This window comes from Nocardia otitidiscaviarum NBRC 14405, from assembly GCF_000308635.1.
Taxonomy (GTDB): Bacteria; Actinomycetota; Actinomycetes; order Mycobacteriales; family Mycobacteriaceae; genus Nocardia; species Nocardia otitidiscaviarum.
On the sequence record NZ_BAGD01000035.1, the window covers coordinates 1 to 57,671 of the forward strand.

The 57,671-nt window shown below is 67.8% G+C and carries 50 protein-coding genes and 1 pseudogene (1 of these 51 running past the window's edge); 39 read left to right on the top strand and 12 right to left on the bottom strand.

The window, feature by feature from the left end; all coding sequences use genetic code 11:
• From ON31_RS05300 to ON31_RS05340, 9 genes and pseudogenes are all read left to right on the top strand, one after another.
• Positions 1-221, top strand: a pseudogene (locus ON31_RS05300) (hypothetical protein); the annotation flags it as partial.
• Between the two features lie 4 nt (positions 222-225).
• Positions 226-1,008, top strand: coding sequence for an ESX secretion-associated protein EspG (locus ON31_RS05305; RefSeq protein WP_051036884.1), 783 nt, complete (start codon positions 226-228; stop codon positions 1,006-1,008).
• Between the two features lie 249 nt (positions 1,009-1,257).
• On the top strand, positions 1,258-3,033 hold the full coding sequence (locus ON31_RS05310; RefSeq protein ID WP_039809872.1) for a hypothetical protein: 1,776 nt from the start codon (positions 1,258-1,260) through the stop codon (positions 3,031-3,033).
• 4 nt (positions 3,034-3,037) lie between these two features.
• Positions 3,038-3,835 carry an ESX secretion-associated protein EspG gene (locus ON31_RS05315; protein ID WP_051036885.1) on the top strand — a complete coding sequence of 266 codons (798 nt, stop codon included), beginning with the start codon at positions 3,038-3,040 and terminating at the stop codon, positions 3,833-3,835.
• Between the two features lie 16 nt (positions 3,836-3,851).
• On the top strand, positions 3,852-4,196 hold the full coding sequence (locus ON31_RS05320) for a hypothetical protein (protein ID WP_039809873.1): 345 nt from the start codon (positions 3,852-3,854) through the stop codon (positions 4,194-4,196).
• A 43-nt stretch (positions 4,197-4,239) separates the two neighbouring features.
• On the top strand, positions 4,240-4,545 hold the full coding sequence (locus ON31_RS05325; protein ID WP_029923674.1) for a YbaB/EbfC family nucleoid-associated protein: 306 nt from the start codon (positions 4,240-4,242) through the stop codon (positions 4,543-4,545).
• A gap of 117 nt (positions 4,546-4,662) precedes the next feature.
• Entirely contained in the window at positions 4,663-4,980 is a 318-nt protein-coding gene (locus tag ON31_RS05330) for a type VII secretion target (RefSeq protein ID WP_039809876.1), read from the top strand.
• A complete protein-coding gene (locus ON31_RS05335) occupies positions 4,977-6,230 on the top strand; it encodes a hypothetical protein (RefSeq protein WP_039809877.1) in 1,254 nt (417 codons plus the stop codon). Before ON31_RS05330 ends, ON31_RS05335 begins: the two co-directional genes overlap by 4 nt.
• 30 nt (positions 6,231-6,260) lie before the next feature.
• Entirely contained in the window at positions 6,261-6,590 is a 330-nt protein-coding gene (locus ON31_RS05340; RefSeq protein ID WP_029923677.1) for a PE family protein, read from the top strand.
• A 91-nt stretch (positions 6,591-6,681) separates the two neighbouring features.
• Here the strand turns inward: ON31_RS05340 and ON31_RS05345 are convergent, their stop codons facing one another.
• Genes ON31_RS05345 through ON31_RS05355 form a run of 3 tightly spaced genes read right to left on the bottom strand, consistent with a single transcriptional unit; the run spans position 6,682 to position 14,194 of the window.
• Positions 6,682-7,059 (bottom strand): hypothetical protein, encoded by a 378-nt coding sequence (locus ON31_RS05345; RefSeq protein ID WP_147287042.1) that lies wholly within the window; start codon positions 7,057-7,059, stop codon positions 6,682-6,684.
• Positions 7,056-8,183, bottom strand: coding sequence for an SMI1/KNR4 family protein (locus tag ON31_RS05350; protein ID WP_039809880.1), 1,128 nt, complete (start codon positions 8,181-8,183; stop codon positions 7,056-7,058). Before ON31_RS05350 ends, ON31_RS05345 begins: the two co-directional genes overlap by 4 nt.
• Positions 8,180-14,194 carry a WXG100-like domain-containing protein gene (locus ON31_RS05355; RefSeq protein WP_039809882.1) on the bottom strand — a complete coding sequence of 2,005 codons (6,015 nt, stop codon included), beginning with the start codon at positions 14,192-14,194 and terminating at the stop codon, positions 8,180-8,182. The genes ON31_RS05350 and ON31_RS05355 overlap by 4 nt, the downstream gene beginning before the upstream one ends.
• A 111-nt stretch (positions 14,195-14,305) precedes the next feature.
• Between ON31_RS05355 and ON31_RS05360 the strand changes: the two genes are divergently transcribed.
• Complete coding sequence (locus tag ON31_RS05360) at positions 14,306-14,977, top strand: DnaJ-like cysteine-rich domain-containing protein (RefSeq protein ID WP_051036887.1); 672 nt, start codon at positions 14,306-14,308, stop codon at positions 14,975-14,977.
• A 38-nt stretch (positions 14,978-15,015) separates the two neighbouring features.
• Positions 15,016-15,570, top strand: a complete 555-nt coding sequence (locus tag ON31_RS05365; RefSeq protein WP_039809884.1) for a hypothetical protein — start codon at positions 15,016-15,018, stop codon at positions 15,568-15,570.
• A 137-nt stretch (positions 15,571-15,707) separates the two neighbouring features.
• On the opposite strand, the gene ON31_RS05370 is transcribed toward ON31_RS05365, so the two are convergent.
• Both ON31_RS05370 and ON31_RS05375 read right to left on the bottom strand, forming a co-directional pair.
• The gene (locus ON31_RS05370; RefSeq protein WP_085996344.1) at positions 15,708-16,211 is read right to left on the bottom strand and encodes a YbaB/EbfC family nucleoid-associated protein; all 504 of its coding nucleotides are present in this window, start codon (positions 16,209-16,211) and stop codon (positions 15,708-15,710) included.
• Between the two features lie 14 nt (positions 16,212-16,225).
• Complete coding sequence (locus ON31_RS05375; protein WP_039809886.1) at positions 16,226-16,537, bottom strand: hypothetical protein; 312 nt, start codon at positions 16,535-16,537, stop codon at positions 16,226-16,228.
• A gap of 320 nt (positions 16,538-16,857) precedes the next feature.
• Between ON31_RS05375 and ON31_RS05380 the strand changes: the two genes are divergently transcribed.
• Genes ON31_RS05380 through ON31_RS05390 form a run of 3 tightly spaced genes read left to right on the top strand, consistent with a single transcriptional unit; the run spans position 16,858 to position 21,792 of the window.
• Entirely contained in the window at positions 16,858-18,027 is a 1,170-nt protein-coding gene (locus ON31_RS05380) for a DUF7373 family lipoprotein (RefSeq protein WP_147287043.1), read from the top strand.
• Between the two features lie 31 nt (positions 18,028-18,058).
• The gene (locus tag ON31_RS05385) at positions 18,059-19,921 is read left to right on the top strand and encodes a serine/threonine-protein kinase (protein ID WP_039809890.1); all 1,863 of its coding nucleotides are present in this window, start codon (positions 18,059-18,061) and stop codon (positions 19,919-19,921) included.
• A complete protein-coding gene (locus ON31_RS05390) occupies positions 19,918-21,792 on the top strand; it encodes a serine/threonine-protein kinase (protein WP_051036888.1) in 1,875 nt (624 codons plus the stop codon). Before ON31_RS05385 ends, ON31_RS05390 begins: the two co-directional genes overlap by 4 nt.
• Positions 21,793-21,800: 8 nt before the next feature.
• Here ON31_RS05390 and ON31_RS35420 read toward each other — a convergent pair whose 3' ends face one another.
• On the bottom strand, positions 21,801-22,007 hold the full coding sequence (locus ON31_RS35420) for a DUF397 domain-containing protein (protein ID WP_081592239.1): 207 nt from the start codon (positions 22,005-22,007) through the stop codon (positions 21,801-21,803).
• Positions 22,004-22,891, bottom strand: coding sequence for a helix-turn-helix domain-containing protein (locus tag ON31_RS05395; protein WP_039809892.1), 888 nt, complete (start codon positions 22,889-22,891; stop codon positions 22,004-22,006). The genes ON31_RS35420 and ON31_RS05395 overlap by 4 nt, the downstream gene beginning before the upstream one ends.
• Positions 22,892-23,065: 174 nt before the next feature.
• Between ON31_RS05395 and ON31_RS36505 the strand changes: the two genes are divergently transcribed.
• The 17 genes from ON31_RS36505 (at position 23,066) to ON31_RS05480 (ending at position 39,052) form a co-directional block, all read left to right on the top strand.
• Positions 23,066-23,242: a hypothetical protein gene (locus ON31_RS36505; RefSeq protein ID WP_157533596.1), complete on the top strand. Its 177-nt coding sequence runs from the start codon at positions 23,066-23,068 to the stop codon at positions 23,240-23,242.
• Entirely contained in the window at positions 23,239-23,778 is a 540-nt protein-coding gene (locus tag ON31_RS05400) for a hypothetical protein (RefSeq protein ID WP_039809894.1), read from the top strand. The genes ON31_RS36505 and ON31_RS05400 overlap by 4 nt, the downstream gene beginning before the upstream one ends.
• A 98-nt stretch (positions 23,779-23,876) precedes the next feature.
• Positions 23,877-25,556, top strand: coding sequence for a hypothetical protein (locus tag ON31_RS05405; protein WP_039809896.1), 1,680 nt, complete (start codon positions 23,877-23,879; stop codon positions 25,554-25,556).
• On the top strand, positions 25,553-26,329 hold the full coding sequence (locus ON31_RS05410; protein WP_039809899.1) for an ESX secretion-associated protein EspG: 777 nt from the start codon (positions 25,553-25,555) through the stop codon (positions 26,327-26,329). Before ON31_RS05405 ends, ON31_RS05410 begins: the two co-directional genes overlap by 4 nt.
• A gap of 511 nt (positions 26,330-26,840) precedes the next feature.
• The gene (locus ON31_RS05420; RefSeq protein WP_039809902.1) at positions 26,841-27,140 is read left to right on the top strand and encodes a YbaB/EbfC family nucleoid-associated protein; all 300 of its coding nucleotides are present in this window, start codon (positions 26,841-26,843) and stop codon (positions 27,138-27,140) included.
• A 101-nt stretch (positions 27,141-27,241) separates the two neighbouring features.
• The gene (locus ON31_RS05425) at positions 27,242-27,556 is read left to right on the top strand and encodes a hypothetical protein (protein WP_029923695.1); all 315 of its coding nucleotides are present in this window, start codon (positions 27,242-27,244) and stop codon (positions 27,554-27,556) included.
• On the top strand, positions 27,553-28,887 hold the full coding sequence (locus tag ON31_RS05430; protein ID WP_039809904.1) for a hypothetical protein: 1,335 nt from the start codon (positions 27,553-27,555) through the stop codon (positions 28,885-28,887). Before ON31_RS05425 ends, ON31_RS05430 begins: the two co-directional genes overlap by 4 nt.
• A gap of 28 nt (positions 28,888-28,915) precedes the next feature.
• Complete coding sequence (locus ON31_RS05435) at positions 28,916-29,230, top strand: PE family protein (protein WP_029923697.1); 315 nt, start codon at positions 28,916-28,918, stop codon at positions 29,228-29,230.
• A 15-nt stretch (positions 29,231-29,245) separates the two neighbouring features.
• Complete coding sequence (locus ON31_RS34480; RefSeq protein ID WP_051036891.1) at positions 29,246-30,283, top strand: PPE domain-containing protein; 1,038 nt, start codon at positions 29,246-29,248, stop codon at positions 30,281-30,283.
• Positions 30,284-30,303: 20 nt separating this feature from the next.
• Positions 30,304-31,068, top strand: coding sequence for an ESX secretion-associated protein EspG (locus ON31_RS05445; protein WP_255221989.1), 765 nt, complete (start codon positions 30,304-30,306; stop codon positions 31,066-31,068).
• 98 nt (positions 31,069-31,166) lie between these two features.
• The gene (locus tag ON31_RS05450; protein ID WP_157533598.1) at positions 31,167-31,478 is read left to right on the top strand and encodes a WXG100 family type VII secretion target; all 312 of its coding nucleotides are present in this window, start codon (positions 31,167-31,169) and stop codon (positions 31,476-31,478) included.
• Between the two features lie 45 nt (positions 31,479-31,523).
• On the top strand, positions 31,524-31,844 hold the full coding sequence (locus tag ON31_RS05455) for a hypothetical protein (protein WP_039809912.1): 321 nt from the start codon (positions 31,524-31,526) through the stop codon (positions 31,842-31,844).
• A 127-nt stretch (positions 31,845-31,971) separates the two neighbouring features.
• On the top strand, positions 31,972-33,483 hold the full coding sequence (gene eccB, locus ON31_RS05460; RefSeq protein ID WP_039809914.1) for a type VII secretion protein EccB: 1,512 nt from the start codon (positions 31,972-31,974) through the stop codon (positions 33,481-33,483).
• Positions 33,484-33,547: 64 nt separating this feature from the next.
• Entirely contained in the window at positions 33,548-34,747 is a 1,200-nt protein-coding gene (locus ON31_RS05465; RefSeq protein ID WP_440589904.1) for a DUF7373 family lipoprotein, read from the top strand.
• Between the two features lie 49 nt (positions 34,748-34,796).
• Positions 34,797-36,689: a serine/threonine-protein kinase gene (locus ON31_RS05470; protein WP_051036892.1), complete on the top strand. Its 1,893-nt coding sequence runs from the start codon at positions 34,797-34,799 to the stop codon at positions 36,687-36,689.
• Positions 36,686-38,593, top strand: a complete 1,908-nt coding sequence (locus ON31_RS05475) for a serine/threonine-protein kinase (protein WP_051036893.1) — start codon at positions 36,686-36,688, stop codon at positions 38,591-38,593. The genes ON31_RS05470 and ON31_RS05475 overlap by 4 nt, the downstream gene beginning before the upstream one ends.
• Positions 38,594-38,641: 48 nt before the next feature.
• On the top strand, positions 38,642-39,052 hold the full coding sequence (locus ON31_RS05480; RefSeq protein ID WP_039809919.1) for a DUF3592 domain-containing protein: 411 nt from the start codon (positions 38,642-38,644) through the stop codon (positions 39,050-39,052).
• A gap of 21 nt (positions 39,053-39,073) precedes the next feature.
• Here ON31_RS05480 and eccE read toward each other — a convergent pair whose 3' ends face one another.
• A complete protein-coding gene (gene eccE, locus ON31_RS05485; RefSeq protein WP_039809922.1) occupies positions 39,074-40,774 on the bottom strand; it encodes a type VII secretion protein EccE in 1,701 nt (566 codons plus the stop codon).
• A 379-nt stretch (positions 40,775-41,153) separates the two neighbouring features.
• Complete coding sequence (eccA, locus tag ON31_RS05490) at positions 41,154-42,989, bottom strand: type VII secretion AAA-ATPase EccA (protein ID WP_039809925.1); 1,836 nt, start codon at positions 42,987-42,989, stop codon at positions 41,154-41,156.
• 153 nt (positions 42,990-43,142) lie between these two features.
• Here eccA and eccD point away from each other — a divergent pair, with 153 nt between their 5' ends.
• Genes eccD through ON31_RS05505 form a run of 3 tightly spaced genes read left to right on the top strand, consistent with a single transcriptional unit; the run spans position 43,143 to position 50,073 of the window.
• On the top strand, positions 43,143-44,615 hold the full coding sequence (eccD, locus tag ON31_RS05495; RefSeq protein WP_039809928.1) for a type VII secretion integral membrane protein EccD: 1,473 nt from the start codon (positions 43,143-43,145) through the stop codon (positions 44,613-44,615).
• The gene (gene mycP / locus ON31_RS05500) at positions 44,612-46,030 is read left to right on the top strand and encodes a type VII secretion-associated serine protease mycosin (RefSeq protein WP_039809931.1); all 1,419 of its coding nucleotides are present in this window, start codon (positions 44,612-44,614) and stop codon (positions 46,028-46,030) included. Before eccD ends, mycP begins: the two co-directional genes overlap by 4 nt.
• A gap of 17 nt (positions 46,031-46,047) precedes the next feature.
• Positions 46,048-50,073: a type VII secretion protein EccC gene (locus tag ON31_RS05505; RefSeq protein ID WP_039809934.1), complete on the top strand. Its 4,026-nt coding sequence runs from the start codon at positions 46,048-46,050 to the stop codon at positions 50,071-50,073.
• 20 nt (positions 50,074-50,093) lie between these two features.
• Here the strand turns inward: ON31_RS05505 and ON31_RS05510 are convergent, their stop codons facing one another.
• Positions 50,094-50,705, bottom strand: coding sequence for a GNAT family N-acetyltransferase (locus tag ON31_RS05510; RefSeq protein WP_081592240.1), 612 nt, complete (start codon positions 50,703-50,705; stop codon positions 50,094-50,096).
• Positions 50,702-51,541: a GntR family transcriptional regulator gene (locus ON31_RS05515; RefSeq protein ID WP_051036894.1), complete on the bottom strand. Its 840-nt coding sequence runs from the start codon at positions 51,539-51,541 to the stop codon at positions 50,702-50,704. Before ON31_RS05515 ends, ON31_RS05510 begins: the two co-directional genes overlap by 4 nt.
• A gap of 174 nt (positions 51,542-51,715) precedes the next feature.
• On the opposite strand from ON31_RS05515, the gene ON31_RS05520 reads away from it, so the two are divergent.
• Positions 51,716-52,219, top strand: coding sequence for a DUF4254 domain-containing protein (locus tag ON31_RS05520; RefSeq protein WP_029923711.1), 504 nt, complete (start codon positions 51,716-51,718; stop codon positions 52,217-52,219).
• A 48-nt stretch (positions 52,220-52,267) separates the two neighbouring features.
• On the opposite strand, the gene ON31_RS05525 is transcribed toward ON31_RS05520, so the two are convergent.
• Positions 52,268-53,662 (bottom strand): MinD/ParA family ATP-binding protein, encoded by a 1,395-nt coding sequence (locus ON31_RS05525; protein ID WP_255221990.1) that lies wholly within the window; start codon positions 53,660-53,662, stop codon positions 52,268-52,270.
• A gap of 2,199 nt (positions 53,663-55,861) precedes the next feature.
• Here ON31_RS05525 and ON31_RS05530 point away from each other — a divergent pair.
• The 4 genes from ON31_RS05530 to rpsM form a co-directional block, all read left to right on the top strand.
• Positions 55,862-56,500, top strand: coding sequence for a hypothetical protein (locus ON31_RS05530; protein ID WP_115061516.1), 639 nt, complete (start codon positions 55,862-55,864; stop codon positions 56,498-56,500).
• A 393-nt stretch (positions 56,501-56,893) separates the two neighbouring features.
• Entirely contained in the window at positions 56,894-57,115 is a 222-nt protein-coding gene (infA, locus tag ON31_RS05535; protein WP_003886926.1) for a translation initiation factor IF-1, read from the top strand.
• A 96-nt stretch (positions 57,116-57,211) separates the two neighbouring features.
• Positions 57,212-57,325, top strand: coding sequence for a 50S ribosomal protein L36 (gene rpmJ, locus ON31_RS05540; RefSeq protein ID WP_025347279.1), 114 nt, complete (start codon positions 57,212-57,214; stop codon positions 57,323-57,325).
• Positions 57,326-57,547: 222 nt separating this feature from the next.
• On the top strand, positions 57,548-57,671 hold the start of the coding sequence (gene rpsM, locus ON31_RS05545) for a 30S ribosomal protein S13 (RefSeq protein ID WP_029923716.1). The gene runs 248 nt beyond the window's last position; only the first 124 of its 372 coding nucleotides appear in the window; its start codon is at positions 57,548-57,550; its stop codon lies beyond the right edge, outside the window.

Genomic DNA, 57,671 nt, shown 5'->3' on the forward strand with positions numbered 1-57,671 from the left:
CCCTGGCCGCCGAGGCGGCGGGCAGCTTCCGCGCCGGCGCGGCACCGGGGGCGGGCTCGCCCATGATGGGCCCCATGGGTCCGGCGGGCGCGGGTGGTGCGGGAGCGCAGAACCAGGGCGGCAAGGAGCGCAAGCGGCCGGAATGGCTCGAATCGGAGGAGTACCTGGAGGAGGCCATCGGCGCGCCGCCGATCGTGGCGAAACCCGTGGTGGAGGACTGAACCGGTGCACCGGACCTGGAATCTCGGCGGCATGGAGCTGCTGGTCCTGTGGGAGGACACGAACGCGGAGTATCTGCCCGCGCCCCTGATGTTCGCCACCGGCGCCGAATGGTGGGACGAACATCTGGCCGAGAAGGTGCGGACCCGGGAGGAGTTGCGCCACCGCGATCCAGCCCTCGATCGGGTGGTGGCCGCGCTGCGTACGCCCGACATCCGCATCGAGGTGCGCGGCCGAGACGGCGGTGGCATGTCGGGCCCGACCGGAGCCATCCGGTGTTTCGGCGCCCGCTGCGGCGACCTCGGCTACCTCGTCACCCAGCGACCCGGTGAAACCCCGGGGCAGGCGGCGGGATTCACCATCGTGGAGTTCTACGCGGAGGAACTTGCGCGGGAGGTGGTCGCCGCGCTCCCGGACATCGACGCGGGCCGCGGCCGCGACCTGGTGCTGGCGCAGCGGGAGAGCCGCGATCAGACCGACTACGGGTTCGGATTGTCTCCGGCCCATGAGACCTACCACGGTTCGGCGATCGACCGCGCCGCCGAATTTCTCGCCGCGCCCGCGGCCGGCATCGGCACCATCACCGTGGCACAGGGCTATTCCGCCTACGGCCCCCGCGGTATCGCGCGGTATCGACTCGGCTGGCGTGACCTCGTCGACGACGGCCGCTACCTGATCACCGACGAGAACCCGCCCATGGCGGTGGCCGCCGACCGGCGGCGCATGCTCACCGCCATCGAGACCCGAATCGCCGAGGTGGCTTTCGTCCTCGACGACGAGCGGGTCTGACCGGACGCTCCACGCTCCTCGTTCTCGAAGTCGACGGACTTCTCACCCGCCGGGGCACGCCTCGCCGCTGCACCGTGCGCGCCTGCGGCGCTCCGCGCTATGTTCGGTGGTTCGGTGCCTCGACGTCGTGATGCGTACACTTGCTGTTCACTTCATGGGTATCGCAGCGGCGCGGTTCCGGCAGGGGTAGGCGAGTCGGGCGCGCTCACGCTGCGCCACAGCGGCTTCGGGTGAGGGAGGAGCGATACGGTGGCCGAAGGCGACAATCCATGGACCGGTCTGGCGCAGCAGGCGCAGCAGGGGCAGCTGCGCATCACCGAGACCGCGGCACGGGAGGCGGCCAATTTCGCGGCCGACTCGGTGCATTCGCTGACCTCCGTCGGCACGTATGTGTCCTTCGTCAAGGAGCACAAGGGCTTCAGCGACAACAACCATTTGCAGAAGGCGCTCGCCCTCGCCTCCCGTTTCGATGCGCAGGGTCGCCGGCTCGAGGAGTCGCTCGGCAAGTTCATCGACTTGGTGACCGCCATGGGCGAAACGCTCATGATCGCGGGGAAGCTGTACGACGACGCCGAGACCGACTCCAAGGCGGCGTTCGACGGGCTCGGACCCGCCGCCGCGGAGCGGGACAGATCAATGCTGGGTCCCAATCCTCGCTACGGCCAGATCGAAGTGCCGATGCCGGACGGGCGGAAGACGGCAGCGGAGATCCTGTCCTCGAACTACAGCGACGTCAAGGCGGTCGGCACCGGTGCGGATGACCCGAACTTGCACTTCGACGACCGCTACTCCGACCCGATCGACCCCGAGGACCCGAACGGTCATACCGGCCAGTGGTTCCAGACCGCCCGGGAGGGCATGGATCCGCAGAAGGTGGCCAACAGCAGCGGTGACTGGCAGTGGATCGCCGACCGCATCGATGAGGATTTCGACAATCTCACCGGCAGGCTGGAACGAATCGAGCAGGACGAGCAGTGGTCCGGTCAGGGCGCGGCCGCGGCCATCGCCGCGGCCAAACGCTTCAAGGCACAGGCCAACGACCTCACCACGGATATGCGCTCGATCTCGCGGAATCTGCTGTACGCGGCCGAATGGCTGTGGGGGACACAGCAATCGCTGCCGCGGAATGTGGGGCAATACAGCCCCGAGATCCAGGAGTCGCTGGTGCAGTCCGCGATCCAGGGCTGGAAGCGGTACTACATCCCCGGCCTCACCGCATCCAGCCTCGCCATCCCGAAACTGGCCGATCCGACCGCACCGCCGCCTTCGCTGGATCCGGGCGGTAACAACAACGGCGGCAACAACAACGGGGGCGGCACCGGCGGCGCTACGGGTGGCGGCGGTACGGGTGGCGGTGGCCGCGGCCTGAGCGCCGACCTTCAGCGGCAACTGGCCGCCGCGCGGCAGGCGGGATTGCCCCCGGACGCGGAGAACGGATCGCCCCGTCCGAATACGCCCTCTCCGGACGCGAATCGGGATCCGCGAGGGTCCCAGTCCGACTCGCGGACCGGCGGACAGCAGGGTCAGCAAGTCGCGCAGCAGTTGCAGAGCGCCGTGGACCAGGGGGTGCAATCGGCGCAGCAGGCCGCGGAACAGGCTCAGCAGGCGTTGGCCCAGCAGGCGCAGAACGATGTGCGGAACCAGTCGGCGAACGCACCGTTGGCGGGAATGCCCGCCGCGCTCAACGACCTCGCCAAGAAGGTGGGTGCCGGTGGACCGAAAGGGGGCGGCGGCGCACCGGGCGGCGGCGGTCCGCAGACTCAGCTCAGCGCAAACAGTCCCGCCTCGAAGCTCTTTCCCCGCGCCGCCCTGTCCGTCGATGCCGTCGGTACCGTCCGGGCCGGTCTCGCCACCGGCGCGGGCATGCCCATGAGCGGGCCGATGGGACCCGCGGGCGCTCCGGGTGCGGGTGCTCAGAATCAGGGCAAGGAACACAAGCGCCCGGACTTCCTCGATTCCGACGAGCATCTCGCCGACGCCATCGGTGAACCGCCGATCGTGGCGAAGCCCGTCGTGGAGGGGTGAATCGGTGGAAACGGAATCGGCGTTGCGCACCTGGACGCTCACCGATCTGGAGTTGTTGGTGCTCTGGGAGGATCTCGGTGCGGAATTCCTGCCCTGGCCACTGGTATTCGCCAGCCGCACCGAATGGTGGAGCGAGCATCTGGAGAACCTGGCCCGCACCCGCGACACCCTGCGGGATCGAGATCGTGCCGTCGACGAGGTGCTCCGGGCCGTGCATGCCCCCGATCTCCGCATCGCGGTGTTCGGACAGAACGGGTGCGATCCGCACGATCCGCACGGCAGTATCCGCATCCTCGGCGCGCGGTGTGGTGATCTCGCCTATCTGGTGACGCAGCTCCCCGGTGAAACGGTCCGGCACAGCAGCGGATTCACGATCGCCGAGTACTACGCGAACGAACTGGCCGAACGCGTGGTCGCGGCGCTGCCGGATGTCGGCGCCGGGCGGGGCCGGGAGATCGTGCTGGCCGGACGGGAGGACTCCGCCGAGGTGGATTACGGTTTCGGTCTTTCGCCGGCACACGAAACCATGGACGGATCGGTCGTGGACCGTGCCGCCGATTTCCTCGCGGCGCCCGCGTCTACCGTGGGCACCATCGACGTGGTGCAGGGGCGCTCCCGGTTCGGCCCGCGTGGCCTCGCCAGATACCGGCTGGAATGGCGAGACCTGACCGACGACGGCCGATATGTGATCATCGACGAGTACCCGCGAGTAGCCGTCGCCGCCGACCGCGGTCGACTGACAGCCACCCTGCACAACCGGATGGCCGAGGTCATGCTGGTACTCGAAGACGAACACGTGTGAAAGGCTGGATCAGCCAATGGGATACGACCCCGAACCCTTCCCGACCGAGTTCACGGCGTCGTCCCGGACGGGTTCGGTGGTGGTCACCACCACCGAACAGGGCCTGCCGCTGGGCATCGAGGTCGACCGCGACCGATTGCGCGGCGATCTGGGGCCGTTGGCCCGCGAGATCGTACTGCTGTGCCGGCAGGCGGCCAGCCGCGCCGGCATGGAACGGCGCGAGCATTTGCGCGCCGCCGGGCTTGCCCCGGAACACCTGGCGCTGACCAGGCTGCCCACCGCCGAGGAGGTGGCGCGCCAGGAGTACGCCGACGAGCAGGACTACGAAGACGAACCGGATAGTTGGTTGCGCCCGGTCTGATCTCCGCGATACACCAGAGGTCAGGGAATGAGAGGGGATTCGCGTGATCGAGTCGATGGACGAGCTGCAGGCGCGGGTGAACGGCCAGCTGAACCGGCTGTTGGATTTGCAGGACGCCATGGTCGCGGTGCGGATGCGGGAAACCTCACCGGACGGCGCGATCACCGTCGAGGTCGACGGCAACGGCGGACTGGTCGACCTGGAACTCGGCACCCCGGTATCGCGGATGTCGCCCGAGGAGTTCGAGCGCGTCCTGGTGGATACCTGCGCCACGGCGGCGGGGCGGGTCTTCGCGGAACGGTCGCGACTGGTGGTGGACTTCAACGACGAAATGGCCACCGGGAAATAACCATTCGGCCGCCAACTGTTAACCGTGATCGCCGGAAGTTCGTGGAAGATTACCTCGAATTGGCGAATCTTATTCTCGTAGACTACATTTCGAACGTAACTTGTTGACGGGAGCATTATGAGCAATCTCATTGCAACACCCGACGCGATCCGCGGCTACGGGGATGCTTCTGCCGCCATGGCCGGTGCGGTGCTCGGCGCCGCCAGCACCGACCAAGCCGCCACCATTGCCGCGATCGTGCCCGTCTTCGGCTTGATCGGCCAGGATTTCCTGGCGGCTTTCGCCTACGCGCAGGCCAATCACTTCTCCTCCGCCGCCGAACTCGCGGCCGTGCACGCCGGTACCGCGGTGGCCGCGTACGAGGCCGCCGGGACCTACGAGGCGGTCGACGCCGGGTCCGGCACCGATTTCCTCAACCTCACCGCGCAGCTATGAACCCGGTCCCGACCTCCGCGCCGGGACCGCTGGACCCCACCGTGCTGGACGCGTTGCGCGGCACGGCCCTCGGACCGCTGTTGGACCGGCCGGTCAACTCGATCCTGAAAGATATGGGCCTGCCGCAGCTGCCCGACCTGCCACCGGCCCCGCCGCTGCCCGAACTGCCCCCGCTGCCGCTGATCGACCTGGCCGCGCTCACCCGACCGCTCACCGATCTGGCTTCCAGCTTCGGTACCGGCCAGCTCGGCGACACCGGCGGACAGGATCCGATACAGGCGCTGTCCGGGGTCGCCAGTGCCCTGCAGCAGGCGATGACGCTCGCTACCAGCATCATGCAGCTGGCGTCTTCGCTGTGGCAGGGTGCCGGCGCGGCCGGCGCCGCCGAGAAGGGGACAGCGGCTGCCTCGGACGCGGCCGAACTCCAGGTACAGGGTGCGCAGCAGAAGACCGTGCTGGCCGGTGCGGCGGGCACGGTCGCGACCGGCGCGGCCAGCATGGCGGCCATCATCACGAAGTACATCACCGCGCTGGCGGCGTCGGCGCCCTTCCTGGTGACACCTCCGGGCCAGATCTTCGTGCTGACACTGACCACCGAGACGGCCGCGGAGGCGACGGCCGTGGTCGCCAAGACCAGGGCCGAGCTGACCGGCCACAGCGCCTCCATGACCGCGGCGGGCGAGAAGGTGAAGGTCACCAACGCCCCGCAGGGCGTGGATCCGATGCAGCACGTATCGCAGCTGCTCGGATTGGTGCAACCGTTGATGGGCATGGCCACCACCGGTGCGCAGACGGTCAAGCAGTTGCACGACATCAGCCAGCCCACGACGCAGCCCGAGGACGAACAGCGGACCACCGATACGGAGTCCGCCGGTCTCGCCACCCCGGAGGCCATGGGCGGACCCGTCGGGGCCGTGGCCGGACTCGGCGCAGCCGGCGCGGGAACGCAGCTGAGCCAGTGGTCCGGGGCACGTGCCGCCGCCGGTACGACTCCCAGCGCGCCCGCCGCCGTGACCGAATCGACCACCCCGGCCACCCGCACGGTGGGAACGGGCGGTACGGGCATGGTGCCGATGGGCGCGGGCGCCGGACTCGCCGCACGTGCCGGTGACGCCGACTCCGGCGATCACGAGGTACGCACCCAGTTGGTCACATCCGAACACGGTGACGCCGTGGTGGGTGATATGGGCAACACCGCGACCCCGGTGGTCGGCGCGGTGGGGACGCAGACTCCGCACGTCGAACGCTGACCCTGTAGGATGCCGTCGAAGGGAGGGACAATGAGCGAATTCAACTTGGGCGCTGTACGTTTCGACAAGGACACGGCACTGTCCGCGGCGGCTGCGCTGGACACGCTGGCGGACAACCTGGAGGCCGCGGTGCGCGCGGAAGCGCCGGTGCTGCCGGTGGCGGCGGCCGGAGCCGACGAGGTCTCGGTGCAGGCGGCCAACACCCTGACCGCGGTCGGCGCATCCTTCACCACCCAGTCCGACCTCGGCATCGCGGAACTGCGCAAACTGGCCGCGGCATTGCGCGATCAGGTGAGTACCTTCACCCGGGTGGAGGCCGACTCCGTCGCCGACTTCTCCGCCATCTCGACACTGGGCTGAATCCGGCCGGTGTCGAATCCGGACGGTTCGCCGTCGACCGAGCGCGCCCCCATCGACCGGCGGGAGTGCGCCCGGTCGGGCGGGCCGCCGCTCACCCGCCGATGACGAGTTCCACCGCGCGGTCCTTGGCGGCCTCGGCCACCTCGCCGATCCGGAATCCGCGCTCCGCCATATGCGCCAGCAGGTCCGGCTCCGGTGGCAATCCGTATTTGCGCAGATAGTGCGGAACCGATCCGGCCCAGACCCATTCGCCGTCGGTACGGAAGTTCAACGGCACGTCGCGTTCTCGCGGCGCGAACTCGTCCACGTCGAAGCCGCGCGCGGCCAGCACCACGGGAGCCGCCTCCAGATAGGTGAGGACGGCGTCCAAGACGGCGGGGTCCACCGCCACCCGATCGGCGTGCGGGCGGCCGTCGCCGTCGCGCCCGTCGTACACCCGCGCCAGGCGGGGGCTGGATTGCCGACTCATCGGTCCGTTGCCTCCTCGATGAACCGCGCCCATTCGGGCAGCGGACGTCCCTGCTCCACCGCGCGGCGCACCGTGCGCCGTGCGCGCGGCACATCGGGTGCCATGGCATCGAGCCAGCCGGTGGTGCTACCCCACATCGCACGGACCCTGCGGGTCCGCTCACCCTCGCCGATCTCCCAGACCGGTGGGTCCTCGTGGGTGAGATCGGCCCCGTCGACGACGTGGTAGGTCTGGCCCGGATACGCGGCCAGGACCAGCATCCCGGCGGGATCGCGCAGTCCGTGGTCCATGCCGCCCACCACCTCGAGCACATGGTGTTTCACCGGCCCGTCGATACCGTGGACGCCGAAAGTCATCGGGTGCAACCAGAATCCGGGCTGCTCACCGAGCAGACGCAGGGTCGCGCGCACCGCGCTCGGCACCTGTCGCACACCCTGTTCGGCGGCGAAGCGGTCGATCGCCGTGTCGGATGCGCCGACGACCGAATCCCGGCGCAATCCCGCCGCGAAGACCCGCTCGACGGTATCGCCGATCCGTATGCCCGGATCCGTGACCGGGGGAGTGCTCGCGGTGCGCGGCAGGATGAACCGGGCCCAGGATGGACGCGGTCGACCATCGCGGTCGTACCGTTCCAGCTCCCGGCGCCGACTTTCGACGAGCGGCTCCATCTCGGTGAACCACGCGGAGGTCGAGTCCCAACGGCGGACCACCCGGTCGTCGCCGATTTCCCAGACCGGTGGGTCGTCCAACGCCAGGTCCGCCCCGTCGATCCCGTGGAAGAGATAGCCCTGATGCGCCGACAGCACCAACATGCCCGCCGGATCGCGCATCTCCGATTCGGTCCGGCCGTACACCCGGCTGACGACACCGCGCTTCACCGTATCGTCGATACCGCTCTCGACTCCGAAATCGGTTCCATCGAACCATAATCCAGGTCCGCCGCCGATCAGCCGGAACACCTCGCGCACCGCGACGGGAACGTGCGCGACCTGTTGCCGGTTGGCGTAACGCACGATCTCCTCGTCGGTGGCGCCCCGCACCGAATCCCGTCGCAAGCCCTGCGCGAGCACCTCCTCGAAGGCGGACCGGATCCGCTCGCGCGCTGCCTCCTGTGATCGAGTCATAACGGATACAACCTATCGAGCGCGAGGTTGACGGCCTCCAACCGGATATTGGGGAACATGCGCTGATACACCTCGAGCAGGTTGGTGCACGAGAAGCAGATCTGGAACCGCTCGGGCATATCGTGTGTCCGAGCGGATGGCAGGTCGATGACCAGTCGTAGGTCACCGGCGATATCCGCGGCGGTGAACGGGGTATGGGCCCGGCCCTCCCGGGCGGCCGCCGCGGCGGCGCGGGCATTGAGCTCGTCGATGGCCAACTCGATGCGCAGTCGGGTGCGCTGCTCTTCGGCCGCACGGCCCGGCCGCATATCGGGAACGGCCGACTTGTGCACCTCCTGCGCGTCCTGAACGACCTGGTCCACCAGCTCCCAGGGCAGATCGGTGTCGTTCACCAACTCGTGCACCGTGGCGTCCCGGATGGTCCGGGGCGTGTAGGGGGTGCCGTTGGCGGCGGCTTCCCGGGCCGCGTCGCGGTTGTCCTCGACGAGGAAGCGGTTGATCTCCAGCCACGTCTTCCGCACCTCGGCGTAATCGGCCTTCGCCGCGGTATCCACCGCCTGGATGGCCTCGTTCAGCACCCGCTCGACATCCTCGCGGGGCAGCCCGCTGTACTGCTCCAACTGGTGCCGCAGCAGTTCCTCGAACAGCTTCGGTTCGGAGTCGTTGGCGCGGTCGGTGCCCTCACCCGTGCGCGGCACGCCGGTTTCCGGATCGTAGGAGGTGGCGTGGAAGGTCTCGAAGACACGCTGCCCCTTGGGCGGCCGGTCCGGTGCTTTCGACGCGGGTGCCCAATCGTGGTGCGCGCCACTGAAGTTGAAGAAGTCGGTGGCGGTGCCGACCCTGGCGTCCCGGTAGCGGGCCGTGGTGAGGGCGCGATCCAGAGGGCGGCGCTTCCCGTCCACGGCGGGATTTCGATTGGTCTCGGCCTGGACTGATTCGAAGCCCGCTAGACGCCGTTCCCGGTTCTCGTCCCGCAACTCGCGGAAGTCCTCGAGCCGCTGCGGGGTGTCGGGGATATCGCGGGCGCGATCGCGTGCCCGGTCGGGGTCCAGGTCGAGAACGTCCTCCGGCCGAGTGCCGGGTGCGAAGCCGTCCTCGGTGGCGGCGGTCGTGGTGCCGTCCGGATGATGGGTCTGCCACAGCCCGTCCGGTGGGATGCGGGGCCGCCGGTTGCCGTCGGGACCGATCTCGGCGGTGGCGGTGTAGACGCGGCCCGCGGAGTCGGTCCAGGCCGGTGCCGTGGGCGCGAGCACATCCACACCCAGATGCTCGGCCAGTCGGGTGGCGAAGGTGTTCGAACCGGCGTCACAGCCGATGAGGCGAATGGGAGTGCTTCCGTCCCAACCGGTTCGGCGGAGCAGATCGCCGTACTGTGCGGGTGTGTAGAGGTCGTCGCCGATGCGCGCGTGCCCGTCCGGGGTGATGTGGACGTCGGCGGTGAAGCGATTCGGATCCGGCGGCACCCGGTGGGGCAGGTCGCCGAGGACCGGATCACCGCGATGGTGCGAGACACCGGCGGGAGTCGGCTCGGCGTAGCGCGTGGCGGCGGGCACCGCATCCGCGTAGGTGGATCGGATGTCCTGCGAATTCGCTTGGTCGGCAACCGATTCCGTCGCCTGCGCGCCATCGGGGTCGTAGACGATCACCATGCGGTGGTCGGGACGCGGCGGCACGAACTGCGCCATCTTCCCGGCGTCCAGCGTATTGCTGGCTCCGGCGTCGATGGTGTAGTCGTAGTCGTCGTTGCCCGGGGGCGGGAATTCGGTGCTCTCGGCCACCCGGAACGGGCCGCCGGTGTCGCCGTAGCGGCGCTGAATCGCCTCCCACAGTTTGTCGCCGTCGATGTGCCCGCGGTCGCCGAGCCGGCCGCCGTTCTCGATCGGCTTCTCCGGCTTCATATCCCATTGCAGCTCGATCCTGCCACCGGGCGCGAGTGTGTTCGCCAGTCCGGCGGCCAGCGCGTCGTAGGCGGCATCGGGCAGTTTGGCGCTGACATTGTTGATGTAGATCCGTGCCACGGCGCCGGTGGTACCGTCGCCGAGTACGTGGCCGCTGAACAACAGGTCACCGAACACCATGACGGTGCCCGGTTCGGTGAGCGGTCCCGGGTCGAGAATGCCGAGATTGCGGCGGCGCTGCCCGGCCACGGCGAAATCGGAGGCGAGTTCGGTCTTGATGACCAGACCGGCACCGGATCGGTCGCCGACCGGTGTCATCTCGACGGCGAAGGCGCTGCGGCCGACGCCGACGTCGATGGTGTGCGCACCGGCGACCGCCGCGGGCACGGACGGCCGGGGCTGATGCGGAAGCGGCTGGTTGTCGGGGCCGAACACGTTCTGCGCCAAGGGAAGCCGATGTTGCGGTCGTGGCCGTGACAGGATCTCGACCGCGGCGGCGCCGTCGGCCGGATCGTGCACGATCACGGCGAACTCGAGGTTCAGCCCGTTCTCGGTGGCGCCGCGATTGGCCCGGTCGACCTGCCGGAGGAGGTCGCCGAGCGTGGTCTGCTCACCGTCGACGGTGAGCGCGCCCGTGGCCGGATCGAGGACGCCGGTAATACGGCTCGGACCGATCCCGAAGGCGTCCGCGGCCTCGTGCATGCGGTGGAACGCCGCCGGACCGAGGGCATCGCGGAAGGCGTCGGGCATGGCGTTGTGGAATGTGTCGATGGCCTGGTGCACCGCCTGGGCTCGATCCGGCCCGCTGAAGGTCGGATTGTTGATCGCCTCGTTGATCGGATCGAGTGCGCTCAGCAGCTCCGGCGTCTTCACGGTCTTGCGCGCGGGTGCGGCGGCGGGATCGTTGAAGATGGGGTCGAAGACACGCCGCGCGAGTTCCTCGCGCATTCGCCCGTCGAGCGCGCGCTGCTCCACCCGCACGACATCGTCGACGAAGTCGCCGCCCAGCAGGTGTCGGAGGCGGTCGAGGTGTGCTGTCGGGTCGAGGTCGGTATTCGGCAGGTTCTGGTCGATGGTCGGTCGTGCGCCGAGCACGTCGCGCAATTCGAGGTCGATGCGCCGCGCGAGTTCGGGATGCCGGTCGGTCAGGTGCTGCCGCACGGTGTCGGCGTGCTCCGGATCGTGGAAGCCGAGCTGGTTCACCAGATCGTTCAGATCGGTTCGCAGCCCCGGGAGTTCGCGCGACCGCGCGGGATCGAAGGTCGCGCGGTCGATCTGCGCGGTGAGCACCCGCAGCTCCGCGAAGCGGCCGTCGAGGTGCGGCGTCTGCTGGGACGGGCGATCGGCGATCGGGTCGATGTCGATCACCGGATCCTGCGAGAGCCGGATCTCGGCCAGCTCGTGGGCGACCGCCCGGACGACGTCCTGATCGCGTGTCCGCGGCGAGACGTGCACCTCGTAGCCCGAACCATCGGGGCGGGAGGTGAATTCCGCGACCGCGCCGTCGGTGGTGGGGCCGACGGCGACCGTCACGGTCCGGCCGTCGGGCAGCACGAAGTGGCCCTGGTCCCGGTTCCACGCCATGCCCTCGGGCGTGATCAGGCCCAGATTGTTGCCGATCTCCCCGGACAGGCGCTCGGGCGTCAGGTCGGGCTGGCCCTCGGGGCGTGCGCTGCCGTCGAAGTCGCCGACCCGGCTCGCGGCGCCGTGCTCCGGTGAGCGGTTCGGGCCGCGGGTGCCCTGCGGCGTGGAGTCGGAACCGCTCGGTCCGGGGATCGGCGTCGCGATCGGCACCACCGCTGCGGTGTCGACGGGGGTATCCGGTGAGCTCTGCTCGCGATCGACGGTGGTATCGGCGGACGCGGGCGCGCCGGGTGGTTCGACCCCGGTTCGGCCTGCCTGCATCGGTCCGGTGGTGCCCGGGTACGGAGCGCGATCCGCGCCCGCACGGATCTCCACACCCGCCGACGGCCGATCGGCATCGGCTGTCGCCGGTGCGAATCGGCTTGGCGCACTGCTACCTCCGTCCAACGGAGGCGCGGTCGGGCCGTTGTCCGGGAGTGTGGCCGACGTCGCGTCGGGGGGTGCGGTCGACGTCGCATCCGAGGGTGTGGTCGGGCTCGCGCCGGAGGGTGTGGGCGACGTGGCATCCGAGGGTGTGGTCGGGCTCGCGCCGGAGGGTACGGTCGACGTCGCATCTGAGGGTGCGGTCGGGCTCGCGTCGGAAGGTGTGGGCGACGTCGTGCCCGGGGATGTCGTCGGACTGACGCTCGGGGTCGCGCCCGGGGGTGCGGTCGGACCCGCGTTCGCTGGGGTGACGCGGGTCGCACCGGTCGAGTCTGCCCCGCGCGCGCCGCTACCGGACGGGGAAGATGTGGATGCGGTGGTCGACGTCGGTGCCGACGCGGTGGTGCCGGAGGTGCCCGACGTGCTTCCGGCAAGACCGGTCGGTGCGCCACCGAGGGGTGCGGCCGGACCCGCGCCGACGGGTGCTGTCGATGCCGCCCCCGTGTCGGCCGTCGGGGACGTGGATCCCGCATTCGTCGCGGGCGCGTCGATGGCGGAGCGCTGGCCGGGCTGCGATTTCGAATTGTCCGAGGTATCCGAGCTCGAATGGGGGTCGTCGGACACGCCCGAGGGCTCGGTTCCGTCGCGAGTCGAGTCCTGTTCACTCGTCGCATGATCCGAGTCGGCCTCGGCGCGCTGCGAGTCCTCGCGCCGGTCCGATTCGTCGCGATTCGAGGACGAGTCGGTGTCCGATCTGCCCGGCTCGCCGTCGGACTTGTCCCCAGCCCGCGTGCCGCCGTCCGAGGATTCCGAATCGGCGCGGTCGGACCGGCCACCCGCATCCGCGTCGGCCTCCGAGCTCGGTCGCCCGGTCTGCCCACCGCCGGGGGATTCGCCCCCCGAACTCGAGGTCTGATCGTCGCCGGACCGGGATGCGGAATCGGCGCCGATAGGCGCGGTCTCACTCGACCCGGCCGGGCGCAGGGATGGACCGTCGCCCGATGTGGTGCTACCGGAGTTCGCGCCCACGTTCGGCGTATTGCCGCCGGTGGTGCCGGGATCGCCGTCGGTACCGGTCGGGCTGGTCGTCGTGTCGGTGCCGGGGACCGGCCCAGTGCTGCTGCCATCGCCGATGGTGGAGTCCAGGGGCGCGCCGGAGAAATCGGACTTTCCGCTGAACCCGTAGAGGGCGCTCGGCCCAGCCCCCGACAGCGCACCGCCGGTGAGCGAGCGCGGATCGAAATCCCAGTTGCCGGTGAGGGCACCGCCGCCCAGCCACGCGGCCCCGGCCCCGGCCGTACCGGCGGTGGCGCCGGTGAGAGCGCCGTTCAGCGCACCCTTCCAACCGCCCATATCGGTGGGGAACAGGTGACCCGCACCGAAACCGACGCCGCCGCCCACCCCACCGGCGAAGGCGGAGACGGCGGCATTGATGCCGACCTTGTTCCAGTCGTAGCCGTCGATACTGCCGGTCTGGTTCTGAATGGCCTGCACCAGCAGCTCTTCGCTGACCCCCTGCACGGTCTCGACCAGCGCCTCCTGGCCGATCTCGTAGACCAGTTTGGGGAGAATCCGCTGCAGTACCGGTCTGGTGATGTGCCGGCCCAGGGTGGTCGTGATGCGCAGGGCCAGCCGTTCCGCGAGCTTGCGGAACGTAATGCGAGCCATGGCGAAGATGGTGCCGTGCAGCAGCGGCGCGGCGGGTCCGGCGGCAGCGGCCCAGGCCAGTTCCGCCAGCAGCCAGCCGCCCGCGATATAGAAGCTGAGCTTGGCGGCCTGGAGTTCGTCGCCCATGCCGTCGGCGGCCGCGGCGAGCGAACGGTAGTGCTCGGCGAGTTGCCCGATGGACCCGTGCTCCTCGGACCCCTCACCCTCGCGCAGTGGTTTCAGCCACTCCAGGATCTTGTCGCCGCCGGTACCGTCGGGGTAGGCGTCACCGACACCGCGGACGAGATCGTCCAGATCGTTCAGGAGGGCGTCGACCTCATCCGCGACGGCCTGCAAATCGCGGCCCATCTGCCACATGAGGTCTTCATTGCCGTGCGGCCAGTCCGCTCCGACCAGCCATTCCAGCCACTCCAGCCATGACGGAAACTGAAGTGCCACACATATCCTCGGACGGTGTCGTGTTGATCTCGGCGAGATCGACTGTGCCACAACGGGTAGGTGAACTCAACATGAACACCGTAGTGATAGCCTCCCGACGGAGGAGATGGCATGGGCGAGATTCCGGGAGCACGACAGGAGCTCGACCGCCTGGGTCAGGCCCTGCGTGCGCAGCTCACCGAGCTCGTCGCCCGGCTGACCCCCGAGGCGGCCGATGATCTCTTCATGCCCGCCGAACCCAAGGTTGCCGACTGGCGCGAGCCGGAAGGGTACCGATACTCGGCGATCGTGCGTGGGACGCGCTCGGCGGATCCCGGGAGCGTGCTCGACCGCGCGAGTGACCTGCTGACCGCCGCGGCGTGGCGGGTTTCCGGACCGGAGGATTCCGACGGGCGCGGCGCCATGGTGCTCACGGGCAGCCGTGACGGCATGACGATCGAGATTCGCGTCTGGGCGGACGCTCCCGGCGTGCTGTACAGCGCGCACACTCCCGCCGTCGCGCTCTACACGCCGGAACCACCGGAAGCGCCCGAGCCGGTCCGCACACCGGATACGGTCACACCCGGCTATGTGCTGTGCTACGAATGCGACGGTCTGGGCTGGTGCCCGACCTGCGGTGGGCAGGGCTGGATCACCGGCGCCGACGGTGACCAGCAGCCGTGCCCGGAGTGCCTGCGTCAGCGGGTCTGCCCCATCTGCCGCGGCGCGGGACAGCTGTACATCACCGACCTGCGACCGGAGGAGCGCGCACTCTACGCGGAGCTGCGCGACGAGCCGCAGTAGGCTGCCCGGTGCCTGGTCGTCAGAGGAGGGGAGTGCCCGTGCCGGATGTCTTGCCGTTGGCGCGGACCAATGCCGAGGCACGGCTGTTCCTGGATCTGCAACCCTGCCCGGAATGCGGTGCGGGCAGCTGCGTCTTCCGCAGCGCGGTGGTGACCGTGGACGGCGTGCTGGCCAGCCGCTACACCGGCGACTGCGGACAGTGCGGTGCGCATCGGGTGTACGAATTCCGGCTGCCCGACGTGGTGCTGCCGCCGCCCGCCGATTCGGTGCGATTCGGTGCGGAGGATCCCTCGCAACTGCTGGACCCCGGTGTGTGGCTGTGGTACTCGGATATGTGTGCCCGCCGGGTCCCCGCCGACGGCGCGGAATTGGACGGTCGAGCGCGCCGCACCGCCCGGCACACCCTGGCGACAGCGCTGGCCGCGGTCGACGAGGTGCTGAAATTCCTGCCGCCGAATGAGAACCGGGTGCCCGCAGCGGCCTTCTTCTCCGCGGATGGCCGAGCGGTATACGACCGGGAGCCCGGACGCTTCACCCGAGAACGGCTGACGGCCATCCGCGATCAGTACGCCGCGACGCTGGCCCGCTGGTAGCACAGCCACCGACTACGCGGGCGCGCCACTCGGATACCGCTGATTGGTCGATCGATCACGGGGAACTGGTGGCGGCGTCGGCCGAGAGCGGTCCGCCACCAGTTCCCCGTCGCCGATTCATCCATTCCGCGTGATCGTCACCAGGACCGGTCGGTCGCACCGGGATTTCCTCGGGAACGCCACTCCTCGTATTCCTCGGCATCGGCGTACGTCGGGGCGTCGGCTTCCCGGTCGAGCCGTTCCCGAGCGTCCGGCGGTGCCATGGACGCGTCGGGGATGGCGGGCCGCTGATCTTCCAGGTCGGGCAGTTCCTCGAGCAGTTCCGACAGCTTCGGCATCCTGGCCCGCCGATCCGCCAGCGGCCGCATCAACTCCTCGGTCTTGCGCGCCGCCTCCGCTGCCGCCTTCTGCGCCGCGCTGGTGACCGCCTTGGCGATCTCGGCATACGACAACTCGCCGACATCATCGGCGAACCGGGTAGCGATCACCGCGCCATCGGCATTGACGGTCACGGTGACCCGTCCGCCACCGGCCGTCGCGGCGGCGGTGAGCCTGGCTCGCTCCTGCGCCGCCGCCCCGATGGCCCGCATCTGCTCGGAGAAACCCTCCAGCAGGGTCGCCGCATCACCTTCGCCGTACACGCCCCGCACTCCTACTAGAACCGGCCGGTATTGCGCTGTTCCATCAGCCGCAGATTCTGCGCGGCCTCGGTGAGCCCCTGCACCAGATTCCCGAACGAGCTGGACAGATTATCCGTTCCGGTAGCCATATTCCGACTCCCCGCCACGAACCCCTCATCCCCGTCCGCGAACTTGCTCCCGAACTCGTCATCCCCCCACGCGGCCTGCCCCGCCGACACCGCCGCCCGCGCCCGCCCGGCAATCCCGGACAACCGATCCCGAATATCCCCCGCGATTTCCGCGACCCCGTCGACCCGGTCCGGATCGACCTCAACCCGCTCAGCCATGGGATCCCCTCCGAGGTTCCGGCAGCCGTCCGCTGCGCGCGACAACACAGTGAGATCGACTGTGCCACAGCCGCTTGGTGACCACAATATGAACGGCGGGTGACGCACCGAACGTCCAAGCGGCACTTCTCGGACGGGCAACGCGGCGATCCGACGAATTCGGTGCGAAGCGGGGAACTCTCGGTCCGGGGGACGTTCTGCTGGAGTGGGGCGAAGCGCGGACTGCTGTTAGATTGACGCGGACCGGTCGGCATTCCGGCGGGGATCGAAGGTAGGAAGTCCGGTCGCTGGCACAGCGGCGGACCTAGGGGGAGATGCGGTTGCGGTACCACCGGCTTGCCGCCGTGGCGCTCGCCGCCACGGCCATTGTTTCGGCCGGGTGTTCGGACGGAAGCAAGGATCCGGCCCGGGATTTCGGTCCTTATCCGAGCGAGCGGATCGACGATGACTACGACGACCGTCCCAGCCGGGCGCGCGGGATTCTGGTGGAGTCGCTACGACTCGGTGAGCACCTGGTGTACGCCGATGAGATCGACTCCGCGCTGACGGTGGGTCGAGGGGGCGGGGTCATCGCCAACCACACCGGAGTCGCGAGCATGATCTCGGGGCCGCAGCGCTCCGCCTTGGACGGTTACCCGGTGCTGGGCGCGTTCGGAGCCATTGCCGCTGATCGGGACTACGGTGGCGAGCAGACCGAGACCATGCTCTCGATCTCCCTCATCGCACTGCCCGACGAACAGACTGCGGCGGCCGCGGCAGCCGCCATGGCCAGGGCCGATTTCGAGACCAATGCCGACAACGTGCCGGTCGCGGTAGACGCCTACCCGACGGCGCTGAGCCACTGGCGGCCCGGAGTGCCGACCATCGGCAGCTGGCTGACTTGGAAATCGGTGGTCATCCGCATTTACGCGCGCATACCCGAGCCGAACCTGGAGCGGCTCGTCGAGATGGCGACTCAGGCATACCGCGCGCAGCTCGCGAACCTCGAGAGCTTCACCCCCACCCCGGAGGCCGAGCTGCCCTCGCTGCGACTGGACCCGGACAACCTGTTGCCCCGGCTCGTGAAGACCGGTGATTACATACCCGACGATCGGGACTTCGCGGTCTACAGCCCGCGGACATTCGCGCTGCTGGTCGGCAAACCCACCGAGGCGCTCGCCGCGTACTCGACCCACGGGATCACCGCGATCGGGGTATCGCACAACAAGTTTCTGTTCCGCCTCGCCGACCCGGCGAGAGCGGACGAGGCGGTCGAGTATCTGGCGTCGGGGGACGAGCAATTGGAGTACGTCCCCATGTCCGGTGTCTCCGGCCTCGAGGGTGTGACCTGTTATCGGGCACAGCAGCCGTCCACAATGCAGAAGGAGGCCAGGCGATTCCGCTGCTTGATCGCGCGCGGTGATGCCGTGGCGCGGGTCTTCAGCAACCAGGAGAGCGACGTCCGTCAGCTGGCGGCGGCGCAGTACGCGGCACTGGGAGATGAACGGTGAGCGTCGCCTGCCATTTCGCGGAGGGAATCGCATGAAACCGCTGGGTCCCAAGGACCCGCGCCAGCTGGGGCGCAATCAGCTGATAGCCGTCATCGGACAAGGTGGCATGGGACGGGTGCTGCTCGGCCGCGCGCCGACGGGCAGATTGGTGGCCGTCAAGCAGATCCACCGGCACCTGGCAGGAGATACCGAGTTCCGCGCCCGGTTCGATCGGGAGGTACAGGCGAGTCGCCGGGTCGCCGGTGCGTACACCGCTGCTGTTGTCGACAGCGACACTGGCTCCGAGAGCCCTTGGCTGGCAACCGAGTACATCCCGGGTCCCGCACTCAAGACAGTGGTGGACGAATGCGGGCCGTTCACCCTGGGCGGTCTGCGGCTCCTGGCCACGGGATTGGCCTCGGCCCTGGTGGAGATCCATCGAGCCGGTTTGGTGCACCGCGATCTGAAACCGGCCAACGTGCTGTTGGCGGCGGATGGTCCCCGCGTCATCGACTTCGGCATAGCCCGCGCGCTGGAAGCCGATCAGCAGCTGACCGCGACCGGCTCGGTCATCGGCTCACCCGCCTTCATGTCACCCGAGCAGGCGGAAGGTCGCAGCCTCACCCCGGCCGCCGACGTCTTCTCGGTCGGCGCGATCCTGGCCATGGCGGCACGCGGCAGCAGCCCCTTCTCCGGCACATCCACCCCGCAGATCCTCTACAACGTCATGCATTCCGAGCCCGACACCACCGGTGTCCCGCCGGATATGCGCGCGCTTGTCGAAGCATGTCTGGCCAAGGATCCGGCGCAGCGCCCCACGGCGGAGCAACTGCTCGAGGCCGCCGGCCGGATCGCCGCCGAACCGGCGTGGCCGCCCGCGGTCCGCGAACGGATCGCCGAGCATCAGGCCGATACCGACTGGTGGGTGGAGAAGGCTACCCGGGAAGTTCGTCACCGGGAGCAACTCGCGCAGGTGCGCGGCCGTCGGCGCGGCATGATCCGCGCCGCTGCCGCCGCGGCTGCGGGCCTGCTGGTAGTGGCCGGTACCGCTGCTGCCGCGCAAGATCTGGCACGTCAGCCCGGGCAGGCGGTGCCCATGTCCGAGCCGTCATTGGCGCTGAGCGCGGAGGAATGGAGGCTGCTCGACCGGTGTGCGCTGCTGGAGGAGCCGGTGCTCGGGGCGCTCGGCACACTGGAGGACCAGGCGCCGGACAACCCTGAACTGTGCCAAACTTCCATTACCGATCATGATGGAGGGAAGGTTAACCTTAGCCTGTATTTCGGCTGGCCCTTGTCGGAATCTGCGGCGTCTCCAACCGGCAGCACGGTCGCGTGGATGCCGATCTTCAAGTCGGGACAGGGGGACGCGTGTTATCGCTCGGTTGTCGCGCAGAGCAGCGCACCCGTAGTGATCTCCGTGGATGGCCAGCTGGTGAGCGGAGACGGTTCGTGCGAGGAAATGGCTCAGCGGGCACTGATCGAAATCGTCAAGCGTCTCACCGTCAATCCGCCCTTCCGAAAGCTCCCCGCCGAGTCGGTATTTCGGATTGATCCCTGCGGAGTGATCGATCCGCAGCTTGCTCGTACGAGTGCTGGCGACCCCGGACAGAAGACATCGAATGACCCGCACGAGTGCTGGGTGAGCGGCAGTGACTACTCCCTACAATTCGATCTGCTCGAAGAGGGACGTCCGGATCGAGAGAACCGTCCGTCCGTTCAAATGGGGGACGCGACGGTGTACATCAAGGATCGTGAGCAATACGGCTCCTGTGAACTCGCGTACATGGTGCGCCTGCTCGAGGGGATCGATGCCGAGGTAGCGAAGGTAAACATCGTCAAACGTGACGGTGGGCCGGGAGCGTGCGAGGTCGGCAAGAAGATCATGGCCGCCGTCATACCGAGGCTCTCAACATGAAGCTCCAGCCACTAGCCGACGATGACCCGAACCATATCGGCCGGTACCGGCTGCACGGAGTGCTGGGTTCCGGCGGCATGGGAAGAGTGCTCCTCGGTATGGGGCCGGACGGCCGTTTCGTCGCAATCAAACAGGTGCATGCGCACCTCTTGGACGAGCCGGAGTACCGGTCCAGATTCCGCCGCGAAGTAGCGGCGACAGCACAGGTGTCCGGCGCATTCACGGCCCCCGTCCTGGATTTCGATGTCGATTGCCCGATCCCATGGTTGGCCTCAGTTTTCGTGGCCGGCCTGCCGTTGGACAAAGCCGTCACCCGGTATGGCCCGCTGCCGGTTCCGGCCGTGCGAGTACTTGCGGTCGGGCTTGCATCGGCATTGGAGGCCATTCATCGGACCGGTGTGATCCATCGAGATCTGAAGCCCGCCAATGTGATGCTGGCCGCAGACGGTCCCCGCGTCATCGATTTCGGGATCGCCCAACCGACCGAAATCACGAGCGAACTGACCGAAGCTGGTTCGGTGCTGGGATCACCGGCATACATGTCGCCCGAGCAGGCGCTGTCCCAACAGATCACACCTGCCAGTGACATCTTTTCGCTCGGTTCCCTGCTCGCCATGGCGGCGATCGGAGCCAGCCCGTTCCAAGCCCCTTCGCTGGCCTACACGCTGTTCAATATCGCGCACGCCGAACCCGAACTGGAACGGGTGCCACCGGAACTGCGAACGCTGATCGCGGCCTGCCTACACAAGGATCCTCAGTCTCGGCCCACACCGACGCAGTTACTCGACTACCTCGGGCACTCGGGGAGTCAGGGCCGCCCGTGGCCAGGAGCCGTACACGATGAACTCGACCGTTTAGCAAGGCAACTGACAGAAATCGCTTCGGATCCGGAAGCGACACAGGTTATCCCCGCATCGGGTCGACAGCGTGCCACGGCGCGATCCGCACCCCCGGTAGAGAATCGTCGGCGATCAACGATCGTGCTTACCGCGCTATCAGGGCTGGTCGTTGCGATGGTGGCGGCCACGGTGGGTTGGGCGGGTCGGACCGTCGAAGCGGAAGCTCCGGATATGCTGACCCGGTTCCGCGAAGCCGATACCTGTCGTTGGGTCCAGCAGGCGCTGGGGTCGGACCTTCCTCAACAGGTGGCGGCCGGGTGGCCGGTCAACGTGACCGAGTGGTCTTGGCAGCCGACATCCACATGGGGATGCGGCGCGCAGGATGGTCAGCGGACCCTGTGGGTCGAGCCCGCTATGTCGCTGGATCTCGCTGAATTCGAACCCACGGGTGCCGCGATCGACGGCAAGCCGGTAATGGCATTCGATGGCCAGGGTTTCTGTCGACGCAGTCTTCAGTTGGGTACCGCCGGGCAAGGCTGGGGCATGCGGACCACTTCGTCCGAGGCGGACAACTGTACACTTGTCGAATTCGTGCTCACGCGAATGATGGAGGTCATCGACGCAATCCCGCGCAATCAGAACGCGGACCGATCTCTTGCTGGCGTGGACCCGTGCACCCTGCTGTCGCCCGACGACTTGAATCCACTGATCGGGCCGCTGCCGACCTCCCCCGCCTCGGTTGATGTTCATTCCTGTCTGTGGTCCGGCCGATCGGACATCAGTGTGAAGCTGCGACAGTACGACCCCGAGGACATGTCCGGTCAGTCAGTCGACCTGGGCGATGGACTGTCGGTCGTGGCTCCCTCACAAGAGTCTTCATACGGCTGCACTCGCATCTATGCCTATCGGGAGATAGGGGGCCGCACCGAGATACTGGAGGTACACGCTTCAGGAGGCTACAAGGAGACGGAGATTTCTTGTGCCGCAGCGGAATCCGCTATTCGGCTGGCAGTCGGAAACCTGCCTGCGTAAGCCCCCTCCTACGGCAAGTCGAATTCGCTGCCCGCCAGCGCAGCGGTGAATGCGGCCCACGCTGCGCCGCTGAACCGCAGCGCGGGTCCGGAGGGCTGCTTCGAATCGCGAACGGCGACTTGCTCACTCGCGAGAAACGCGACTTCTACGCATTCCTTACCCATGGAGCTGCGCGTGCTCTTGTGCCAAACAGCCTGAGCTAGATCATTGTTCACGTCATGAACTCCTTCAACCGTTGCCGGAGCAAGGTTCGACTCGCGACGACGTCCAGAGCGGCACGGTGGATAGTCGCCCAGGCCGCGCTGTACTTCTGGACCTGCGACCTGCCCTCAAGGTACAGGTCGCCGGTGAACCCCTCCACGTAGACAACGGTCGGGTCGGCCGCAGTGGACCCGCCGTCAGCGCCGTAGCCCAGGATGACGAAAGGTCCGACGGGGCCGCCGACTGGGAAGCCCGCACTGAACGGGAGGACACGAATGGAGACGTTCGGTGAAGTGCTCAACTCCGCCAGGTGGCGCATCTGAGCAGCCATGGTCACCCTGTCGCCGACCTGAGAATGCACGACTGCTTCGTGAAGCACAGCATCGACCACTACTGGTGACGCCCTTCGGGTGATGATCCGCTGACGCTTCATCCTCAGCTCGATACGCCGGACTTGCTCTTCTTCGGTCGCGTCTGGGAAATAGATCCGATCGAGAGCACGCGCGTACCCGGCGGTTTGCAGCAGTCCGGGCACCAGGTCGGGTCGGTATATCTCGAGGGCGCGAGCTTCGTTCTCCAATTCGATGTACACGTTGAAGCTCTCCGGGATGAGATCTCCGAAGCTGTGCCACCAGGTCTTCTCCGCACCCTGCTTGAACATCCCAGCCATGGCTGCGGTCTCGTCGTCGGTCAAACCCAGACTCCGGCACACGAGTTCGATATCGCGCTGCCGTAGACGGCCGACTTCGCCCCGTTCCAACCTGGACTGGGTGCTGACGCTCCAATCAGCCATCGCCGCGACCTGGCCCTGACTGAGATTCTGTGCCTCGCGTGCTCTGCGCAGGTACCGACCCATCTGCCGATGCGGCAGTGACGGTGTGGGCTTCTCGGTGACCATCGAAACTCCCATTGCGATTGCCGAACTGAGAAGTGCTTGTTCTCAGTCTGGCAATCCACCTGGGATGACACGCCGATCTCCAGAGATTCTCTGTTCGGCATTCTCCGTGCCGTTGTGAGCTGTTGTGCTGGATCCCTACTCACACAACTCTTCTCGACGCTTCAAGGAGTGGCCATGGTTCTCGACTCGTTGCAGGTGCTGCTCATGGTCTACAGCGGTCTGGCGGTCGTGCACGTAACGCTGGTGTCGATGGTCAGACGGCACCGGCCAAGGGATCCAGAGGTGGAGAAGTGGACCGTCGCGGCGATCATCTCCCGCGTGCAGCACGAGGAAGCGGGCGCATCGCGATGAGCACCGCGAAGTTCGAGCATGTGGAGAGCCGTACACACCAGGTGGCCGAAACGCTCTACCCCATCTACGAGTGCCGCGTCGATCCCGGCCCCCTGCCCGCGAACACGCGCAACAGCGCGGCGGTCGCCAGGCTCCTCGAACGCATCCACGGCGACTGCGTCACCGCGTGGTGCCGTCCCAAGCAGCGTGCCCGTGAAGCCCTCGACCCGTTGGTCATGCCGATGCCGGAGTGGCGCTGCCCGATTCCCGCCGCCGAGATCGAGGCGGCTGTCACAGCCGTCGACAAGGCGCGCGCCGCGCTGAAAGCCGCCGAAGCCGCGCACCGAGAGCGGCCATCGGCGAGCACAGACGCGACGAGTGCGGAAGCACTGACTGACGCCTCGCATATCCTCAGCGCCGCGATGAAACGGAGGGATGATCTGTTGCGTCGTGCGTTACCCGAGGACGGCATCATTCCCATCCGCGTGGTCCGGCAGTTCCGTGCATCCGAAGAGCATGTTTCCGCTCTGATCCGTGAGGTGACGGGGGAGCGGTAGGTGCGGTATCGACGGCGAGCCGACCGGAATACACCGTGATACGGTCGGACCCATGGCGACACACCGGGGGCGTTCGCGGGTGATGGGGAACGGAATCAATGACTGATGGTGGAACTCGGTTCGGCGGTCTGAAGTCGCAGGCCGAAAACGGCGGGGGTCAGCTTCTCTTCGACGCGAGTGTCGTCGCGGATATGGTCAATGCCTGCAATGGCGTGCTCGGTCAGCTGCTCGCGCTGCGAACTTTCGCCGACCAGGTGAGTGCGCTGGCGGCATTCGCGGGTCCGCCCGAACTCTTCGAGTCCGGAACCCATCTCGCACAGGCGTACTCCAGTGCCGGTGCCGACCTCGCTGCCTACTTCGAGACTCATATCACGACGCTCGATGACCTGGTCGCAACGTACAAGGCGGCAGGTAAGGCTTTCGCCGGTGCGGAGGACGAATCCGTCAGGGCATTCGAGAGCATTCAGCGCCCACTCGGCGGCAGCTTCACCACACCGCACCCGGCACTGGGCGGCGGGGGCGAGGTCCCCGCTTTCGAGCCCAAGGAACCGGCCGCGACGTCACCGTCCGTCGCGAATGCGATCAGCGCCGAGAACCCCGAGTCGAAGTCCTGGGAAGACCTCTACCAACTGCGCGAGAGCATCGACGCCCCGGCTGTCGCCTATATCGGGTCGGTCTGGGGATTCATCGCCACCGAGTTGAGCGGTGCGGTTCCGGAGCTCCGCACCAAGATTGTCGGTTCGAACGACAAATGGACGGGCGGTTCCGGGGATACCGCGAGATCGGCGGCCAGTTCGTACGCCGACAATCTCGTCGCGTTCGTCGCGAGCATCAAGACGATCGGCGAGGGGCTCGGACACATCTCCGGTTGGCTGCAAGCCTGTAAGAACAGCATGCCGACGGAGGAACACAATCCCGCCTATCGGACGTCCTCCGGTCAGCAGGGACTGGCTGTTCCCGCCGAAGCCGTCCCGGATCGCACCAACGAGTTTCGCGAGAATTACCGCCGGACATACGTGGCGGGAATCGCGGACTACAACTCGGCGACCCCGAAACTACATCCGCCGACGAACCCCGTGAACCCCGCCACGGTGCCGCAGAGCCCGACCGGAGCCGACACGTCTCCGGTCACCGACGGCGGCAGTCCCGCACAGCAGACCCCCACCGCGCCGACGACCGAGGTCGACCCACAGCAGCCGCAGGACCAGGCCCCCGAGCCCAGCCCGGCTACCGATACACCGGCTCCGTCGATCGAAGACCCCGCCCAGCAGTTGACGCAACTGGCACAGGGAGCCCTGCAAATGGCTGGGCAGGTAGCACAGCAGGTGGCGCAAACAGTGCAACAGGCGATCCAGTCCGTGCAGGAACAGATTCAGCAACTCGACGACCGGTCCGACGAGGAAGACCAACTCGAGGAACCGCAACTCGCCCAGGACGATCCCGCGAGCGACACACCGGAATCCGCCGTGCCCACCGGTAGCGGTGGCGGCCCATCGGCCACCCCGCAAACCACTCTCTCGGACAGTCCCACTTCGAATCTCTACCCCCGAGCGAATATCGCGGAAGAGGTATCGACAACAAGGGCCGCGGGCACACCATCGTCGAATTCGCCCTACGCCGCGCCCGGCATGATGCCGATGGGTGCCGCCGGTGCCGCTGGTGCGGGGCAAAGCCAGGAGAAGGAATACAAACGAGCGAGTTTCCTCGAAGACCGCTCACATCTCGCCGAAGCTCTCGGTGAGCTTCCGACCGCAGTGAAGCCGGTCGCCGACACGTGAACCGCAGTTGGCACTTCGGGGATCTGGAATTCGTTGTGCTGTGGGAGAAACTGACCGGAGATTTCCTCCCACACCCCTTCACTTTCACCAGCCGCACGCCACTGTATGACGACTTTCAACGCGAGAAATACGAGACGTCGCTCCGGATGCGAGACGGCGTGGACGCTGCGCTGGTCCGTGCGTTCGAGTCGTTGGCGCACCCCGATATTCGGGTGGCGGTACACAGTTGGGACGCGCAGGATCCGGGGCGAGCGGACGGCTGGATCCGACTCTTGGCCGGACGTCGAGGCGACCGTGGTTGTCTCGTCGCGCAACTGCCCGGCGAGACCCCGCGGCACAGCGGTGGGTTCACGATCATCGAGTGTCATGCCCTGGTGCTGGCGGACGCCGTGGTCGCCGCATTGCCCGAGGTGAATCCTGGCGGGCGGGGCGATATTCCACTGTCGGCGGCAGTCGAGAACCACGACCACTCCTTCGGAATATCGCCGGTAGCCGCGCCGGGTGATGACGCCGAGGAGCACGTCCGCGCATTTCTTCGCGCTCGCCACGATCGGATCGGCATTATAGAGATCATCCAGGGTGAATCGAAATTCGGTCCTCGTGGAATCAGTGCGCACCGTATCGAGTTTCGGGATCTGTCGGACGACGGCCGCTATGCCGTCGGACACTCGGCGCCGTGGACGGCAATGTCGACTGACGCAGCCAGATTGAAGGCGATCATCAACACTCGCATAGCGGATATCGTCCGAACGATCAGGGATGAGCGGTGTTGACGAATACTCTTTGTGTGGAAATCTCGGATCGCCGGATCGGCTGATGTGGTTCCCCACAGTCGGAGGTCCGCCGCTGGCGCGGGTCACCGGTGATGTGATATCTCTACCAATGGTCATATGGGAGGGAGTTCAGCATGGCGGATACGGGGGCGGTGAGTACTGGACCCGGTGAACAGGGGATTCCTACGTTCTCCGCGGCCACGTTCAGCGGCTCGATCAAGGTGCGAACCACTGAGCAGGGCCTGCCCGTGGCCATTCGTGTCAATCCTTCCGAATTGCATCGTGATCCATCACAGCTCGCGGCCGAGGTCTTGCGGCTGTGTCAGCGCAGTGCGGCTCGCGCGGGTGCAGAGCGGCGCAAGCAGTTGGAGGAGGCGGGTGTGAGCGCGGAGACCTTGCAGCTCTCCGGGCTCCCCACCGAGGCCGATGTGGCACGCTTGGAGCTCGTCGAGGAGCAGGAGTACGAGACCGAGCCACAGAGCTGGCTCGGGACCGTGTAGGGGAGGGGTACGTGGTCGGGTCGTGGGATGAGCTGGAGACGCGCGTTCGCCAGCAGATGTATCGGTTCCAGGAGTTCGGGGACGAGCTTGCCGCCGTGCGCGGGCGAGGGACGTCCGAGGACGGTGCGGTGACCGTCGAGGTCGACGGCAATGGCGCGTTGCGGGATTTGAACTTCTCCAGTGAGATTGCGCGGATGTCGCCTGACGAGTTCGAGCGCGCCGTCGTGGACACGGCGAATGCGGCGGCGCGGAACGCGTTCACGAAGCGGGCGGAGCTTATGACTCGCTTCAACGAGGAGTTCGCTGGTTAGCCGCCAGGTTAAGCGGACCTTTTGAAATTGTTAACCAACTGGCGCAACCATTTTCGTGCCAGTACTCTTCACCCAAGATCGATCGTCAGGGAGGGAACACAATGGGCGACCTGGTGAAGGCCGAGTTCGCGGAGATCACAGCTTTCGGTAGCACCGAGGCCGCGACGGCGGCGCAGGTCGCCGGTGCGGCCGCGGCCGATTCGGCGGCGGCACTGGCATCGGCGGTACCGGTGTTCGGGCTGATCGGTCAGGACTTCCTCATCGCCTTCGCGCAGGCGCAGGCCAACTATCTGCTGTCGACGGCCGAGATCGCCGCCGTGCACGGACAGACCGCGGCCGCCGCGTACTCGGGCGTCGCGCTGTACGAGAGCACCGAACTCGCGTCGGCGATCAGCTTCGCAGTCAACTCGCTGTGAGTGACGCCACGCTGAACCCGACGGTGCTGGACGTACTGCGTACCAGCCCCGTGGGTTCGATGCTGGATCGTCCGGTCGCCGATGTGCTGCGCGATCTGGGTATTCCCCAGCTGCCGCAGCTTCCACAGTTGCCGGCCATGCCGGAGATCACCCTGCCGTCCATTGATCCGACGGTGCTGATCCAGCCCGTGGTGGAGCTGCTGTCGGGCTTCGGCAGCGGCAGTCTGGGCGGCGGCGGATTCGATCCCACCGATCTGTTCTCGCTGGTCACCAATGCACTGGGCAGCGCGAACGATACGACCATGCAGGCGCTGAACCAGGTCTCGGCCGGGTGGCAGAGCGAGGCGGCGGTCAAGGCCAAGCAGAAGAGCCTGAGCGTCGTCGACGACACGGGGCGGGTGCAGGCGCAGGGCTTTCAGCAGAAGGCCATTCTGCTCGATGCCGAGCGGGTCGTCGCCCAGGGATACGCGGAGCTCAGCGGTGTCATCGCGAAATTCGTCGCCGAGGTGATCGCCGGTGCGCCGTTCTTCGTGACGCCGCCGGGTTTCCCGGTGCTGCTCGGCTTGGCGTCCCAGGTCGTCGGCGAGGCGACCATCATCGCCGCCAAGACCCGTGGCGAGCTGAGTGTCAAGACCGCCCAGATCGTCGGCGCGGGAATGAAGATTCCGGTCACCGGAGCGCCCACCGTCGCCGATGCGGTGCAGCTGGCGAACATGGTCGCGCAGTCGGTGCAGCCGCTGGCGCAGCCCGCCGCGCAACTCGCGACCAAGGTCGCCGAGAAGGGCGGCGAGGTGGTCAGCAGCGGTGCGCAGGTGATCAGCAAGGCGACCGATACCGGTCAGCAGCTGCTCAGCGGGCTGACGCCGACGACAACGCCGACCAACCCGTCCAAGACCACCGACAGTCCCACCACGGATGGGCTGGGCGATGACCCGACCGGCAAGATCGACGGCGATGGATCGACTCCCGGCGGCTCCATCATCGGTGGTGGCGGCGTGCCCATGAGCCCGACATCGCCCAGCAACACCCCGTTGACCAGGACATCGTTCGGGGAGCCGACCGGATCCGGCGCTCCGGCTCGCACCTCCACGGGCACCACGACACAGACCGGCCGCATGTCGACCTCTCCGATGATGTCCGGCATGGGTGGCGGCGCGGGTGCGGCGAATCGTGCCGGTGCCGCCGACGAGACCGCTTCGAACGACCGCTCCAACCTCGTCACCGGCGTGAACGGCGACGAAGTGGTCGGCGTCGTCGAAGGCGTATCCACTCCCGTGATCGGTGGCGTGGCCCCGATCGAAGAGCCGCCGGACAAAGCACTAACCCTCTGAAACGCCAAGGGCAACAGGAGAAACCACCATGGCTACCACCGAATTCGCCGGCCTTCGTTTCGATCCCGAATCAGCTCTGCTCGCCGCCGCCCAGCTCGACGCCCTCGCGGACCGCCTCGCCGGGGGTGTGCGGGACGAACAGCCCAAGCTCACCCTGGTTTCCGCCGGTTCCGACGAGGTCTCGGTGCGTGCGACGCAGACCCTCAACGCGGTCGCCGCGTCGTTCCAGCAGAGCGCCGACAACGGCGTGAGCGAGCTGCGCCGGCTCGCCACCGCACTGCGCGCGCAGACCACCAACTTCGGACAGGTCGAGAGCCAGAGCGCGCTCGGCTTCGCCGTCTGATCGGAACCGCCGCCGATGCTGGAACCACAGAACCCCGGCTTCACCGGGACGGTTTGGGAAGCCAGGCCGCCGGAGCAGCTGGCCCGAGACCTGGTGACGGGTGCGGGCGCGGTGCCCGCGGCCGAGGCCGGTCTCGCGTGGGCGCGGTTGGGCGCGAGCTTCGCGGCGGCGGCCGTCGAGTACGACCGGATCCTCACGACGCTCGGCACGGCGTGGGAATCCAGTAACAGCGGACCCGCCATCGAGCGGTTCCGCATGTTGCGAGACTGGTTGACATCCTCGGCGGCGGCCGCCGCCGGCAATGCCACGCAGGCCGAATCACATGCTGTCGCTTACGAGATCGCGCGCCTGGCCATGCCCGACGCGCAGGAGACGGAAGCGCTGCGCGACCTGCAGAAGCTGATGGAACAGGTCGGTACCGCGCTCGGAGCGCCGATGCTCGCCAAGATCTCACAGGTCGAAGGTGATGCCGACGCGGCGAAAGCCGTTGCGGCGCGGGTCATGCGCACCTACGAGGCCGCGACCGAGACGCTGGCGACCCCGTGGGAGCACGAGGCCCCGCCTGTCGTTGTGCCCGAGGTGGCCGCGAGCGGTACGGAACCCGGAGCGACGGACCCGAGCCAGTCGACTGCGCAGTCGCCCGGCGCTGTCCCGGCATATCCCATCGCTCCGATCAGCATCGCACCCGTGAAGACCGACTACCGCGGTCGAACCACCACCCCGGTCACGGTCACCCAGTCCGAGCGGACGCAGGTACAGCCGGTTTCGACGATCCAGCACAGCACGGCCATGCCGCTGGCTCCGGCCGCGATGGCGGCGGGTGCCGGGCAGTCCGAAGAGGAACACACCACACGTTCGGATCTGGCGGGGATGCCGACCGGCGACACCGAACTCGGTTTGAACGCCGGGGTACAGGTCGCCCCGGCGGTGCTCGGCGGCCTGGACCCGAACGCGCAGCGGGCGGTTCCGGATATCGCGTTCAACGCCGGCAGTGCCGGTGTGGAGAACGCCAAGCCCACCGAGTCGGTCAGCGGTGAGGAGGCGTCGTCATGACGACTCTCACCAATGACGGCGTGATCGCGCTCGCCGGGCACCTCGGTGTGCAAACCCTGCCGCTCGTGCTTTCGATTGGGCCGCAACAGGAATCACATCGTGACTGGGCTCTCGCTCAGGAGCGGGCCCGGGCCGAACTGATCTCCGGCCGGGTGATCGACGGGCGCGGCGATGTCGAACCCGACATGGCGGAAGCCATGTTCGTCCTCGCCCAACCCGAACGGGAGTTGGCCGTGCGGGTCTTCTCCGAGGACGGGCAGACACGAGTGTGCGTGGCTCGCCGCGGTGCGAGCCAGGCGGTCGCCGTGCGACGCGGCGACAGCCTCTCACTCCGGACGCTGTGGTCCGACGGCTCCGCCGAGTCACTGGCGCGCCCGATCATTGAGGCGCTCGGCGGATGCCCTCCTGCGGACGTGGTCAACCTCAGCGCGCCCTCCGCCGAACTTCACGAACGCTTCGATGCCGCAACGACATCGGAGGACTATGCGGGTGCTGTCTTCCGCTACGGCCTGGAAGAGACCGAAGCCACCGCCTACGGTCTCGCACTCGCATCCTGCAAGGCTTACGCCGAGGTGGTGGCCTATGCCCACGCCGACGGCGTGACAGACCGATCGCCGGGAGCGGCCGTGGTGTACGACACCGCGCGTGGCCGCATCGTGTCCGCCCCCGGGGTCGCCCCGGACCAGCAGATCTGGTCCACGCTGACACCAGGCACCGATCACCGGATCGCGCAAGCGATTTCGGGTCTGTTCGACTGGCTGCCTGGGGGGAGGTGGCTGTCGTAATCCAGATGTGAACAGACAGTTGACCCATGCAGAGATGGGTGATGTGGTGCCACATCACCTGGCGTTCCTCGGAATACACAGAGATTGAGGTACATACGATGGTTGCAACAGATGCGGTAGCAGTCCAGAACGCGAAGGACGAGGTTGCTACGGTTGTCGACCGGATCCAGACGATTCTCGCCGCCGTGCAGGACCTGGTGCAGGAGGGCAGGACCGGGTTCAAGGGCGCGGCAGCCGCTGCGTACGAGAAGGCCGCGAATGAATGGGATCAGGAAGGCCTTCGTCTGAAGGGCGTGCTGATGAAGCTCGAGGCGCAGGTTGGTGAAGGCCAGACCCAGTACAACAACATGGAGCTGGAAAACGAAGAAGGTTTTGCAGCTGTTACCGGCGGTCTGACGAATTTGGCGTGAGAACCGAGTTCTCCGCAACCATATAAGTAAGCAGAAGGAGCGAAAATGTCGGATATCACCGTATACGACAAAGCGACTATCACCAACATGTACAACGAGCTGCACCGGCTTTACGGTCAGCTGTCGCAGGCTGGTGTCGACGACATGCAGGCCGCGTCCGAGAAGCTGCGGTTGGCATGGTCGGACGACAAGGGCAATATCAATGCGGCGTACACGTCCGGTTATGAGCCGGTGAAGAACGCGTGGGACGCCGAGTTCGCCGACACCCTGAGTGTCCTGAACAAGATCGCGGTCGCGCTCGAAACCGCGATGGGCAATGCCTTCGGTGCCGACGCGAGGATCGCGGACGGCTTCGGCGCGATCTGAATCGAGTTGAGCGCTCACACATGGCACCCCTCTTCGGAGGGGTGCCATGTCACTGTGTCCCGCCGCGGGCCTACTATCGTTGCCCCGAGGACCTGGCCGCCCTGCTCGTTGGCCTGATGGAGGATTCGTGCCAGCACAGTTGACCACCCGTGCCCAAGTCAACGGGTACCGTTTTCTTCTTCGTCGGCTCGATCATGCCCTGATCCGCCGCGACGTGCGGATGTTGCATGATCCGATGCGGGCGCAGTTCCGTTCCCTGGTGGTCGGTGCGGTGCTGGCATTGTTGGTTGTCGCCGGTGCGGTGATCATGTCGTTCATTCGTCCCCAGGGGTCGATCGGGGACGCGAATATCGTGATGGGCAAGGAAAGTGGCGCGTTGTATGTCGTCGTTCCGGATGAGAACGACGAGAATGCCAAGACTTTGCATCCGGTGCTGAATCTGGCTTCGGCGCGACTGATTATGGGAAGCAACGAGTCTCCCACGTCGGTCAAGGACAACAAGCTCAATTCGCTGCCACGTGGGCCGCTGCTCGGGATACCCGGCGCGCCCGCGGCGCTGCCCGGTTCCGGTCAAGGTGACCGGTCGCAGTGGACGCTGTGCGACACGGTTCAGCTGTCCGCGTCCGGTGGCGCTGCCGCCTCCCAGGGTGCGACGACCACCGCGATCGCCGGGAAACTGGAGCTGAGCGACCGGATGAACAATGTCGCCGACAATGGTGCGCTGCTGGTGCGGGCGGGCGACAAGACCTATCTGATCTACGACGGCAAACGCGCGGAAATCGATACGGCGAATGCGGTTATGCAGCGATCGCTGCGGTTGGCCGATCAACAGCCGCGGCCGATTACCGCGGGCCTGCTCGGTGCGGCGACCGAGGTTCCGTCCTTGACGCCGCCGGTGATCGAGCGCGGCGGTGAGCCCGGACCCGGACGGCTCGCTGATATCCCGATCGGTGGCGTCATCCGGGTCACCGGACTCAGCGATGCCGACGCATCCGACCTGTACGTCGTGCTCCAGGACGGTGTGCAGCGCATTTCCGAGTTCACCGCCCAGGTGATCCGGAATACCGATTCTCGCGGGATGAGCGATATCCCGTCGATACCGCCGGACATGCTCAGCGGAATCAATACGGTGCACACACTCCCGGTCGACGACTTCCCCGAGGACACCCCGACCGTGATCGCGGCCGAGGACCATCCGGTCGCCTGCATCACGTGGTCGAAGTCGGGTGGCGCCGGGCTGCTGCAAGCCGATGCGACCGAAGGCCCTGCCGACCGCGCGACGGTCACGCTGCTTTCGGGGACGCGGCTGCCGCTCTCGGATTCGGCGAAGCCGGTGGCCTTGGCGACGTCCGATGGCACCGGTGATCGCATCGACAGTGTCTATATCCCGCCGACCACAGGGGAATTCGTGCGGGTCACCGGAGTCGAGCCGGGCAGCCAGCGGCGAGACAGCCTGTTCTACGTCGCGGACAACGGGATCCGCTACGGTGTGCCCGATCTCGATACCGCGTCCGTACTCGGCCTCGGCAATACTCCGAATCTCGCACCGTGGGCCATCATCGGCCAACTCGTGCCCGGACCCACCCTGAGCAAACAGGACGCCCTGGTCAGTCACGATTCCGTGTCGGCAAGCGGCTGACCGCGCAACTCGAAAGTACGTCTGGACAGCGTCCGCGAAGTTAGCGGATCGAAATGGGGGGATCGTGCGATTCCGGATTCACCGTGCTGCGGCGGTTGGTGTCATCGCCGCATTGTCCGGCGTTGTCGCCGGATGCGGGGGCACTGCGGGTGCGCCGCCGGGAACGGTTTCGACTACGGATTTCGGAACGTACTCCGCGCAACCTCCCGAAGGCGATTTCGACGTCCGTCCGGACCGGGCGCGCGGAATGCTCGTGGAGTCACTGCGATTGGGCGAGCACATCGTGTTCGGCAGTGAGATCGCCCCTGAAGTCGCGGTGCAGCGCTACGCTGCGGTGACCCTCGGAGAGCGTGGGGCGTGGTCGGGAATCCAGACGCACCAGGTGGTCGCGGCCCAGCCGTTCAACCCGTACGCGGGCTTCACGGCGGAGGCGGCGGACTCACCCTATCTCGGCGAGCATTCGAAGCAGCCGCTGGTGAGCGTCACCCTCATGGCGTTTCCGGACGAACAGTCGGCCGGCGCGGCCGCGGGAGCCATGGCCGCCGCCGATTTCGGACTGAACGCCTCCAATACCCCGGTAACCCTGCCCGACTATCCCGCGGCACTGACGCACTGGATTCCCTCATACGCCAATGTCGGCAGTTGGATGGCGGTCGGATCGGTTGTCGTCCATGTCATCGCCCAGCTTCAGGAACCTCGACTCGACCAACTCACCGCTCTGTTGACCAAGACCTATCGCGAACAGGCACGGCGGTTGGAAGGGTACGCGGCCGTAGCACCCGACGGGCTCGATGCCCTGCCGATGGATCCCGACGGACTGCTGACCCGACTGGTCGGCACCGGTGACAATCTCCCGGACGCGCGCGATTTCGCGGTTTACGGTCTGCGCACTTATGCCGTGCTTTCCAGTCAGGATCCCGCCGACCTGGTGCGCGAGTTCGAGCAACGGGGGGTTACGTCGATCGCGGTGTCGGACAACAAGTATCTGTACGCCCTGACAGATCCCGGGGCCGCCGTGAACTTCGCGGGCTACCTGTCCGAGACACCGACCGTTTCGGAATACGAACGGATGGACGGCGTTTCGGGTACGGACGAGATCAACTGTTTCCAGGCCAGCGTGCCGAATCCGACGGAGGCGCAGGCGCGTCGCTTTCGCTGCGTCATCCCGCATCGGAATGTCGTAGCCGAGGTTTTCAGCGATCGAGAGTCCGATGTCCGCCAGTTGGCAGCCGCCCAATACGCCCTGCTGAAAGACGGCGAATGAGGGCCATCACAAGACGGCCCCGATACCGCGGGGGCACGGAGGTAGACGGATGAAAGGGCTGGGTTCCAACGACCCGCGCCAGCTCGGACGAAATCGCATCGTGGCCGTGATCGGCCAGGGCGGCATGGGCCGGGTACTCCTCGGCCAGTCCGTGTCCGGGCGGCTGGTGGCGGTCAAGCAAGTGCACCGTCACCTCTCGAAGAACGCCGAGTTCCGGGAACGGTTTCGTCGGGAGGTGGCGGCGAGCCAGCAGGTGACCGGTGCGTACACCGCCGCCGTGGTGGACAGTGACACCGAATCGGCTACACCGTGGCTCGCGACCGAGTACATCCCCGGTCCGTCCCTGAAGACGGTGATCGAAGCAACCGGCCCCATGTCGCTGGGCGGATTGCGTTTGCTGGCAGCGGGTTTGGCCTCGGCGTTGATCGAGATACACCGGGCGGGGCTGGTGCACCGGGACCTCAAGCCCGCGAATGTGCTCCTGGCCGCGGACGGGCCACGCGTGATCGACTTCGGTATCGCCCGGGCGATGGAGGGCGACGCGGAGCTCACCGCGACCGGATCCGTCGTCGGCTCACCCGCGTACATGTCCCCGGAGCAGGCACAGGGCCAGCCGTTGACATCGGCCGCCGACGTCTTCTCGGTGGGAGCCATTCTGGTCATGGCCGCCACCGGCGCGGGACCCTTCGCCGGAACCGCGACCCCTCAGGTTCTCTACAACGTCATACACGCCACGCCCGAGACATCTCGGGTGCCCGAGCCGCTGCGCGCCATCGTGGAACGCTGCCTGTCGAAGGATCCCGGGCAGCGTCCGACACCGGAACAGTTGTTGGAAGCCGCCGGTTCGATCGCGGCCGAGCCCGTGTGGTCCGGGGCGGTCCAGGACGCCATCTCGGAGCACCGTTCCGACTCGGACTGGTGGGTCGAAACCACCGCCAAACATGCTCGATACGAATCCCAGCTGGCCGGTTTGAAGGAGCGGCGGCGGCGCACCGTTCGATTCGCCGGTGCGGCGCTCGGTGCGCTGCTGTTGTTCACCGCCACCGCCTATGCCGGACATCGGTGGGCCGAGCAGCCGGGGCACGCGGCGCCCGCCAGCGATCTCGCGATGACACTCACCGGCGAGCAGTGGCGAACCATCGACCCCTGCGCGCTGCTGGAGGGCTCGCTGCGGGATGAATTCGGAGCCCGCACGGGTGATTCCTCGACCAACTCCGCGGGGCAATGCCGCGCCGAGTTCACCGACTCCGCCGGAACCGAACGAACCTTCGACGTGGCGATCGGCGTCGGCATCGCGACGAGCCGAAATCGAATGCGGCCCACTGGAGCAGTGGCCGGCTGGATGCCGATCTACGGTCTGCTCGACCAGGGAGCATCGTGTGACCGGTGGGTCATTTCGCAGGGACGGCCGAGTGTCGCGGTCAGATTCACCGCGCGGGAGTCCGGCAGCGGGGCCGACGGATGTCCGGCGGCCGAACGCGGAATACAAGCGGTGGTGACCCGGCTGGCGGTCAATCCGCCACGACTTGCCCTGCCCGCGGGGACTATTCGGACACTCGATCCCTGCGATCTGGTCGATCGGCCGAAGGTGACGGAGCTGACCGGGAACTCCGTTCGGCAGCGCAGCGCTCCGACCAATTGCTACTGGTCCGGCGACGACTACTACGTGTCGCTCGAGCTGACCGAGGGCGCCCGGCCGGATCGTACCGGCGGCAGCCGCAGCACCGAACCGAGGCGGATCGATGGTGAAACGGTCTATGTCGATGACATTCAGGCAGCGCACGGTACCGCGAAATGTGAGCTGACCTATCTGGCTCGCCCCACTCGCGACGATAGGGCCGAGATAGTGAAAATCACCATCGGCAGTTGGCATTCGGCTCCCGATACCTGCGATCGGGCTGCGCGCATGTTCTCCACGGTGCTTCCCCGGCTCACGACATGAAGATCCAGCCGCTCCAGGCCGATGACCCTCAGCATGTCGGTCGGTATCGGATCCTCGGTGAACTCGGCGCCGGTGGCATGGGCCGGGTGCTGCTCGGCGTCGGCGCCGACGGACGGCTGGTCGCGATCAAGCAGGTACATCCGCATCTGCTCGACGAGGCGGAGTACCGCGCCCGCTTCCGACGAGAGGTCGCCGCCACCACCAGGGTGTCGGGCGCCTTCACCGCGCCGGTGATCGACTTCGACATCGATTCGGACGTACCGTGGCTGGCCTCGGTATTCGTCATCGGAATGCCCCTGGACAAAGCCGTGTCCCAGTACGGGCCGCTGCCCCCGTCGGCGGTACGCAGGCTGGCGGTCGGACTGGCGGCGGCATTGCATGCCATCCATCAGGCTGGTCTCGTTCATCGGGATCTCAAGCCCGCGAACGTATTGCTCGCCGACGACGGTCCACGTGTCATCGATTTCGGCATCGCGTCCATGAGCGAGAATCCGGGTGGACTCACCGAGACCGGCTCGGTGCTCGGTTCTCCCGCGTACATGTCACCGGAACAGACACTGGCGCAACGTCTTACACCCGCCAGTGACGTGTTCTCGCTTGGTTCGGTGCTGATGGCGGCGGCGACCGGATCCAGTCCCTTCGAGGCCGCTTCCTTGGCCTACACGCTGTTCAATATCGCCCACACCCAACCCGACCTGGAGGCGCTGCCGTCGGAACTTCGCGACCTCATCGAACCTTGTCTGCGCAAGGACCCGGCCGCACGTCCGACACCGGCACAGATCCTGGACTACCTGGGCCAGCCGGTACAGCACGAGCTGCCGTGGCCGGAACCGGTCCACCACGAAATCGAGCGACGGCGTACGGAATTGGCCGCCTTGGCGGCCGACCCCGATGCCACCTCCGTACTGCCCGGCATCCGCCGGGTGCGCGACCGCAGCGAGCAGCCATACCCGACGCGCAGGCGGAGCGGACGCGTCGGGACGGCAATCGCCATCGCGGTGGTACTGGCCGTCGCGATGGCGGTCACCGCCACCGCGGCATGGGTGCGGTCAGGTGACACCGCACCGCAGCCGGCGGCCAGGGAACTGACGTTGCCTCAGGTACGCGAGGCGGATACCTGCTCGTGGTTGAAAGAGGCGTTGGGAGCGTCGGTTCCAGCCGATCTCGCCCAGAACGCGCCCGCTGAGGTTTCCGCCTGGCAATTGGTCCCCTTCTCCCAATGGGGCTGTCATTCGGCGGTTCGTCTGGGCGACCGCCAGCTGATCTTCAGTGCGGGGGACATAGTGCACCGCTCGGAGAGGACAGACGTCGAGGTCCCCGCGGGTTCCTTCGCGGCAGGTCAGCCGATCGTGGGCGATTCCGACAGGTACGGCTGTGAACGCTCGGTCAGAGTCTCCGACAGCACTACATGGGGTTTGACCGTGAATGGCGGTGCCGAATCCTGCGACCTGCTCGAGCACATCCTGCTGCGGGTACTGGCGGTCGAGGAGGTTCCGCGGCTGGCGGACGTCGCGGGTTCGCTGGCATCGGTCGATCCGTGCGGCCTCGCCGACCCGGCATCGCTGCTCCCGCTCATCGGTCCGGTTCCGGATATCCCGTCCGTGGCCTCGGCACGTTCCTGCGAATGGCAGGGTTCGGAATCCGTCGTGATCACGACCAGCCGCAGCACTGACCTGGATGACGCTCCGGTGATCGAGCTCGGGGACGGGCGGCAGCTGCTCGCGCCGACTTCGACCGTGGATGCGATATGCGACCGCACGTACGTATTCCGACAGTTTGGTGCGGACTCCGAGGTCGTGAACGTAAGGGTGCATGGTGGTGCGGGCATGAACGAACAGATCTGCGCCACAGCGGAATCCGTGGCTCGAACGGCTATCGACAGACTGCCGCGGCAACCTGGATGATGCCGGGAGCTGTCCCGCACGGGGTGGCGGGCCACAGAAGGGAACCGGATGAGCAAGGATTGGTTGTTCGCTCTCATCCCGCTCGGACTGGGATCGGTGTTCTTCGCCGTCGGCGTCAACTTCGTGCTGCGGACCCACGCATTGCGCCGGAACGGGGCGAAGGCGTATGGGGAAGTGGTGCGGTTGGCGACGAGTTCGGGTAACAACGGGACGCTCTACCATCCGGTGGTTCGGTGGGTGGCGGCCGATGGGCGGGTCGTGGAGCGGGCGGCGCCGATCGGCAAGACGTGGATCGTCAATTTCCGGCCCGGGCGGCAGGTGCTGGTGCACTACGATCCGGCCGATCCCGACCGGATGGCCATCGACGGCTACAGCGGCGGTTCGGAGTGGCTGTTCTGCCTGCTCGGCGCGCTGCTGATCATCGGGACCGCTGGGGTTATCGTCGTGTTCGGGCTCTGATCGGCCCCCGTCGCGCGTGGTCTAGCGCCGCACCGGCATCGCGCCGATCAGCTGCTGTTCCGTCGGGGTCGTCACCAGCTGTGCCGTGGTGCGGGTCGCCGGGGTGTGCACCGTGACCGTCTGCGGTTCGTTCGGGTGCTGGACGATGGTGACGTCCGCGTTCGGCTGGTAGTGCTCGGGGATGCGGTCGAGCACGGTGATCACCGAGGCCGAGCCCGGGGGAGTGCTGGCGGGGACGCCGTCGAAGACGATGACGGTGGCCGCCGGGTGGGGGGCGTTGGGATTCATGATCTGGTGGCGGGTGCTGTGCGTGACCGAGGACGCCAGGGAAAGGGCGTGGGGGGCAGCCACATTGGCGATCATGCCCTGCCAGGCGGCGGGGCGGGAGGTGTGCACCACCGCGCCCGCGCCGAGGGCGATGGCGCGCAGGATGGTCTGCTGGGCCAGGTGCAGGCTGGCGATGATGTCGATGCGGCGGGAGCCGGAGCCGATCAGCGGGACGGCGACACCGCTGCCGGAGGCGTCGGCGCCGATGAGCTGACCGCAGCCCGCGGTGGGGATGGCGATGCCGGACAGGGCAGTGACCGGACCGCGGTAGCCCTTCACCCGGGCGTTCTGGGAATCGAAGGCCAGCGTGTCCACCAGCGCCCATAGTTGGCGCCGGGGGAGTTCGTGCAGGCCGTCCACCGGCGGGACCTCGGGCTCGTGGCGGGTGTCGTAGCGGACGCGGGCATCCACCTCGATGGTGGTGGCCTTGGTGCCGGGGCGGGCGGTGGGGTCGGTGACGGGCCGCAGGCGGACGGTCACCGTGGTGGCGAGACTGCGGACCGCCCAGATCTTGGCGAGACCGTCGGAGGTGAACAGGTCGCGACCGATGCTGTAGGTGGTTAGGTGAATACCTTCGTGGGCTAGCGATTTCGGCGTCTCGGTGAATTCGCCCACCGGAATGCCGCGGGTGATCTCGCGGATGGCGGCGGTCATCTCGGAGCTGGTGAGCACCGATGCGGTGATGCCGCGGGCGGCGAGGCGGTTGGCGACGCGGCGGGTGGCGGTGATGGCGGAGCGCAGGGCTCCCTCGGAGCCGCCGCCGCGGTTCTGTACCGCCTTGGCATTGGCCAACGGGTTGAACCGCAGCATGATCCAGACGGTGCGATGCGCGATGGCGGGCAGCGGGCCGAGGATCTCGTCGTACATGCGCCCCAGATGTGCGACGCTCGCGGCGTAGCCGGAGAGCACGGCGTCGGTGCCGGCCGTGCGGGTGCCGGTGCTGACCACATCGGCGGAATCCAACTCGACATCGTATTGCCGCAGGCAGTCGGCGATCTCGGTCAGCGGCAGCACCTGATCGGTGCTCAGCGAACCACGACGGAGCAGGGTGAGGGTGTCCGGCGGCGGGTCGATGCGGAGCATCGTGGTGACGAGCGTGCCGTCCCAGCGCATGCCGTAGCTGCCGCCCTCGGGGAGCGGCAGGTCGGTGAGCGACTCCTCGTCCTCGGTGGCGCGGCGGCGGGACTGCCGCCAGCGGTAGGCGACCCAGCTGCCAAGCCGCAGCCCCAACGGAGTGCCGCCGACCGGTGCCAGTCCGATGAGCGCGGGGACGGCGGTGGCGATGGCCGTACCCCACCACGGCGCGTCGAACGCGATGGCGATCAGGGACGCGGCCACGGCGAGCAGCGCGACGGGAATCACCAGTCGCAGCGGCAGATTCCGGAACAGCCACATCTCGTCCGAATGTAGCTGCGGGGGCTGAGGTTCCGGTGCGCGATGGTGGCGGCCCGATCCGGCGGAACGGGAGTCACGTTGCGGCGCGGGCGAATCCGGCCGCGGCGGCTGATCCGGCCGGCGCGGAGGACGGTCCTGCGCGTGTCGGGCCGGGTCGCGCTGCTCGTGCTGGGGCGCACCGAACTGCTCATGCTGGGGTGCTCCACGCCGCTCATGCCGGGGCGGTCCACCCCCGGGGCGGGGTATGCGAGCGGTGCGCTCCATCGCATTCGCCTGGTCGTTCACCGAGCCGTTCACAGCCCACCCCCGAAATGCCTTGTGTACAGCCGAGATCCGTCCCCGGCAGCGTCTGTCGTTGTGCCCACCCTGTCCCCGACGATCAGGCCGTGGCCGACGCCAGGCCGAGCGAGGTGAGAACGGTCGTGAGCGCCGCCTTCATATCGGGAGCTTCGATCCGCATCAGGACCGTTTCGTCGACCGCGCTCAGGTCGAGCGAATCGTCGTTGGCGAGCCGGAATTCCCGCTCCTCCTCGGCGGCCTCGATCAGGTTGCGGATGAACCGGCCGTTACCGGCCAGGTCCACGCCTCGACGCGGCTGGCCGCTCTGATCGGTGCTCTCCATCTCGTAGAGCCGCTGACAGGTCTGCACCAGCAGCTCCAGCGCGCCCTCCGACAGCTCCGAATCCCGTTTGCCGGCGATGACCTGACCGATCTGGCCCAGCTCCGGCGCGGTGTAGGACGGGAACTGCAGGCGCTTGGCGAAGCGGGAGGCCAGACCGTCGTTGGCGGCCAGGAAGCGATCGATCTCGCCGTCGTATCCGGCGATGATCACCACGAGGCGGTCGCGGTCGTTCTCCATACGCGCCAGCAGCGTGTCCACGGCTTCGCGGCCGAAGGCGTCACCGCCGGAGAGGCCGGTCTGGATCAGCGTGTACGCCTCGTCGATGAAGAGCACGCCGTCCAGGGCGCTGTCGATGAGCGCCTCGGACTTGATGGCCGTGGAGCCGAGGTGCTGGCCCACGAAATCGGAGCGCTTGGCCTCCACCACCTTGTCGGTCTTGAGGATGCCGAGTCCGCAATAGATCTTGGCGACCACCCGGGCGATCGTGGTCTTACCGGTACCGGGTGGGCCGGTGAAGGCCAGGTGCTGGCCGCGCGCCGAACTCGACAGCCCCTTCTCGGCGCGGATCTTGGCCAGCTGCGCACTCGATTGCAGCTTGGCCACCTGTGTCTTCACCGCGGCCAGGCCGATCTGCTTGTCGAGCTCCGCCCGCGCCTCGTCGAGGATCTTCTTGGCGCGGTCGGCGAATTCGGCCTTGGCCTTCTCCTCCAGCGAGGGCGCGGAGGCGGGATCCCACCTGTCGGTGCGGGCCTCGATGACCTCCTTGTCGGTCACCGTGATGCGGTAGGTCCGGTCGCGCATGGCGGCGGTATTGGCATCGAAGTCCGGTGCCTGCGAGTACACCTTCTCGAACAGCGACTGCGCTTCGTCGGCCTTGCCCATCTCACGCAGGCACAGGCCGCGACAGAACATGGCGGCGGTGCGGGCGGCCGGGATCGGCCCCGCCTCGGCCTTCTCCATGCGCTGCACCGCTTCGCCGAACAGTCCCAGCTGCGCGCACGCGGTACCCACCATCACATGGGCGCCCGCGGCGATATAGGGGTCCTCCCACTCCGCCGATCCCGCCAGAATGGTCATGACATCCGGCCAGCGCTGGGTGTTGTAGTGCAGTACCGCGCGCACGTAGGCGGCAATCCGGTTGTCGATCTCGCGGTCCGGGTCCGACGTGCGTTCGCGCCGGTGCTTCTCGAGGTCGTCGAGGATACGTTCGGCCTCGTCGTACTGCTTTTCCGAGATCAGCTGCGCCGCGTACGCGAGCCAGATCTCGGTGAAGCTGGCGAGCGGGTAGTCGATGTAGAGGCCGGGGAGAAAACGTCCGGCGAACATCCGCGGCGGCAGACCGAGGCGGCGCTGCTCGCGGTAGAGCGTGGTGGTGCTGGTCTTGTGGAGGTTGTACAGAACGTCCTTGGTGACCTCGCCCGCGGCGGCCCGCCCCAGCCACGCGTCACACATGGTCGGATCCCACTCGGTGGCGCGCTGGAAGGCCAGTTTCGCGTACTCGAGATCGCGGGTCGACTCCTGTCCGTCGATGCTCAATCCCAGTGACAGCACCCCGGCGTCGAATGCGCGTTGTGCCTGGCGAGTGTCGATCATATTGGTCGAACCCCGAATTCGTTGAGCCTGGTTTAACTTTCGTTCACAATCCCCACCAACCCAGTGCCGTCGCACTGCTGCGGACTGTCGGATACATTATGGTTAACCGCCCTGAATGGGCAACTGAGGGAGAAGCTAGGAGCAGTTCAGGAAGTGACCGCACAGTCGACCAGCGGCGTCCGCGCCACTGAGCCCGAATTGTGCCGAGTGTCCGTCATCGGGGGGAACACCCAGCTCGACGTCGGTCTGCCGGCCAACGTACCCATCGCTGCCTTCATGGGCGATCTGGTGCAGCTCATCCAATCACGCAATCCGGATCCGGTCGAGAAGGAGGACTCGAACCCGGGCCAGGTGGAGAACTGGACGCTGGCCAAACTCGGCCGCGACATGATCCCGCCCAACCAGACGCTCAATGACGCCGAGATCCACGACGGCGAATTGCTGGTGCTGCGTTCCGTCGCCGCGAAGGAGTCGCCGGCGCTGTTCGATGATGTCATCGATGCGGTGTCCCGACTCACCGCCGACGATTTCCGCGGCTGGTCGGTGGCCTCCGCGCGCTGGACCGGCCTGGTGGTCGGCGTGCTCGCCACCGTGCTCGCACTACTGCTCGGCGCGGTCGCGCGTGGCCACGGCGACACCTTCGTCGCACCCGCCATGCTGCTCGGCGCCGCGATCGCCGCGCTGGTGGCCGCCGTCATCGCCGCCCGCAAGTACGGTGACGAGCTCACCGCGACCGTACTCATGCTCTGCATGCTGCTACTCGTCTTCGGGGGAGCGGGACTGGCGGTGCCCGGAGCCATCGGCAGCCCGCACGCACTGCTGGGTGGTTCGGCCACCCTGCTGTTCGCCGTCGTGGGATACCGCCTCATCGGCGTCGGCGCGGCCATCGTCTCCGCCGTCGTCACGCTCGTCGTCTTCGCCGGGGTCGCCGCGGCCGTGCACATGATCTGGGATACCGACCTGCCGAAACTGGCCGCCGGAATCCTGATCTCTTCGATGATTCTGCTCTCCATGGTGCCGCGGCTGGCCGCCCTGCTGGCCCGGTTGCCGGTGCCGCCGGTACCGACCGCCGGTGCGGCCATCGACCCCGCCGACCACGAGCCCCGCCCGAATATCGAGGGCATCGGCGCGATCGGCGCCACGGTGCTGCCGTCCGCACAGGGCCTGGGGCAGCGCGCCCGCGCGGCCAATCAGTTCCAGACCGGCATCGTGCTCGGCGCGACGCTGGGCGCCGGGTTCGGTGCGATCGGCGCGGCCGACGTATTCGGCCAGGCCCGCTGGCAGGGCATCACCCTGGCCGTCGTCATATCCGTCATTCTGTGCCTGCGCGGTCGCTCGTTCGCCGACCTCGCGCAGGCCACCATCCTGATCGCCGGTGGCTGCCTCACCTTCACCACACTGCTGGTGCTGCTGGCCATGGACGATCCGGACCGGCTGCTGCTCTCCGCCGCACTGCTGCTCGCCTTCGCGGTGGGTGCCATCGGCTTCGGCGTGATCGGTCCGCACATCGAAGTGACGCCGGTGACCCGGCGGCGCAACGAGCTGTTCGAGTACGCCCTGATCGTGTCGATAGTCCCGTTGGTGCTGTGGATCATGGACGTCTACTCGATGGCTCGGAACATATGAGTCGGTGGTCCGGGGCCTGGGCACGGACGCTGTGCGCCGCATCGCTACTCGGTGCCGCGCTGCTGGGACCGTCCACTCCGGCCGCGGCCGCGCCGGTGCGGACCGTCAATCCGCCGGAGATCGACCTCGGTCGGCTCGGGGAAGCGCAGGCGCTCAGCGGTAACCCGGCCCCGCTACAGGAGACCGAACAGCACGCCATCTGCGCGGAACCGACGCTGCGCGGCGAGGCCCCCCGCGATGAGCCGCTCGCCCAGAAGGTGCTCGACCTCCCGGCGGCCTGGCAGTTCAGCCGGGGTGCGGGCCAGAAGGTGGCCGTCATCGACACCGGTGTGAACCCGCATCCGCGGCTGCCCGCCCTGCAGGCCGGCGGCGACTACGTCTCCGACAGCGACGGGACGGTCGACTGCGATGGGCACGGCACCCTGGTGGCCGGCATCATCGCCGCGCGGCCCAGCCCGGACGACGCCTTCGTCGGGGTCGCACCGGAGGCGGAGATCCTCACGATTCGCCAGCTCAGCCTCGCCTACCGGGCCAAGGACAGCCGCAGCAATCCGCAACCGGGCGCCATCGACTCGTCCGGATACGGCAATATGCTCACCCTCGCCGGAGCCGTGGTGCGTGCGGTGGACATGGGGGCGACGGTCATCAACATCTCCGAAGTCGCGTGCGTACCCGCCGGATCCGACACCTCCGACGCACCACTGGGCGCGGCGGTCCGGTACGCCTACGACCGCAATGTGGTCGTGGTCGCCGCCGCCGGGAACCTCGGATCCGGCTGTGAGAACCAGAACGAGGGCACCGGATGGGGGCAGGTGCGGACCGTGGCCACCCCGGCCTGGTTCAGCCCGTACGTTTTGTCGGTGGGCTCGGTTGACCCCAATGGCGACCCCTCGGCGCTCACGCTGTACGGCCCCTGGGTCGGGGCCGCCGCCATCGGCCGCAATGTCGTCTCGCTCGACAGCAAGCCGGGCGGCACCGGACTGGTGAACGCGGTACAGGGGCAGAACGGCCTGCAGCCCATCGACGGCACCAGTTTCGCGGCACCGTACGTGGCCGGGTTGGCGGCGTTGGTGCGGGCACGCTTTCCGGAACTCTCCGCGCAGCAGGTCATGGACCGCATCACCCGCACCGCGCACGGACCCGGACCGGGCCGCGACGACCGTATCGGCGCGGGCCTCATCGACCCCCTGGCCGCCCTCACCGCACAACTGCCCGCGGAGCCGGTGAGCGTCGGCGCCGATCAGCCTCGCGCCTTTCCCGAACCCGGCCGGCCCCAGGGCCCCGACTCGCTGCCGCGGCTCGTCGCCACCGTCGGATCCATCGTCTGCCTCGCCGCGCTGGCCATCGGACTCGCCATCTCGATTCCGTACCGCCGTGCCCGCCGCGACGACGAGCTGCCCGACCTCGATTCGTAACGACCGGAGATATACCCATGGCTACCGAAGGTTTCGTGCGCAGGCCCCGCATTGCGCCACCACGCGCGCCGGGCGGCGAAATGGCGCTCACCGCGCCGCCGGAGATCCCGCGGGCCGTACCGGCTCCGCTGATCACCAAGATCATGCCGGTGGTGATGGTCGTCGCCGTGATCGGCATGCTCGTCATCTTCGCCACGATGGGACGGTCCATTCTGACCAACCCCATGATGATGATGTTCCCCATGATGATGATCATGTCGATGGCCGGCATGATGATGGGGCAGCGCAGCGGCAACAAGAGCGCCGGCGAACTCAACGAGGAACGCAAGGACTACTTCCGGTACCTGGACCAGACCCGCCGCGAGGTGCGGCGCACGGCCGCTAAACAGCTGGACACGTTGGTGTGGAGTCATCCCGCACCGGACCACCTGCTGTCCATCATCGGCACGCGGCGGATGTGGGAACGCCGGCCCAACGATCCGGATTTCGGCCATGTCCGTGTCGGCATCGGCACTCACCGCCTGGCCGCCAAGCTCGCCCGCCCGGAAACCGGTCCGCTGGAGGATCTCGAACCGGTGTCGACCGTGGCGCTGCGCCGGTTCGTGCGCACCCACTCCGTGGTGCACCACCTGCCCACCGCGGTCTCCCTGCGCGCCTTCCCCGCCATCAATATCGAAGGGCCGGAAGAAGACAGCCGGGGGCTGGTGCGGGCCATGCTGATGGAGCTCTGCGCGTTCCACGGCCCCGACCACGTGGCGGTCGCCATCGTCTGCTCGGACCCGGATTCGGAGACCTGGGCGTGGGCGAAGTGGCTGCCGCACCTGCAGCACCGGACCGAACGCGACGGCATGGGCGCGGTGCGCATGATGTACGGATCACTGGGCGAGCTGGAAACCGGGCTGGCCGACGATCTGCTCGAGCGCGGGCGCTTCATGCGCAATCCCCAGCCGACCCAGGGGCGTCTGCATCTGGTGGTCGTCATCGACGACGGCTACGTCAATGGAACCGAGCGCCTCGTCAGCGAATCCGGTCTGGACTCGGTGACGGTCATCGACCTCACGGCACCCGAGAACGGCCTCGCCGTGCGCCGCGGACTGCAATTGGTCGCCACCGGTGGGGACATCCTCGCCAAAAGCGCTGTCGGCGCGGAGAAATTCGCCACCGCGGACCGGGTCACGCTGGCCGAGGCGGAGTCTTTCGCCCGTGGCTTGGCCCGCTACCGGCTCGCCACCGCGGCACAGATCGTCAGCCTCGGCGACAGTTCCAGCACCACCGCCGATCCCGGTCTCATGGCGCTGCTGAAGATTCCGGATGCCGCGCAGATCGATCCGGCCAAGGTGTGGCGGCCGCGAGCCGGACGCGAGCGGTTGCGGGTGCCGATCGGCATCACCCCCGACGGGGCGCCCGTCGAGATCGACATCAAGGAATCCGCCGAGAACGGCATGGGACCGCACGGTCTGTGCATCGGTGCGACCGGTTCCGGCAAGTCCGAATTCCTGCGCACCCTGGTGCTTTCCCTGGTCGCCACGCATTCGCCCGATCAGCTCAACCTGGTGCTCGTCGACTTCAAGGGTGGCGCCACCTTCCTCGGCCTGGACCCGCTGCCGCACGTGGCGGCGGTGATCACCAACCTCGAGGACGAGATCGAGCTGGTCGACCGCATGCGGGACGCGCTGGCCGGTGAGATGAACCGGCGGCAGGAACTGCTGCGCGAGGCGGGCAATTTCGCCAATGTCAACGACTACGAGAAGGCCCGGGCCGCCGGTGTCGCCCTCGATCCGCTGCCCGCGCTCTTCATCGTGGTCGACGAGTTCTCCGAACTGCTCGCGCAGAAGCCGGATTTCGCCGACCTGTTCGTCATGATCGGCCGACTGGGCCGGTCGCTGCACGTCCACCTGCTGCTGGCCTCACAGCGGCTCGAAGAGAACAAACTGCGTGGACTGGATTCGCACCTGTCCTACCGGATCGGTCTGCGCACCTTCTCCGCCAACGAATCCCGTGCGGTGCTCGGTATCACCGACGCCTACCACCTGCCCTCCGTCCCCGGTGCGGGCTACCTGAAGAGCGACGCCTCCGACCCGCTGCGGTTCAACGCGACCTACGTGTCCGGACCCTACGTCGCACCCCGCGCCACCCGGCAGGCCGACGGGCGCGCCGTCATCGACGCGCCGCCGCGAGTGTTCACCGCGTCCCCGGTCGAGGTGCTGGAGGCACCCGAGCCGGAGAACCCGTTGGATCCGCTGGACCTGTTGCCGCCACCCCCGCCCGCGGGCGACGAGGGCGTGCCCGACAGTCTGCTCCAGGTCGTGGTGAAGCGGCTGACCGGTCACGGCCGGCCCGCCCACGAGGTGTGGCTGCCGCCGCTGGAGGAATCGCCCACCGTGGACATGCTGCTGCCGGATCCGGACTGGCGTTCGCCGGTCAACCGGCACGGCCAGCTGTGGATGCCGATCGGCATCATCGACAAGCCCTACGAGCAGCGTCGCGACGTACTGACCGTCAATCTGTCTGGCGCACAGGGCCATGTGGCGGTGGTGGGCGGTCCGCAGTCCGGTAAGTCCACCACACTGCGCACCATCATCATGGCCGCCGCGGCCACCCACACGCCCGAACAGGTGCAGTTCTACTGCCTCGACTTCGGTGGCGGCAGCATGGTCGGTCTCAACGGGCTCCCGCATGTCGGCTCGATCGCGCGGGCCATGGACGTGGACCGGGTTCGTCGCACGGTCGCCGAGATGACCACCCTGCTGCGACAGCGCGAGGAGAACTTCACCCAGCTCGGCATCGAATCCATGGCCGACTACCGACGGCGCAAGGATGCCGCGAAGGCGCAGGGCCGGACCGACGATCCGATTCTCGCCGACCGGTTCGGTGACGTCTTCCTCGTCATCGACAACTGGATGGTCATCCGCGACGATTTCGACAGTCTCGTCGGTCAGATCACCGCGCTGGCCCAGCAGGGCCTGTCCTACGGCATCCACCTCATCCTGGGTGCGAACGCGTGGCGTGAGATCCGCGCGAACATCAAGGACCAGATCGGAACTCGGATCGAGCTGCGGCTCGGTGATCCCTCCGATTCGGAGCTGGGGCGGCGGGTGGCCGCCAATGTGCCGCAGAACCGGCCGGGCCGCGGCCTGACCCCCGACCAGCTGCACATGCTCATCGCGCTGCCGCGGTTGGACTCCGACACCAATGCGCAGACTCTCGCCGAGGGAGTATCGACCTCCCGGGAGCAGATGGCCCAGCTCTACGGCGAACTCCGGGCACCGGAGGTGCGGATGCTGCCGGAGCATCTGCCGCGCGAACAGGTGCTGCGACTGGCCCAGGCCCGGGGTGTCGAACAGAGCCCCACCCGGGTGGTCGTGGGTATCGACGAGGCCGAACTGCAGCCGCTGGCACTGGATTTCGGTTCCGATCCGCACTTCATGGCCTTCGCGGACGTGGAGTCCGGCAAGACGACCCTGCTGCGCACGCTGATTCGTGGCATCGCCGAGAACTCCACCGCCGAGACCGCGCGGATCATCCTCATCGATTACCGCCGCACCCTGCTCGGCACGCTGGAAGGTGATCAGCTGGCGGGGTATTCGACGTCCTCGCAGACCTGCGGACCGATGATCAAGGAGGTGGTGGGGTTCATGACCAAGCGGATCCCCGGCTCCGACATCACCCCGCAGCAGCTGCGCGACCGCAGTTGGTGGAGCGGTCCCGAGATCTACGTCGTCATCGACGATTACGACATGGTCTCCACGGGCGGCATGCAGGATCCGCTCGGCCCGCTGATCGAATTGCTGCCGCAGGCACGGGATATCGGCCTGCACATCGTCGTCACCCGCAATACCGGTGGCGTATCCCGCGCTCTCTACGGCGGTCTGCTCGGGGCCATGAAGAACATGTCGGTGCCCGCTCTGATCATGAGCGGCCCCCGGGACGAGGGCAAGATCATCGGCGATATCCGGCCTTCGAAGCTGCCCCCCGGGCGCGGCGTGCTGTGGACGCGCTCCGGACAACGCATGGTGCAGATCATCGACCTGCCGCCGGAGTGACCGGGCGGCGCCCCGGCTGGCTACCGAGCCGCCGGGGCATCCTGGTCCGGGGTCGCCGTGGTCAGCAGGGGGTACATGCTGTCGGCCAGCGACCGCACCGGCCGGTGCGCCCAGCTCTCGGTGCGGCGTTCGAACAGCGCACCGGACGGGCCCGTCGCCTCCGGGCCCGCGAAACGGGCCAGGTGGAATCCGGCCCGCCGGTAGTAGGCGTGCAGGTCGGCATTGGCGGACCAGGCATCCAGACGAACCCAGCCGCGATGCCGGTCCCGGGCGATCCGTGCCGCGTGGGCCAGCAGCGCTTCCCCGACCCGCTGTCCCGCGAAGCGCAGATCCACGATCATGTAGTGCACGATGACCGCGTCGGCCAATTCCCCTGGGCTCCAGAGTCCTTCGTCGGCGCGGTCGTTGACCGTGATGGTTCCCGCGCGTTCGCCGTCGACCTCCGCCATCCAGGTTTCGCCATTGCTGATCGCTTGCGCGACCGAACCGGCGAAGGTCTCGATGGGTAGGCCACGACCCTCGCGGGTCCACTGATCACTGCCGCGGGCCGCCAGCCATACCGTTCGTTGGAGTCGGAGCCTACAGATGGTCCCGAGATCATCGAGGCGGGCTGGGCGGATGCGAAGCGTCATGGTGAGCCGGGTAGCAGGGAGTTGCCGAAGGAGTGGGAGTTGGCGGGTGCCGAGGGGACGCCGAGGACGCGGCGGATCATCTCGGTGCCGCTGTCGTCGCCGAGTTCGTAGGTGAGGCGATTGCGTGCCGCAGTGGAACGATGCCTGGTCACTCGGGTGACGCGGTCGTGATTGGCGCCGATGCGCAGATGGTCGAGCAGAAAGGTGCCGGGGCCGACGCCGAGTACGGCGGCCTCCTCGGAGGTCGCCGGGCGGGCGACGATGCTGTCGCGGTGCGCCGTCTCGGCGTGTCCGCGGTCGGCGAGTCTGCGCGTGGTGCCCTCCGGTATGTCGTAGGGACAGTCGATGCCGGTGGCCTCGGCCAGGTCTCTGGGATAGAAGCTCACCTCCCAGGACCACGGTTCGTTGTCCAGGTATTGCACGACTGTACGCGCCACCACCCACGAGTCCTTCGCGATCCCCAGCCAATGCGCCACCTCCGCGCTCGCCGGCTCCATACGGGCGGTGAACTGCTTGGATGGCTCACGTCCGGCGGCGCGCGCGATCTCCTCGAAGATGTCGTGCGCCGCCCGGGGGCGGTTCGGGCGGATGTGGTTGGTGACAACCGATTCCAGCACTTCCTGGCTGCGCACGATGGTGCCGCGGGAAGTGGCCGTGTAGACCAGGTTTTCGGCGACGAGGACCTGGATGGCGTTGCGGGCGGTCGTGATCGACACCTGCATCTGCTCGGCCAGCTCGTTGTGGCTCGGTAGTCGATCGCCGGGCTTCCACTTGCCGCCTCGGATCTCCTCGCGGAGGAGGTCTGCGATCCGTTGATACCTCGGACCGTCCGCCATCTCGCTCCTCGGTTGTTGCTTCAAGGCATCGAAGTCTACTCCGCCCCACGAACCGCCGTGTGAGGCTTGACACACGCATTTCTCGGTTTATTGTAATGAACGTCCTGAATGCGTGTTGGTCAGCGATGAACGCGAGGCAACGTGGCAGTTTCGGAGACATCCAATACGGTCGTAGTGGCCCTTCCCGACGTTCCGGGTTATTCGGACGCCGAGTCGCAGCCCCTGACGGCGGGCCTATTGCCGCCCTCGGACCTACTCCTGCGTGCATGCCGCGGCCACCGCGTCATCGGTGGGCCACTGCTGTGGTTCGCCCATGACCTGGCCGTATTGCATGAGAAGCGTCTAGTCGGGCGGGGCGGCACCGGGCCGGATACGGACCCAACCTCCATCGTCGAGAACAAACGACGCCGAATCGAATTGGTCATGGCGATCGACGACTGGGTCGTGCGCAATCTGCCCCAACATCGGCTGGGTGCGACTCTACACACCGAAACGGTCGGTTCGGTCATCGACAGGCTGGCGGAAGCGTCGGTGCGAGCACATCACGCGTTGATGACGCTTGACGCCAATGATGAAATTCTGCATTCCGCTTGGCACCATTTGGCCGAATTGTCGGACGCATATGACGATTTGGTGCGGGATGTGCTGGCGGGACGGCGGCGGTTGCCCGCCTGGTAGATCGTCCGGTGTGCGCCGTGTCCGCCCCAGTCGGTGGCGGACACGGCACTACCCGCGATAGCGGCGGTGCTCGGCGGTGAAGTCGTCGGCCACGGTGGCGGCCAGTTCCACCAGGGCGCGCTTGGTGGTCTTGTGCAGGCGGGCGAGGTCGATTTCCGCGCCCTCGGCCAGGTGCTGGTCGAAGGGGATGATGTGGACGGCTCGGCAGCGGGCGAGGAAGTACTCGCGGAGCTGCTGGATGCCGACATTGGGGGAGCCCTGGCGGGGGAGGTTGATGACCACCACCGCGTTGCGGACCAGGTGGTCGTGGCCGTGCAGGGACAGCCAGTCCAGGGTGGCGGCGGCGCTGCGGGCGCCGTCGATGGCCGAGGACGAGATGAGCACCAGGGAGTGGGCCAGATCCAGGACGCCCGCCATGGCCGAATGCATCAGACCCGTACCGCAATCGGTGAGGATGATGTTGTAGAAGCGCTGCAGGATGCGCGCCACGTTGCGGTACTCCTCCTCGCTGAAGGCTTCGGAGGCGGCCGGATCGCGTTCACTGGCAAGCACTTCCAGGCGGCTCGTGCCCTGGGAGGTATGGCGGCGGACGTCGGAGTAGCGCTGGATGTGCTCGTCCAGCAACAGATCTCGCACCGTGGAGCGGGTTTGCAGGGCGACGCGCTGGGAGAGGGTGCCGAAGTCGGGGTTCGCGTCCACGGCGATCACGCGGTCACCGCGGATGGAGGCGAAGATGGAACCCAGGCCCATGGTGGTGGTGGTCTTGCCGACACCGCCCTTCAAGGACAGCACCGCGATGCGGTAGTCACCACGCACGGGCTGGCGAATGCGGGCCACCAGCTCCTGCAGGCGGCGCTCCTCGGCGGACATGCCCGGGTTGATGGCGCCGCCGGACATGTGATGGACGGCCCTCCGCCACCCCGAACCCGGGGCCTTCTTGGCGCGGCGCAGCGGGACGTCATCCAGTGAGGGGATCGGACCGCCCTGCGCGGCAGCGGGATTGCCGTACGGACGGACGCCTCCCGCCGGGCCGTAACCCGGCTGTGCGGGCGCACCGGGCTGGCCGTAGCCAGGCTGACCGTAGCCGGGCTGGCTGGGCTGAGCGTGGTTGGGCTGGCCGGGGTGAGGTGGGTAGGCGGGACCGGGGTGCGGGTGTCCGGCCCGGCTGCCGTAGTCGGGCTGGCCCGGATTCGGCTGCTCGGGTCGGCCCTGAGCGGGCCGCTCCGGTTCGGGCCGCTCGCCGGAGTCGGGTCGCTCGCCGGAATCAGGCTGAGCGTGCGTGGCGTAGGGCTGCTCCGGAGCCTGGGTGTACAGGCTCGGTGAGGGCGGTTCGGGGGCCTGGGCGTAGAGGTTCGGTGAGGGCGGTTCGGGAGGCTGGGGGTACGCAGTCGGCTGCTGTTGCTGCCAAGGCTGTCCAGGCTGTCCGTCCTGCTCCGAGGCCATCGTCGGCGTGGGCGGGTAGGGCGCGGCATGCCCCTGCTCCGGAGCCTGCTGCTCGGACTGGAACCGCGCCGCATCCGGTTGCGGCGCGCCGTCGCCGGACTCGAAACCCGGTGGAACCGTGTGCGACGGACCGGTCGAGTGCGGGCCACCCGCCTGGGGACCGGTCGCGGCGCTTGCCCAGGGGCCGACCCCCTGCGCTCCCGCCCCGCCTGATCCCGGTCGGTCGATCGGACCGCTGGTCGGCCGCTCTTCCGGCGTCCGGTGCTCAGGATGTGCGGCCGGTGGGGCGGCCCACCGATTCTGCGGCGTGAGTGCCGGGTGGCCGGGAGCGGGATTGCTCTGCGGTACGGGCGAACTCGATCCACGGCCGACTGAGCCGGGGTCGGTTGCGTCCGTTGTCTGGGGATGGTCGATCGGTGTGTTGTATTGCGGTACGGGCGAACTCGACCCACGGTCGCCCGGACCGGGGTCGGTTGCGTCCGTTGTCTGGGGATGGTCGGCCGGTGTGTTGTGTTGCGGTACGGGCGAACCCGGCCCACGGTCGGCAGGGTCGGAACCCGTCGTATCCGGTGCCTGGCGGTCGTCGGCCGGTGTGTTGCGCTGTAGTGCGGGCGAACTCGGTCCACGGTCGATGGAGCCGGGACTGGTTGTGTCGGGTGCCAGCGGACCGGCCGAGTCCGTCTCCCGCGCGGTTGTCGAACCGGGGACCTGTGCACCGCGCGCGGGTGGTGTCCGCGGGTCTGGTGGCCGCGGAGTCGCGTACGAGGGCTGAGACTCGGCCGCGGTGTCGGGGCGAGCTTCGTCCGGTGCCGGGTGCGTCGGCGAGACGGTCGGGGGAGCGGTCCAGCGCTGTTCGGCCGCGGGTGTGTGCGGCTGAGCGGCGGACGGTTTCCCTTCGGGGGTAGCCGGATTCGCCGTGCCGGGATGCTGCGGGCCGCCGGGCTGGGGCGTGCCGTAGCGCGTGGGCGGGCTCGGCGGTGGCGTGGTCGGGGCGCGGTGTCTACCGCCGGGGGACGTGCCCGGAACCGGCTCGGCCGCTGGCGCGTGACCGCTAGGAGGGGCGTCCGGCAGGTCGAACCGCCGCGTGGGAGGAGCAGCGGTCGGGGTGTCGCGGGCCGCCGAGTCCGGTGCCTTATCCGACGGTGGCGGGGTCCCCGCAGGCGCGGTGCGGGCCTCGGGAACCTCACCGTGCGGTGCGGCGGTCGCGCCCGGCACGGCCGAACCATCGAAGTCGGTGTTCGCCGGGGTGGAGCCCACGGTGCCGTGGGTGGGCGTGGATTGCGGCGGGACACTGCCGTTCGGTGCGGAACTGGTCTGTCGCCCCGCCAAATTCGAGCCGGCGGACGTGTTCGCCGGGGCCTCCGGCAGTGGCGGGCGTTGTTCGGCCTGTCGAGAATCGTCGGCTGGCGAGGGGGGCTGCCTGGACGGGGCTCCGACAGGAGTGGGGTCGGTGCCGGGGGGAGTCGAGGTCGGGGAGGCCGTTGGGGGCGGGTCCGGGAGCGGCGGACGCGGTGGGAGCGGTGGGCGGGTCGCGGCGTTGGGGTCCGGTGCTTGGTTCGGGGCCGCGGGGTGGGCGGGAGCCGGGGTCGGCATGGGGGGACGCGACGACTGCTGGCCGGAGGTCGGTGCGGCACCCGGGGCGGGTGCGGTGCCACTCGGGTCGGCGCCGTCGGGCGTACCGGGGGGCGGCGAAGAGGGCTCGGCCGTCGGTGTCCGGGCGGGTGCGGTGCTGCCGGGGTGCGCGGCGGCGGGGGTGTCGGGAGAGGTCGGCTCGGCTGCCGGTGTCCGGGCGGGCGTCGGCGCGGGGCCAGGTGCGGTGTCGCGCGTCGAAGCCTCGGACGCGATGGGAGCGGGTGGCCGGGTGAAGTCCCGGCTCGGGGTGGGTGCCGAATTCGCGGAGGGCACGGACTGTGCCGGGGCGTTCGGTACGGGTGCCGGGTGCGTGGGGGAACTCGGGGCGGGCGCGGAGTGCGTGGGCGAGCCTGTGGCGTGTGGCGTATCCCGGTGCGGTGCGGGTGGCAGTGGGGGGTACTGCTGTGCTGGCGGGAGCGGGCCGTCGGGCGCGGTCTCGCCGGGGGTGCGGATCGGCGGTTGTGGAGATGCCGGTGCGGCTGGGGTCGGCGGGTGCGCGGTGGCCGGTGTGGTGGGGGTCGGTGGGTGTGGGGATGCCGATGCGGCTGGAGCCGGTGGGAGCGGGGGGTGGGCGCTCGACGGACGCTCGTGTGGTGGGGCGTCCTCATGGAGGGGTGGCAATCGACGGGGGGCGTCTGCGGCGGGTTCGGGCTGTGGCGTGGGGGTTCGGCCGGTTTGCGGGTGCTGTGGCGTTCGGTTGTCGATGGGCTGCGGTACCCGGTTGTCGTCGGGCAGGGGGTGGTGCGGCGCGGTGCCGGGGTGCGGCTGTGCGGGGGCGCGGTGCTCGTCCGGTGTGGATCGTTCGTCGCGCTGGCGGTGGGCGTCGAAGCCGTGGGCGGAGGCGGGGAGGGGGTCGCCGGGATGGTGGCCGGAAGCCTGCGGTGTGCGGCGGGGGAGGCCGGTGGGGGGCTCCGATTCGGGGGCGTGCGCGTCGTGGGGGGACGGGTCCTGGTTCCAGGCGGGGGTCGGGGGGATGCGGACCGGCTCGCGCTGGGGGATGGGGTCGGGCTCGGGGGAGTCCTTGTCCTTGCGGCCTTTGCGGCGGCCGAACAGGCCGCCGCGGGCGGACTTCTTCTCGGGAATGAGTTCGTCGTGCGGGAGGTTCTCGACGGGAGCCTCGTAGCCGACCTCGGTGACTTCACTCTCGGAGAGCCACGGCGGCAGCATCGGGAGGCCGTCGTTGTTGCGGCTCACATGTCCCCCTGAATGCTGGACCGAACTGATACAGGACAGCGCAGAGTTTAGCGATCGAGACAAGGCCCCGTTGGGGGCAGTCGGTTCTCCGCTGGTGGATGACGGCCGGGCGCGGGCTCTGCTCCGCACATCACCGGGGCTCCGCTCCGCACATCACCGGGGCTCCGCTCCGCACATCACCGGGCCTCCGCATCGCACGTCACAATGCCCCGCATTTGGCGCGAGCTGGGAAGACCGGTAAGCTTGGTCGGCGGTGCGCCTACACGGTGGCTGTGGCATGTCCTCATGCCGTGTCCAGTGAGTATGGCACCGGGTCGACTGGAGTGCACGACAAACCAGTGATCGCACAGCTAGCCGAGAGCGCTGCAACCAACCAGGTTCAGCCTAAACGGGATCGCGGAGGATATGGCGAAGAAAGACGGGGCCATCGAGGTCGAGGGTCGAGTTATCGAGCCGCTCCCGAATGCGATGTTCCGGATCGAGCTGGAGAACGGTCACAAGGTTCTCGCGCACATCAGCGGCAAGATGCGGCAGCACTACATCCGCATCCTGCCCGAGGACCGCGTGGTCGTCGAGCTGTCGCCCTACGACTTGTCGCGGGGCCGCATCGTCTACCGCTACAAGTAATCGCCCCGGCGGTTACCCCCTAGATTTCCCCGGCCACACCGGCCGGGGAACAACTGTGTTCACGGCCAGTGGACACCGACCCAGATTGGATCTGACGTGAAGGTTCAGCCGAGCGTCAAGAAGATCTGCGAGAAGTGCAAGGTGATCCGCCGCAACGGACGGGTCATGGTGATCTGCGACAACCTGCGCCACAAGCAGCGCCAGGGCTGATTTCGGCCGGAAGGCCGGGCTCGCCGGGAGCAATCCCGGTCGCTCACCAGCCAAGCACCGAACGCAGTTCGGATTGGCAACACAAGAAGACCTCCCAGCGCCAGTCGCCGTTGTCGAGCCCCGTGAGGGGCGGATGGCGGCCCACCCCCGGTACGGAGGCCGGGGCCCCATACGAGGGGACGGACAGGGAGCAGACCTCCGAACAGAAAAGGAATCGCCACCATGGCACGTCTGATGGGCGTCGACCTCCCGCGCGAAAAGCGCATGGAGATCGCGCTGACCTACATCTTCGGCATCGGCCGTACCCGCGCCAAGGAGATCCTGGAAGCCACCGGCGTCAGCGCCG

Excerpts from the sequence above, each read along its gene's own strand:
- ON31_RS05450 (WP_157533598.1), top strand. The coding sequence starts at position 31,167 with ATGGTTGCAACAGATGCGGTAGCAGTCCAGAACGCGAAGGACGAGGTT.
- ON31_RS05345 (WP_147287042.1), bottom strand. The coding sequence starts at position 7,059 with ATGAGTCGGCAATCCAGCCCCCGCCTGGCGCGGGTGTACGACGGGCGC.
- ON31_RS05375 (WP_039809886.1), bottom strand. The coding sequence starts at position 16,537 with ATGGCTGAGCGGGTTGAGGTCGATCCGGACCGGGTCGACGGGGTCGCG.
- ON31_RS05505 (WP_039809934.1), top strand. The coding sequence starts at position 46,048 with ATGGCTACCGAAGGTTTCGTGCGCAGGCCCCGCATTGCGCCACCACGC.
- ON31_RS05525 (WP_255221990.1), bottom strand. The coding sequence starts at position 53,662 with ATGGCCTCGGAGCAGGACGGACAGCCTGGACAGCCTTGGCAGCAACAG.
- ON31_RS05390 (WP_051036888.1), top strand. The coding sequence starts at position 19,918 with ATGAAGCTCCAGCCACTAGCCGACGATGACCCGAACCATATCGGCCGG.
- ON31_RS05400 (WP_039809894.1), top strand. The coding sequence starts at position 23,239 with ATGAGCACCGCGAAGTTCGAGCATGTGGAGAGCCGTACACACCAGGTG.
- ON31_RS05435 (WP_029923697.1), top strand. The coding sequence starts at position 28,916 with ATGGCTACCACCGAATTCGCCGGCCTTCGTTTCGATCCCGAATCAGCT.
- ON31_RS05350 (WP_039809880.1), bottom strand. The coding sequence starts at position 8,183 with ATGACTCGATCACAGGAGGCAGCGCGCGAGCGGATCCGGTCCGCCTTC.
- ON31_RS05405 (WP_039809896.1), top strand. The coding sequence starts at position 23,877 with ATGACTGATGGTGGAACTCGGTTCGGCGGTCTGAAGTCGCAGGCCGAA.
- ON31_RS05385 (WP_039809890.1), top strand. The coding sequence starts at position 18,059 with ATGAAACCGCTGGGTCCCAAGGACCCGCGCCAGCTGGGGCGCAATCAG.
- ON31_RS05455 (WP_039809912.1), top strand. The coding sequence starts at position 31,524 with ATGTCGGATATCACCGTATACGACAAAGCGACTATCACCAACATGTAC.
- ON31_RS05470 (WP_051036892.1), top strand. The coding sequence starts at position 34,797 with ATGAAAGGGCTGGGTTCCAACGACCCGCGCCAGCTCGGACGAAATCGC.
- ON31_RS05475 (WP_051036893.1), top strand. The coding sequence starts at position 36,686 with ATGAAGATCCAGCCGCTCCAGGCCGATGACCCTCAGCATGTCGGTCGG.
- ON31_RS05320 (WP_039809873.1), top strand. The coding sequence starts at position 3,852 with ATGGGATACGACCCCGAACCCTTCCCGACCGAGTTCACGGCGTCGTCC.
- eccE (WP_039809922.1), bottom strand. The coding sequence starts at position 40,774 with ATGTGGCTGTTCCGGAATCTGCCGCTGCGACTGGTGATTCCCGTCGCG.
- mycP (WP_039809931.1), top strand. The coding sequence starts at position 44,612 with ATGAGTCGGTGGTCCGGGGCCTGGGCACGGACGCTGTGCGCCGCATCG.
- ON31_RS05395 (WP_039809892.1), bottom strand. The coding sequence starts at position 22,891 with ATGGTCACCGAGAAGCCCACACCGTCACTGCCGCATCGGCAGATGGGT.
- ON31_RS36505 (WP_157533596.1), top strand. The coding sequence starts at position 23,066 with ATGGTTCTCGACTCGTTGCAGGTGCTGCTCATGGTCTACAGCGGTCTG.
- eccA (WP_039809925.1), bottom strand. The coding sequence starts at position 42,989 with ATGATCGACACTCGCCAGGCACAACGCGCATTCGACGCCGGGGTGCTG.
- ON31_RS05515 (WP_051036894.1), bottom strand. The coding sequence starts at position 51,541 with ATGGCGGACGGTCCGAGGTATCAACGGATCGCAGACCTCCTCCGCGAG.
- ON31_RS05330 (WP_039809876.1), top strand. The coding sequence starts at position 4,663 with ATGAGCAATCTCATTGCAACACCCGACGCGATCCGCGGCTACGGGGAT.
- ON31_RS05480 (WP_039809919.1), top strand. The coding sequence starts at position 38,642 with ATGAGCAAGGATTGGTTGTTCGCTCTCATCCCGCTCGGACTGGGATCG.
- ON31_RS05510 (WP_081592240.1), bottom strand. The coding sequence starts at position 50,705 with ATGACGCTTCGCATCCGCCCAGCCCGCCTCGATGATCTCGGGACCATC.
- ON31_RS05335 (WP_039809877.1), top strand. The coding sequence starts at position 4,977 with ATGAACCCGGTCCCGACCTCCGCGCCGGGACCGCTGGACCCCACCGTG.
- ON31_RS05360 (WP_051036887.1), top strand. The coding sequence starts at position 14,306 with ATGGGCGAGATTCCGGGAGCACGACAGGAGCTCGACCGCCTGGGTCAG.
- ON31_RS05425 (WP_029923695.1), top strand. The coding sequence starts at position 27,242 with ATGGGCGACCTGGTGAAGGCCGAGTTCGCGGAGATCACAGCTTTCGGT.
- ON31_RS05340 (WP_029923677.1), top strand. The coding sequence starts at position 6,261 with ATGAGCGAATTCAACTTGGGCGCTGTACGTTTCGACAAGGACACGGCA.
- infA (WP_003886926.1), top strand. The coding sequence starts at position 56,894 with ATGGCGAAGAAAGACGGGGCCATCGAGGTCGAGGGTCGAGTTATCGAG.
- ON31_RS34480 (WP_051036891.1), top strand. The coding sequence starts at position 29,246 with ATGCTGGAACCACAGAACCCCGGCTTCACCGGGACGGTTTGGGAAGCC.